This window comes from Erwinia oleae, from assembly GCF_000770305.1.
Taxonomy (GTDB): Bacteria; Pseudomonadota; Gammaproteobacteria; order Enterobacterales; family Enterobacteriaceae; genus Erwinia; species Erwinia oleae.
Genome location: NZ_JNVB01000034.1, coordinates 1 through 45,017, shown reverse-complemented (window position 1 = coordinate 45,017; position 45,017 = coordinate 1). Strand labels below are relative to the sequence as shown.

General features: G+C 48.3%; 37 protein-coding genes and 1 pseudogene. 10 read left to right on the top strand and 28 right to left on the bottom strand.

Annotation, left to right across the window (positions count from 1 at the left end; translation table 11 throughout):
- Together GS12_RS12430 and lysM are read right to left on the bottom strand one after the other, a co-directional pair.
- Positions 1-208: DUF3251 domain-containing protein (locus GS12_RS12430; protein ID WP_034947420.1), on the bottom strand; the 208-nt coding region annotated here is incomplete at its 3' end.
- A 24-nt stretch (positions 209-232) separates the two neighbouring features.
- A complete protein-coding gene (lysM, locus tag GS12_RS12425) occupies positions 233-673 on the bottom strand; it encodes a peptidoglycan-binding protein LysM (RefSeq protein WP_034912738.1) in 441 nt (146 codons plus the stop codon).
- A 212-nt stretch (positions 674-885) separates the two neighbouring features.
- On the opposite strand from lysM, the gene nrdR reads away from it, so the two are divergent.
- The 6 genes from nrdR (at position 886) to pgpA (ending at position 4,947) form a co-directional block, all read left to right on the top strand.
- Positions 886-1,335, top strand: a complete 450-nt coding sequence (gene nrdR, locus GS12_RS12420; protein ID WP_034912741.1) for a transcriptional regulator NrdR — start codon at positions 886-888, stop codon at positions 1,333-1,335.
- Positions 1,336-1,338: 3 nt separating this feature from the next.
- The gene (gene ribD, locus GS12_RS12415; protein ID WP_034912743.1) at positions 1,339-2,439 is read left to right on the top strand and encodes a bifunctional diaminohydroxyphosphoribosylaminopyrimidine deaminase/5-amino-6-(5-phosphoribosylamino)uracil reductase RibD; all 1,101 of its coding nucleotides are present in this window, start codon (positions 1,339-1,341) and stop codon (positions 2,437-2,439) included.
- A gap of 89 nt (positions 2,440-2,528) precedes the next feature.
- On the top strand, positions 2,529-2,999 hold the full coding sequence (gene ribH, locus GS12_RS12410) for a 6,7-dimethyl-8-ribityllumazine synthase (RefSeq protein WP_034912747.1): 471 nt from the start codon (positions 2,529-2,531) through the stop codon (positions 2,997-2,999).
- Positions 3,000-3,016: 17 nt separating this feature from the next.
- The gene (gene nusB, locus GS12_RS12405; RefSeq protein ID WP_034912750.1) at positions 3,017-3,436 is read left to right on the top strand and encodes a transcription antitermination factor NusB; all 420 of its coding nucleotides are present in this window, start codon (positions 3,017-3,019) and stop codon (positions 3,434-3,436) included.
- Between the two features lie 52 nt (positions 3,437-3,488).
- Positions 3,489-4,463, top strand: a complete 975-nt coding sequence (gene thiL / locus GS12_RS12400; RefSeq protein ID WP_034947416.1) for a thiamine-phosphate kinase — start codon at positions 3,489-3,491, stop codon at positions 4,461-4,463.
- A complete protein-coding gene (gene pgpA / locus GS12_RS12395) occupies positions 4,453-4,947 on the top strand; it encodes a phosphatidylglycerophosphatase A (protein ID WP_255350079.1) in 495 nt (164 codons plus the stop codon). Before thiL ends, pgpA begins: the two co-directional genes overlap by 11 nt.
- A 28-nt stretch (positions 4,948-4,975) precedes the next feature.
- Here the strand turns inward: pgpA and GS12_RS12390 are convergent, their stop codons facing one another.
- The 4 genes from GS12_RS12390 to xseB form a co-directional block, all read right to left on the bottom strand.
- Positions 4,976-5,950, bottom strand: a complete 975-nt coding sequence (locus GS12_RS12390) for an aldo/keto reductase (protein WP_034947413.1) — start codon at positions 5,948-5,950, stop codon at positions 4,976-4,978.
- Positions 5,951-6,045: 95 nt separating this feature from the next.
- Positions 6,046-7,911 carry a 1-deoxy-D-xylulose-5-phosphate synthase gene (gene dxs, locus GS12_RS12385; protein ID WP_034947410.1) on the bottom strand — a complete coding sequence of 622 codons (1,866 nt, stop codon included), beginning with the start codon at positions 7,909-7,911 and terminating at the stop codon, positions 6,046-6,048.
- A gap of 19 nt (positions 7,912-7,930) precedes the next feature.
- On the bottom strand, positions 7,931-8,830 hold the full coding sequence (gene ispA / locus GS12_RS12380) for a (2E,6E)-farnesyl diphosphate synthase (RefSeq protein ID WP_034947407.1): 900 nt from the start codon (positions 8,828-8,830) through the stop codon (positions 7,931-7,933).
- Entirely contained in the window at positions 8,830-9,072 is a 243-nt protein-coding gene (gene xseB / locus GS12_RS12375) for an exodeoxyribonuclease VII small subunit (protein WP_034918922.1), read from the bottom strand. The genes ispA and xseB overlap by 1 nt, the downstream gene beginning before the upstream one ends.
- Positions 9,073-9,303: 231 nt before the next feature.
- Here xseB and thiI point away from each other — a divergent pair, with 231 nt between their 5' ends.
- Positions 9,304-10,752, top strand: coding sequence for a tRNA uracil 4-sulfurtransferase ThiI (gene thiI, locus GS12_RS12370; RefSeq protein WP_034947404.1), 1,449 nt, complete (start codon positions 9,304-9,306; stop codon positions 10,750-10,752).
- Between the two features lie 175 nt (positions 10,753-10,927).
- Here thiI and GS12_RS12365 read toward each other — a convergent pair whose 3' ends face one another.
- From GS12_RS12365 to GS12_RS12280, 18 genes are all read right to left on the bottom strand, one after another.
- A complete protein-coding gene (locus GS12_RS12365) occupies positions 10,928-18,595 on the bottom strand; it encodes a cytotoxic necrotizing factor Rho-activating domain-containing protein (protein ID WP_034947402.1) in 7,668 nt (2,555 codons plus the stop codon).
- Between the two features lie 168 nt (positions 18,596-18,763).
- Positions 18,764-19,672 carry a DUF4255 domain-containing protein gene (locus tag GS12_RS12360; RefSeq protein WP_034947399.1) on the bottom strand — a complete coding sequence of 303 codons (909 nt, stop codon included), beginning with the start codon at positions 19,670-19,672 and terminating at the stop codon, positions 18,764-18,766.
- 27 nt (positions 19,673-19,699) lie between these two features.
- A complete protein-coding gene (locus GS12_RS12355) occupies positions 19,700-21,799 on the bottom strand; it encodes an ATP-binding protein (protein WP_052118445.1) in 2,100 nt (699 codons plus the stop codon).
- Positions 21,800-21,804: 5 nt separating this feature from the next.
- The gene (locus GS12_RS12350) at positions 21,805-23,187 is read right to left on the bottom strand and encodes a contractile injection system tape measure protein (protein ID WP_034947395.1); all 1,383 of its coding nucleotides are present in this window, start codon (positions 23,185-23,187) and stop codon (positions 21,805-21,807) included.
- Positions 23,188-23,214: 27 nt separating this feature from the next.
- Positions 23,215-24,165: a tail fiber protein gene (locus GS12_RS24820; RefSeq protein ID WP_034947392.1), complete on the bottom strand. Its 951-nt coding sequence runs from the start codon at positions 24,163-24,165 to the stop codon at positions 23,215-23,217.
- A 50-nt stretch (positions 24,166-24,215) separates the two neighbouring features.
- Complete coding sequence (locus GS12_RS12340; RefSeq protein WP_152601402.1) at positions 24,216-26,831, bottom strand: hypothetical protein; 2,616 nt, start codon at positions 26,829-26,831, stop codon at positions 24,216-24,218.
- A gap of 295 nt (positions 26,832-27,126) precedes the next feature.
- On the bottom strand, positions 27,127-29,757 hold the full coding sequence (locus tag GS12_RS12335) for a hypothetical protein (RefSeq protein WP_034947386.1): 2,631 nt from the start codon (positions 29,755-29,757) through the stop codon (positions 27,127-27,129).
- Positions 29,758-29,829: 72 nt separating this feature from the next.
- Complete coding sequence (locus GS12_RS12330) at positions 29,830-30,249, bottom strand: hypothetical protein (protein WP_034947383.1); 420 nt, start codon at positions 30,247-30,249, stop codon at positions 29,830-29,832.
- On the bottom strand, positions 30,246-30,668 hold the full coding sequence (locus GS12_RS12325) for a GPW/gp25 family protein (protein ID WP_034947380.1): 423 nt from the start codon (positions 30,666-30,668) through the stop codon (positions 30,246-30,248). The genes GS12_RS12330 and GS12_RS12325 overlap by 4 nt, the downstream gene beginning before the upstream one ends.
- 21 nt (positions 30,669-30,689) lie before the next feature.
- Positions 30,690-32,288: a phage baseplate assembly protein V gene (locus GS12_RS12320; RefSeq protein WP_052118444.1), complete on the bottom strand. Its 1,599-nt coding sequence runs from the start codon at positions 32,286-32,288 to the stop codon at positions 30,690-30,692.
- Positions 32,285-32,977, bottom strand: a complete 693-nt coding sequence (locus GS12_RS12315; protein ID WP_034947377.1) for a CIS tube protein — start codon at positions 32,975-32,977, stop codon at positions 32,285-32,287. The genes GS12_RS12320 and GS12_RS12315 overlap by 4 nt, the downstream gene beginning before the upstream one ends.
- Positions 32,974-33,147 (bottom strand): DUF5908 family protein, encoded by a 174-nt coding sequence (locus GS12_RS12310; protein ID WP_235421147.1) that lies wholly within the window; start codon positions 33,145-33,147, stop codon positions 32,974-32,976. The genes GS12_RS12315 and GS12_RS12310 overlap by 4 nt, the downstream gene beginning before the upstream one ends.
- Positions 33,144-33,602 (bottom strand): phage tail protein, encoded by a 459-nt coding sequence (locus tag GS12_RS12305; RefSeq protein WP_034947373.1) that lies wholly within the window; start codon positions 33,600-33,602, stop codon positions 33,144-33,146. The genes GS12_RS12310 and GS12_RS12305 overlap by 4 nt, the downstream gene beginning before the upstream one ends.
- A 2-nt stretch (positions 33,603-33,604) precedes the next feature.
- Positions 33,605-34,840 (bottom strand): phage tail sheath family protein, encoded by a 1,236-nt coding sequence (locus tag GS12_RS12300; protein WP_034947370.1) that lies wholly within the window; start codon positions 34,838-34,840, stop codon positions 33,605-33,607.
- A gap of 45 nt (positions 34,841-34,885) precedes the next feature.
- Positions 34,886-36,304, bottom strand: coding sequence for a phage tail sheath family protein (locus GS12_RS12295; RefSeq protein WP_034947367.1), 1,419 nt, complete (start codon positions 36,302-36,304; stop codon positions 34,886-34,888).
- A gap of 10 nt (positions 36,305-36,314) precedes the next feature.
- Entirely contained in the window at positions 36,315-37,385 is a 1,071-nt protein-coding gene (locus GS12_RS12290) for a phage tail sheath family protein (protein ID WP_034947364.1), read from the bottom strand.
- Positions 37,386-37,425: 40 nt separating this feature from the next.
- Positions 37,426-38,499: a phage tail sheath family protein gene (locus GS12_RS12285; protein ID WP_034947362.1), complete on the bottom strand. Its 1,074-nt coding sequence runs from the start codon at positions 38,497-38,499 to the stop codon at positions 37,426-37,428.
- A 21-nt stretch (positions 38,500-38,520) separates the two neighbouring features.
- On the bottom strand, positions 38,521-38,970 hold the full coding sequence (locus GS12_RS12280; protein WP_034947359.1) for a phage tail protein: 450 nt from the start codon (positions 38,968-38,970) through the stop codon (positions 38,521-38,523).
- Between the two features lie 450 nt (positions 38,971-39,420).
- On the opposite strand from GS12_RS12280, the gene GS12_RS23345 reads away from it, so the two are divergent.
- Positions 39,421-40,164: an antitermination protein Q gene (locus GS12_RS23345; protein ID WP_084089692.1), complete on the top strand. Its 744-nt coding sequence runs from the start codon at positions 39,421-39,423 to the stop codon at positions 40,162-40,164.
- 53 nt (positions 40,165-40,217) lie between these two features.
- On the opposite strand, the gene GS12_RS23010 is transcribed toward GS12_RS23345, so the two are convergent.
- From GS12_RS23010 to GS12_RS23340, 3 genes are read right to left on the bottom strand one after another with little or no spacing between them, the layout of a single operon-like run.
- The gene (locus tag GS12_RS23010) at positions 40,218-40,745 is read right to left on the bottom strand and encodes a DUF2514 domain-containing protein (protein ID WP_052118443.1); all 528 of its coding nucleotides are present in this window, start codon (positions 40,743-40,745) and stop codon (positions 40,218-40,220) included.
- The gene (locus GS12_RS12270) at positions 40,742-41,368 is read right to left on the bottom strand and encodes a glycoside hydrolase family 19 protein (RefSeq protein WP_034947356.1); all 627 of its coding nucleotides are present in this window, start codon (positions 41,366-41,368) and stop codon (positions 40,742-40,744) included. The genes GS12_RS23010 and GS12_RS12270 overlap by 4 nt, the downstream gene beginning before the upstream one ends.
- Positions 41,365-41,706: a phage holin family protein gene (locus tag GS12_RS23340; protein WP_072016884.1), complete on the bottom strand. Its 342-nt coding sequence runs from the start codon at positions 41,704-41,706 to the stop codon at positions 41,365-41,367. The genes GS12_RS12270 and GS12_RS23340 overlap by 4 nt, the downstream gene beginning before the upstream one ends.
- 750 nt (positions 41,707-42,456) lie before the next feature.
- Between GS12_RS23340 and GS12_RS23005 the strand changes: the two genes are divergently transcribed.
- A complete protein-coding gene (locus GS12_RS23005; protein ID WP_052118442.1) occupies positions 42,457-43,251 on the top strand; it encodes a LysR family transcriptional regulator in 795 nt (264 codons plus the stop codon).
- Positions 43,252-43,465: 214 nt separating this feature from the next.
- On the opposite strand, the pseudogene GS12_RS12260 reads toward GS12_RS23005, so the two are convergent.
- Positions 43,466-43,807, bottom strand: a pseudogene (locus GS12_RS12260) (DJ-1/PfpI family protein); the annotation flags it as partial.
- A gap of 48 nt (positions 43,808-43,855) precedes the next feature.
- Here GS12_RS12260 and GS12_RS12255 point away from each other — a divergent pair.
- Positions 43,856-45,016 carry an IS30 family transposase gene (locus GS12_RS12255; protein ID WP_034947353.1) on the top strand — a complete coding sequence of 387 codons (1,161 nt, stop codon included), beginning with the start codon at positions 43,856-43,858 and terminating at the stop codon, positions 45,014-45,016.
- Position 45,017: the final 1 nt, after the last annotated feature.

Below are 45,017 nucleotides of genomic sequence, written 5' to 3'. Positions count from 1 at the left end.
GCCACGCACCCTGCGCCGAGTTACCGTTCAGGCTGTTTTGCTGTTCAAGCGAAGCGGCCTGCCGGGTCAACTGATACATCTCGTTATTGAGCTTACTCACTTCACTATGCAGCTGATTTAATTCCGGCTGCTTTTGCGGAGAGACGCATCCCGCCAGCAACAAAATAATCGGTAACGGATAAAACCGGCTTAATGCTCTGCTTGCCATAGCCTGAACGCTCTCCTGAATGACTTAATCAGGAATACGCAGCGTCTGGCCCGGATAGATCTTGTCCGGATGCGACAGCATTGGCTTGTTGGCTTCGAAAATTTTGTTGTACTTGCTGGCATCGCCATACACTTCTTTTGACACCGCGCTCAGGGTATCGCCCTTTTTCACCGTATAAAAACGCGCTTCTTTTGCAGGTTCAGCGACGTTTACATTGTCTTCCACCGCGGTGATGCCGGCGACGTTACCCGCAGCCACAAGGATTTTCTCTTTCAGTTCCTGAGAAATGGCATCGCCAGTAATCGTGGCTTTGTCATTTTCAACCTTTACGTCAACTTTATCGCTGCCGGGAAGACCCAGTTTGGTAATGTGCTCCTGAAGCTTTTTAGACTGATCGTGAGCCTCACCGGTGACGCTGTCCCACAACTTTTCACCCGCTTCTTTTACAAAATTAAATAATCCCATATATCCTCCTGTTAATCCCCGATTAGGGAAGAAATTAAGCTAAAAGCAACAGGAACTATAGCGGATAAATAATATTTGCGCCTTCAGACGCGCTCTGAAAGTCTACAGGTAAGCATTACGCGAGTCGGGCCGCAAATATGCCGCATATTATTTTGTTGCCAGCCACTTCGCGTTACACTATCCGTCACTTTCATGAATACTCAGGGATCATCATGCATTGCCCGTTCTGTTCAGCCGTGGATACTAAAGTGATCGATTCCCGCCTGGTGGGCGAAGGAACCTCGGTACGTCGTCGTCGCCAGTGCCTGGTGTGTCATGAGCGTTTCACCACGTTTGAAGTTGCCGAGCTGGTTATGCCGCGGGTGGTGAAAAGCAATGATATTCGCGAACCCTTCAATGAAGACAAGCTTTGTAGCGGAATGTTGAGAGCCCTGGAAAAGCGCCCCGTCAATTCAGAAGACGTGGAAAACGCCATCAGCCACATTAAAAGCCAACTGCGTTCAACCGGCGAACGCGAAGTGCCCAGTAAAATGATCGGTAACCTGGTAATGGATGAGCTGAAAAAGCTCGATAAAGTCGCCTACATCCGCTTCGCTTCGGTTTATCGCAGCTTTGAGGATATTCGTGAATTTGGCGAAGAGATCGCCCGCTTACAGGACTGACATATGCGCGATGAACATTATATGGCGCGCGCCCTTGAGCTGGCGCGCCGTGGACGCTTTACGACCTCGCCAAATCCCAACGTCGGCTGCGTGATCGTTCATAACGGCAATATTGTCGGCGAAGGCTATCATTTTCGTGCAGGCGAACCTCATGCTGAAGTTCACGCGCTGCGCATGGCGGGCGACCGCGCCCGCGGCGCCACGGCCTATGTGACGCTTGAACCGTGCAGCCATCATGGGCGCACGCCGCCGTGCTGTGATGCGCTGATTGCCGCCGGCGTCGGGCGGGTCGTGGTGGCGATGCAGGATCCCAATCCGCAGGTGGCTGGTCGCGGCCTTTACCGTTTACAGCAGGCGGGTATCGAGGTCAGCCATGGCCTGATGATGCAGGAAGCCGAGGCGCTGAATCGCGGTTTTCTCAAACGGATGCGCACCGGGTTTCCTTTCGTACAGCTTAAAATGGGCGCGTCGCTTGATGGACGCACCGCCATGAGCAGTGGCGAAAGCCAGTGGATCACCTCTGCGGAAGCCCGTCGCGACGTGCAGCGGCTGCGTGCGCAAAGCTCGGCTATTCTCAGCAGCAGCGCCACCGTGCTGGCCGACGATCCGTCGCTGACCGTACGCTGGAACGAGCTGAGTGCCGACAGCCAGAGCGTCTTCTCCGAGGGCGATCTTCGTCAGCCGGTACGCGTTATTATCGACAGCCAGAACCGCGTGACGCCGCAGCATAAGATTATCAGTCAGCCGGGGCAAACCTGGCTGGCACGCCTACAGCCAGACGTGCAGCCCTGGCCGGAAGGCGTCGAACAGTTTACCGTACCGCTGCACAACGGCAGGCTCGATCTGGTGGCAATGATGATGTTGCTGGGGCGTCGTCAGATCAACAGCGTCTGGGTGGAAGCCGGGGCGCAACTGGGCGGCGCACTGATTTCCGCCGGCGTGGTGGACGAGCTGATCGTTTATCTGGCTCCGACATTATTGGGCGACGCCGCGCGCGGCCTGTGCCATCTGCCGGGTTTAACACAGCTTGCTGAGGCACCCGCATTTACTTTTCGTGATGTCCGCCAGGTTGGGGCGGATATACGGCTGACGCTTACCGCTTAAACGCAAACGAAAAGCGGAAGCAGACCGGCCGGGAATGTGATAGAATCCGCCCCCCTGCGGGGCCACAACTGAACCCTTGAAGGAAGATTATGAACGTTATTGAAGCTGCTGTTGCCACACCTGATGCGCGCGTTGCCATTGTCATTGCGCGTTTTAACAATTTTATCAATGACAGCCTGCTTAGCGGTGCCCTTGACGCGCTGAAACGCATTGGCCAGGTGAAAGATGAAAATATCACCGTGGTCTGGGTGCCCGGCGCCTATGAAATGCCAATGACGGCACGCGCGCTGGCTAAAGCGAACAAATATGACGCTGTCGTTGCGCTCGGCACGGTTATCCGTGGCGGCACTGCCCATTTCGAATACGTTGCGGGCGAAGCCAGTTCTGGCCTGGCCAGCGTGGCGATGCACAGCGACATTCCGGTCGCCTTTGGTGTATTGACCACGGAAAACATCGAGCAGGCCATCGAACGCGCCGGAACGAAAGCGGGTAACAAAGGGGCGGAAGCCGCGCTGACCGCACTTGAAATGATTAACGTATTGAAAGCTATCCACGCCTGATTTGTAAGGGGAATTTTGTGAAACCTGCTGCTCGCCGCCGCGCCCGTGAATGTGCTGTCCAGGCGCTTTACTCCTGGCAGTTATCTCAGAACGACATCGCTGATGTCGAATACCAGTTTCTGGCGGAGCAAGACGTCAAAGACGTTGATATCGGCTATTTTCGTGAGCTGCTTAATGGCGTTGCGACTAACAGCGACTATCTTGATGGCCTGATGAAGCCCTGGCTGTCCCGTCAGTTAGAAGAGCTGGGCCAGGTCGAAAAGGCCGTTTTGCGCATTTCACTTTATGAACTGAGCAAGCGTGCCGACGTGCCGTATAAAGTAGCTATCAACGAAGGCATTGAGCTGGCAAAAACCTTCGGCGCCGAAGACAGCCACAAGTTTGTCAACGGCGTGCTGGATAAAGCCGCTCCGCAAATCCGCCCCAACAAGAAGTAATCCTCCGAGGCCGTTTTCGCGGCCTCTGTCATTTTCAACTCTGGATTAGCCTATGGCATGTGGAGAATTCGAACTAATCACACGCTATTTTGACCGCGTGACCAGTTCCCGTCGTGATGTGGAAAAAGGCATTGGCGACGACTGTGCGTTACTGACGGTGCCTGAAAAGCAGATGCTGGCGATCAGTACGGACACGCTGGTTGAAGGCGTACATTTTCTGCGTGACATTCATCCTGCGGATCTGGGCTACAAGGCGCTGGCGGTAAATCTCAGCGATCTGGCGGCAATGGGCGCCGATCCGGCGTGGCTGACGCTGGCAATGACGCTGCCATCAGTCAATGAGGCCTGGCTGAAGGACTTCAGCGACAGCTTGTTCGAGCTGCTGGACTATTACGATATGCAGCTGATAGGTGGTGACACCACGCGCGGCCCGCTGAGCCTGACGCTGGGTATTCACGGCATGGTACCGGCAGGCAAAGCGCTGAAGCGTGCCGGTGCGCGACCGGGCGACTGGATCTATGTGACCGGGACGCTGGGTGACAGCGCGGCAGGCCTGGCGCTGTTGCAGCACCGCGTGAAAATCAGCGATCCTGCCGCGCATGAGGCCTTGATCAAGCGTCACCTGCGACCGATGCCGCGTATCTTGCAGGGGCAGGCGTTACGCTCGCTGGCCAGCGCGGCAATTGACATTTCAGACGGCCTGATTTCTGACGTTCAGCACATTCTTCGCGCCAGCGGCTGCGGCGCACGGATCAATATCGATGCGCTGCCGCTCTCGCCGGCCATGAAGCAGCATTTTGAATCTGAGCAGGCGCTTCGCTGGGCGCTGGCTGGCGGAGAAGATTACGAGCTGTGCTTTACCGTACCGGAAATCAATCGCGGCGCGCTGGACGTGGCGCTCAGCCATTTTGGCGTGCCTTTTACCTGTATTGGTCAGATGGCACCGCAGTCAGAAGGGCTGACGCTGCTACAGGATGGCAAACCAGTGGATATCGACCTGAAAGGATTTGACCACTTTGATCAGTGATAAATTTGTGGCAAAGAGCCGCCTGAAAATGAGCAATCCGTGGCATCTGCTGGCCACCGGTTTCGGTAGCGGGCTTAGCCCTTACGTACCCGGAACCGTCGGCTCGCTGGCCTCTCTGCCTTTCTGGTATCTGATGACCTTTCTGCCGGCGGACATCTACTCGCTGGTGGTTATGTTCGGTATCTGTATCGGCGTATATCTCTGCCATCGCACGGCAAAAGATATGGGTGTCCACGATCACGGCAGCATTGTCTGGGATGAGTTTATCGGCATGTGGATCACGTTGATGGCGATCCCGGTCAACAGTTGGCAGTGGGTGCTGGCGGGATTTGTGATTTTTCGCATTCTGGATATGTGGAAGCCGTGGCCAATCCGCTGGTTTGATCGTAATGTCCACGGCGGTATGGGGATCATGATCGATGATATCGTGGCGGGTATTATCTCAGCAGGCATCCTTTATTACGTCGGTCACCACCTGCTGTAATGAAAAGGCGACCACCGTCGCCTTTCTTTTATTCAAATCCAACCACGCTGTGAGGCTGATAGACGCTCTCCAGTTCAATAATTTCCTGGCGGGTCAGCGTCACCTCCACTGCCTTTACCAGATCCGCCAGTTGCTCTGCGCGCGATGCGCCGATGATGGGTGCGGTCACCGCCGGTTTCGCCAACATCCACGCCAGCGCGACCTGCGCCCGGCTGATGCCTTTATCTTCTGCGCTGCGCGCCACGCGTCCGGCAATCGCGCCGTCATTCTCCTCCGTAGTGGCGTAGAGCGTGCTGCCAAACTCATCGGAAACCGAACGGGCGGTCGTCTCTCCCCACGGTCGCGTCAGGCGTCCGCGCGCCAGCGGGCTCCAGGGGATCACCGCGATGTTCTCTGCCTGGCAAAGCGGATGCATTTCGCGTTCCTCCTCACGCTGGATCAGGTTGTACTGATCCTGCATGCTGGCGAAACGCGTCCAGCCATTAGCATCGGCCGTGTAGAGTGCTTTGGCGAACTGCCACGCATACATTGATGATGCGCCGATATGGCGCGCCTTGCCGGATTTCACCACGTCATGCAGCGCTTCCAGCGTCTCTTCCAGCGGCGTGTCGTAGTCCCAGCGGTGGATTTGTAACAGATCGACGTAATCCATGCCCAGCCGGCTCAGGCTGTCATCAACAGATTGCAGAATGTTTTTACGCGACAGACCGCCGGAGAGGTTGCTCATGGGAAAGTAAACCTTGGTGGCCACAACGATCTCATCACGACGCGCAAAATCCTTCAGCGCACGACCGACAATCTCTTCGCTGCTGCCATCGGAATAGCTGTTTGCGGTATCAAAGAAGTTAATGCCTGACTCCAGCGCCTGCCTGATCAGCGGGCGGCTGCTCTCTTCCGGCAGCGTCCATGCGTGGCGTCCGCGATCCGGTTCGCCAAAGGTCATGCAGCCCAGGCAAAGGCGGGAAACGGTCAGGTCGGTGTTGCCTAATGGAATGGTTTTCATGCTGGCTCCTGCTTATCGGTGTGCGGCCTTCAGGTCGATTTTGATAAGTAAGGATAGCAGGTGAAAGGCTTCCCGAAGAGGAAGCCCTGTGAGCATTATTGTGCCAGCCAGCGGCTGATTTGCTGCTCAATGCCTTCAGCATCCAGTTGATAGTCCTGACGGATCTCCTCCTGGGTGCCCTGCGGAATAAACTCATCCGGCAGGCCAATCGTCAGCACCGGCACCAGCATGCGCCGCGCCATCAGCGCTTCAATCACGCCGCTGCCCGCGCCGCCTTTGATGGTGCCTTCTTCTAACGTTATCAGAGCCTCATGGCTGGCGGCCAGCTCAGCAATCAGCGCGTCATCCAACGGTTTAACAAACCGCATGTCCACCAGCGTGGCGTTGAGCGATTCGGCAACGGCTTCTGCTTCCGGCAGCAGCGTACCGAAATTCAGGATCGCCAGTTTTTCGCCTTCACGTTTCATCACGCCCTTGCCTAACGGCAGCGATGCCAGCGGTTGCAGATCGGCGCCGGTACCGGTACCGCGCGGGTAGCGCACCGCGCTTGGCCCCTGCATATAGTGATACCCGGTGTAGAGCATCTGGCGACATTCGTTTTCGTTACTGGGCGTCATGATCACCATATTCGGGATACAGCGCAGAAATGCGATATCAAACGCGCCCTGATGCGTCTGTCCATCGGCCCCGACAATGCCGCCGCGATCGATGGCAAACAGCACTGGCAGCTTCTGGATGGCCACGTCATGGATAAGCTGATCGTAAGCGCGTTGCAGGAAGGTGGAGTAGATCGCCACCACGGGGCGATAACCGCCAATCGCCAGGCCGGCAGCGAAGGTGACAGCGTGCTGTTCGGCGATGGCCACATCAAAATACTGTCCCGGATAGTCGCGCGAAAAGCTCACCATGCCGGACCCTTCACGCATGGCAGGCGTTACCGCCATCAGTCTGGCGTCATCGGCGGCGGTTTCGCACAGCCACTCACCAAAAATTTTCGAATAGGTTGGCAGGCCGCCTGCGGATTTTGGCAGCAGGCCGCTGACCGGATCGAATTTTGGCACGGCGTGCCAGGTGATAGGATCCTTTTCCGCCGGGGCGTAACCCTTGCCCTTTTTCGTCATGATGTGCAGAAACTGCGGGCCTTTCAGGTCGCGCATGTTTTTCAGCGTACTGACCAGCGCAAGCACATCGTGTCCGTCCACCGGGCCGATATAGTTGAAGCCCAGTTCTTCAAATAGCGTGCCGGGCGCCACCATTCCTTTAAGATGCTCTTCGGTGCGCTTTACCAGCTCCTTAATCGGCGGCAGGCTGGTCAGCACTTTTTTGCCGCCTTCACGAAAGCGTGAATAGGTTTTGCCCGAGAGGATCTGCGCCAGACGGTTGTTCAGCGCGCCGACGTTTTCGGAAATCGACATTTCGTTGTCGTTGAGCACCACCAGCAGATCGGCTTTGATGTCGCCTGCGTGGTTCATGGCTTCGAAGGCCATACCGGCGGTGATGGCGCCGTCGCCGATGACGCAAACGGTGCGGCGACCCTGGTCTTCCTTACCTGCGGCCACGGCCATGCCAAGCCCTGCGCTGATAGAGGTGGAAGAGTGACCGACGTTGAGCACGTCATATTCGCTCTCGTCGCGCCATGGAAAGGGGTGTAAACCGTTTTTTTGCCGGATGGTGCCGATGCGATCGCGGCGTCCGGTCAGAATTTTATGCGGATAGGCCTGGTGGCCGACATCCCATACCAGATGATCAAACGGCGTGTTATAGACGTAGTGCAGCGCAACGGTCAGTTCGACCACGCCCAGCCCTGAAGCAAAATGCCCGCTGGAGCGGCTGACGCTGTCGAGCAGGTACTGGCGCAGCTCATCGCAGAGTTTTGGCAGGCTCTCTTTCGGAAGCAAACGTAATTCCGTTGCTTCGCTGGCCTTTGCCAGCGTTGGGTATTTCGCAGTATCAAAACTCATCAGAGACTCATTGTGGAAGTTATTTATCGCGTTCAATGATGTAACTCGCCAGCGCCTGAAGCGGGGCCGTGTCACAGGATTGCGCAGAAAGCTGTTCTAAAGCGCTCAGCGATTCATGGTAAAGATCGCGTGCTTTGGCCCGTGCGCCGTCCAGCCCCAGCAGTGCCGGATAGGTGCTTTTTCCCAGATCCTGGTCGGCGCCCTGACGCTTGCCGATAATCGCGGTATCGCCAACAACATCCAGAATGTCATCCTGCACCTGAAATGCCAGGCCGATGGCGTTGGCATAGCGATCCAGCGCCGGTAACGCAGCGCGGCCGCGTTCACCCGCGGCCAGCGCGCCGAGACGCACGGCGGAGCGGATCAGCGCGCCAGTTTTATGGCGGTGGATCTGTTCAAGAGCCGTAAGGTCAATCTGTCTGCCCTCAGCTGCCAAATCAAGTGCCTGTCCGCCGCACATACCACGCGCGCCGCTGGCCTGGGCCAGCTCGGCGATCATCGCAAGACGGCTTTCCGTGGATACATTCGGCATATCCGCCTCGGCAAGAATCGAAAAAGCCAGCGTTTGCAGCGCATCTCCCGCCAGAATGGCGGTGTCCTCGCCAAATTTCACGTGGCAGGTGGGTTGGCCGCGGCGCAGGCTGTCGTCGTCCATGGCGGGAAGATCGTCGTGGATCAGCGAATAGGCGTGAACGCATTCAACGGCGGCGGCGGGCGCATCAAGCGCGGTGCCATCGGCATCAAGCATTTCACCTGTCGCATAGACCAGAAACGGGCGCAGGCGCTTACCGCCCAATAGTGCACCGTACGCCATGGCCTCTAACAGCGGAGAATGCTGAAAAGGGAGCGGGGCGATAAACCGGGTAAGCGCCTGGTTTACGCGAGCGTGATGCGCGTTCAGAATGGCAGCAAAATCCATTACTCATTTTCCGGCGTAAAGGGCGACAGTTCTGCATCTTTATCATCGCTCAGCAGGATCTGCACGCGCTGCTCCGCCTGCTGGAGTTTTTGCTGGCCGGCACGCGCGAGCTGGACGCCGCGTTCAAATTCGCCAAGCGCCTCTTCAAGAGGAAGGTCACCGCTTTCAAGGCGAGAGACAATGTGCTCAAGCTGCTCAAGAGAGGTTTCAAAGCTGGCAGGCTGTTCGGCTTTTTTCGGCATAATAGCGTTACGTCTGGTTATTTTAATCGGCATGAAGTCATTCATGTTAGCCGACTCAATCCGATTAGCAAAATAATGATCCGCGCCGCCATTGAATAAGCAGTCAGCGGAAGAGTGTGGTAGACTCCCGTCCCGGAATGTAAAGGGCGAACGTCGCTTTGCAAAACATCAATTTTATCTGTCAGCGACAGATATTTCAGCACTTATCTTACTTAACGAACCCGTGCCGCCATGAAGTTTATTATTAAGCTGTTTCCTGAAATTACCATCAAAAGTCAGTCTGTTCGCCTTCGTTTTATCAAAATTTTGACCACCAACATCAGAAATGTGCTGAAGCATCTGGATGAGACGCTGGCCGTTGTGCGCCACTGGGATCATATTGAGGTGCGCTCAAAAGACGAAAGCAAACGCAGTGTCATCGTTGACGAACTGACGCGTATTCCCGGCATCCACCACGTGCTGGCGGTAGAAGACAGCGCTTATACGACCATGCATGATATTTTTGAGCAGGCGCTGGCGCTCAATCGCGAGCGAATTGAAGGGAAAACTTTCGCCGTGCGCGTTAAGCGCCGCGGTAAGCAAGACTTCAGCTCGCAGGACGTTGAGCGCTACGTTGGCGGCGGGTTGAATCAACACGTTGCCAGTGCGCAGGTCAGGCTCAACCGGCCGGAGGTGACGGTTAATCTGGAAATCGAAGACGATCGGCTGGTGCTGGTTACCGGACGTTTCGAAGGCATTGGCGGCTTCCCCATCGGCACACAGGAAGACGTGTTGTCACTGATCTCGGGCGGTTTCGATTCCGGCGTGTCGAGCTATATGCTGATGCGTCGCGGCTGCCGCGTGCACTATTGCTTTTTCAATCTGGGCGGCGCAGCGCACGAAATCGGCGTGCGGCAGGTTGCGCATTATCTGTGGCACCGTTTTGGTCGCTCCCATAAAGTGCGCTTCGTGGCGATCAATTTTGAGCCGGTGGTGGGCGAGATCCTGGAAAAAGTGGAAGACGGGCAGATGGGCGTGGTGCTGAAACGGATGATGGTGCGCGCGGCATCGCAAATTGCAGAGCGTTATGGCGTGCAGGCGCTGGTAACCGGTGAAGCGCTGGGCCAGGTCTCCAGCCAGACGCTGACCAACCTCCGCCTGATCGACAATGCTTCTGACACGCTGATTTTGCGTCCGCTGATCTCGCACGATAAAGAGCACATCATTAACCTGGCGCGGGAAATAGGGACAGAGGATTTTGCGCGCACCATGCCGGAATACTGTGGCGTGATTTCGAAAAGTCCAACGGTGAAGGCGGTAAAAGCCAAAATAGAAGAGGAAGAGCAGAATTTTGATTTTGCGATTCTGGACCGCGTGGTGCAGGACGCCACCAACGTGGACATTCGAACCATCGCGGAAGAGACGCAGCAGGAGGTGGCTGAAGTGGAAACCGTTGCGTCCTTCACCGCTAATGATGTGGTGCTTGATATTCGATCCCCCGACGAGCAGGACGATCGCCCGCTGGCGTTAGAGGATGTTGAGGTGAAAGAGCTGCCGTTCTATAAACTCGCTACGCAATTCGGCGACCTCGATCAGAACAAGACCTGGCTGCTTTACTGCGAGCGCGGCGTGATGAGTCGGTTGCAGGCGTTGTATTTGCACGAGCAAGGGTTTACGAACGTGAAGGTGTATCGTCCCTGATCATGACCGGTTTAAGCTATATTATGTAAAACCGGTTGATTGCCGTAATAAATGAGTAAGATAACTCAGTTTAGTTATAGCTACAGGTTTCGTCATTCGTGCAAAAAGGAAATATAAAAAATGTATAAATATACCAGGAAAACTCATTAGTACCTGGGTGTAATTATAACTTCCATTATTGATTTGTTTTTTCATTTGTCACCCTTGCTACTATAAATGTATTGTAAGCATCGGATAACGCATTGATGGCCGGAGTGACAACATCCTCTGCGGTAGGTTCACCTTTTAATAAGTTATATTGCGAGGACAGCGTCTGTGGTTCACTGCTATTGAATTTAAAAGATAAATCTTCGGAATGTGATGTAACTCGGACTTCACCATTTTTTTTGCTGAGCACAGCATAAGCAACCCCGAGCCTGGGGTTGTCTCTGACTGTTTTGGCCTGATTGTAATCAAAAGCATTAATGCCGGAATAGGGGGCGGGCTCGGGAATATGAGTGCTACCTGTTTGAGGAGAACTTTTTCCTAGATAATTTATAGTGCTGGAGTGATATTCAGAAAACAACTCTGGCAGTTGCTTGTTACTGAGTGCTTTATTTTCAAAAGAAGGTATTCTCGTACCTTTAAGAGAAAGGTGGGCTTGATAGATAGAATTAACGCCCTCACGACTGGTTAACCAGTTAGTATCTCCCGGATGCTGACCTGCATGATAAGCATAAAAGTACTTATGGTCTGTAGAAAATATCATTGTACAGCCACTTAATTGCCCGCCAGATATTATAACAGCGTTGCCTTCATGTAATGAGTCTAATGGTATTCTTATACCGACGCAGCCTGACTTACCATTAGAAAGTTTTATAAAATCCACGTTGCTGCCAATATCTCCGACTTGCCATTTCCCCATTCGAGGACCAGATGAAGGCTGCGAAGATAGCATATTTCCAGTAGCAGTAGCTATCCTGCCATGCAATTGTTGATTAGATTCTGAAAATTCGAAATTTCTGGGTTGCGACATATTAATATCTTTATCGATACGAATGTAATCAAATTTCGTTGCGATTGGAGTGGTATCCTCGGGATGCAGGAGACCTTTATTTCTTAATGCAGAATTTGGGTTTGTTAATAATTCCTCACTGACTCTTGTAGTGAAATTGTAATCTTTAAAATCCCATCTATTATCTTTAAGTATAAGTTCCACCGGTCTGCCATTAATATATACAGTAAATCTGTTTCTTGAGATGGGCGTTACCTGATAGAGAATTTTATCATGTAAAAGATAAGTATATCCCCCAACGCTGGCTAAACCATATTCGTTAATCGATTCAATACGTTCTGGGCTGATGTTGGTATGAAAAGCCGATGAATGAAGTATGGAACCCAGATTTTGCGCGACAGGACTTTCGAATTCAACTTTACTAATCTCGTTAAGAGGCGTGTTTGATATCATATGTAAATAATTTGATACTCTTTCAGGCGTCATTTTTAATTCGTTAAGCTCAAAAATACTGCGCTTAACAGCATTTATGTCATCTGCCAATTTTTCAGGTGGCTGTCGTCCAGCATTAAGAAAACGATCTTCCCTTGTAATCAAATTTCTTAACTCGAGATTTTTATTCTCGAGAAGTTCATCGACGGCACCTATCTTGATGAAATCGGCTTCATTGTTGATACGTTGAACATCTTTCTTATACATTGTAGCGATATGACGAGTAAAATTCTGTGGTACGTTCAGGTCATGAAAATCTGGATCGCGAATATATTGAGATTCAAGAAAGTTTCGGCCATCAGTAAATGCTATTTCATTTTTGGCGAGTGATAAACTGTTATAATCTTTCGTAATGACATAACTATTTGAAAGCTTGTCAGAGTTTTGTATTTTTCGACACCACTCCTCCCATGAGGTAATTAAAATTTTACCATTACGAGAGATTCTCCCCATAAACTGGTTAAAAGTGACATCGATGACCAACTCCTTTCCATCTTTACTGGCGAGTACTGCATAGTGATTCAGAGGAGCTGTATCAGAAACGTTTTTATAACTCAGGCAGCCCACCACTTTAGTTTTATAACCATAATTATCAAGCATGTTAATAGTCCTTAGCGCCGCCTGGTCACATTGTCCTTCAGGCAATTCTGCATATCTTTTTAGGGTTATATCTGTATCTATTTCGCGAGGTAAAAATTTTATTGCCTCATTAATTTCATCATCAGACATTTCATCTATAAATTTTAAGTCGCTGTAGTCTTCGGGGACATAAGCTGTGGGGGGGGCGTCAACCTTTCTGGGCACATTGTTAGCACGAATAAAGGAAATTTCATCGGAGTTCGGGGCTTTGAATCTCCTTATAATATTACGCGTTTTTTTGTAAGTAAAAGAGGCCGGGGTAATAAATGGAGCTAACGGATTAAATGTTTCCGCCGAAAATTGAATAAAACTGGCGGCAACTTTTTCCATATTTGGTAGTTTTTTGATAATTTCAGGCAGACTGTGTTTTAAAATTTCTCGATATAATGCTTTTCCTTTAAAAACCTTACCTGATGCAAGTAACGATTTTTTTGTATTTTTAAATATTGCGCTAAGAGATTTGGCTGATTTATAGGCAACGGATGCTGCGGTTAAACCCAATGAGACTGCTACATCAGCGATGTCCCAGGCCATGTCTGCCGCACTTGGATTATAATCTTCATCAAGGATTTTACGTTTGATAACATTATAAAATGGAATGAGTCCAAGAATTTGGTTAAAAGGTGTTGTTCTCCCGCTGTCTTTTAACTTGTCAGCCATTTTTTTATTAGTTTTTTCCATTGCACTGATAAAAAATTCTGCAATAGTTTTATCTGTTTGATTTTCGCTTTCGTATCTAACGAGCATCGAATAACCATAATTACCTTTGAATCCTAAGTTAGAATCTATAATTTCTTTAGAAGAAAACCCTGTATATTTATTGTAAATTTCGTCAATTATAATGTAAGGGTCAAAATAAGGTTTTTCATCAGGAGAGTCATTTGCAAGTTGCGATAAATTAGAAGCCAGGGGTGAATGTGCGAATAATTGTTTGATTATTGGTGCGTCGGCCAGAGTAGATATTAGATAAACTTTATTATTTTTCATTCTGACAATTTTTATATAGCCATCTAAATCATATGTTGCATTTGACCCGGGTTGTAAAGAACGCAAACGAATTTTATATGTAACTGAGTTTTTTGGTTCGTCAATCAGAGTATTATAAGGGATATCTTCATTGTCCGCATAAAATCGCAGCATATTATAAGCATCGTTCTTAGCCTCTATCCTGGCGTATTGTTGTTTGTAATTATTAATGACTCGATAAAAACTTTGCTCTGTAGTGCTGTAGGTGTTCGCCTCCCTGGTAATCTGCTCAAGAGGGATGAAACGGACATGTGATTCTGGCAAAACTTTATAAGCTAACATGGCATTAGATAAGTATGAAATATCGAAATTATCCCAGTCTTGAATGCTAACAGTGCTCATAGCATCGTTAAAAGAATTTTTACCAGTACTAAATCCTATAAGATATTTTGAAAGAATATACTCTTTTGCTTTTACATAATTAGTAAGTTTTACCTTAACTGGATTAAATTTTTCATCGACGTTGCCTGTGAAATCGTTAAAATAATCAAGATACTCTCTGTCGGATAAATTAGCATTAAAATCCTTTGTGAATTTTTTTGCTGCCTCAATTTTGAATGGTTTTTCGATATCGGCAATACTTTTTTTACCTATAAATTTTATTGTTTCGTGAAATGTTTGACTTGGATTTGAATCATTAATTAACAAAAGTATGCTTCTTAATCTTTCCATGTAGGTAGTTATCTCATTGATTTTTTGTGTCATAAGTAAAATAAGAGCATACTGTTGATATCCAGATTTAATGTCAGTCATATTGTTTGCGAATAAATTAGAAATATCTTTCTTATCTTTTAAGAGATCATTTAACGCACTCTGATATGCATTAAATTGTACGTTGTAACTTGGTTTCCATTGGGAATTATAAAGAATGGATAGTTGACTGGTGTCATAATCACTAATTATGCTTTCGTGTGTCTTATTATATTTACCCCATAGTTTTTTGTAAGTATCCCAGTCGCTATTATTTCTATTGTATATCGCCGATTGATTGGCATCCTTATATTCAAGAAAGTCATCTTCTGCCATTTTAATGAGTTGATTATAGGGTATTTCTTTTGCCTTTTCTATTTGATGATGAGTGTGTTTAGCCAATTGGTGAATTTCGTAAAGTGTAGGATTGTCATTTTTAAATAAATTATTTATTCTAATTTCTCTGGCTTTGAAAATATCATTTTCATATGGGGTTAAATCTCTTGATTTATTTAATTGATTTTCTTTTGCTGCGTTCATTATACTTTTTTTGAAGTTACCCTGGTAATATAACGTTTCTTTAAGAAAGTTAGGTAAGGTTTCACTTGTTGATATGATTTTTATTTCATCTAATCCGAAAACTTTAACTCCGGCTAATTTATTATATTCTTCTATGTTATTTGATGGATTTAAAAAGGCAAAGAATTCTGGAGAATTAAGCATTCTGGATATATATTTATAATTTTGAGTGTTTTTTATGTTTTGAGTTACCCTGTCAAAATTACTATAATAACCTAGCTGGGTGTAGCACTTGTCAATATATATAATCTCCGCGAGCATATCTTCTGTTGGTACTGAAGGAGATGAACGTCTATTGAATGCTTCTATATTATCGCTGATGTCTTTTTTCAAAACGTAAATAAGATAGGAGGTCAGGCTCTTAATATATTCGTATTCAGAATCAGCACTGTTAGCTTCAAGTTTCTTGCTTTTATATCTCGTTAATAACGTAGTTATATATGCATTGTCATTGTTATTCCAAATATCAAATTTTTCATTTATTTTTTGATAATCAGTTTTGACTGAGGAAGAAGAAGTATAATAAGAATCAGTCAGGCCGCGTTTTATCCGGTTAGATGTCTTGTTGTCAGTATTTAATAGAGTATTATTGCTGCGTCTTTCGATAGTGGATGAATCATCTTCCTCTGCTGGCGTATATATCTCATCTGATGAAGTGCTGGCATTATAATTTTCCAACGTTTTTTTATATTTTGGTGATGTTGCTGAATCATCTAAATTTTCCAAAAATTCATAAAATTTTTCCTCATAGTAATTACGCATTGCAGCGGATACACCAGCATAGCCGCCTTGACAAATAAGTTCCTCGGAGATATCTAATGCTTTTTTTCTAAGTGTTTTTTTAACAGTGTATGATTTATCTTTATACATTCGTCGCATGGTTAACAACGTGGCGGTACTCAATGCGGCAACTGGGGAAATAGACATCGTCAGCCTGTATGCTGCTTTGCCTATTTCCTGATTCAGGATTTTTCTTTTTATATGCTTTGGCTCTGGCTGTCCTACTTTTATGCCCTTATTAATTTCCCCATAAGCAATATGAATCTTTGCACCAGTTTTAATACCTCGGACGGTTACACGCACAGGAAAAAAAGCAGCACTGGTCAATATTTTAACTCCCCTAAATGCCAATGATATTGAACCGGTCACGATCTTTTTTTCTGCCCAATTACGAATATCCTCCGGTACGCTACGGGATCCTGCCAAAATTTCCTCCGGTGTAGCGGGATAAACGAGATTATTATCGGCTGCTTGTTTTAAAGCGAGTTTTACCCTTTTCAGGAACCTCTTTGATTCAGGATCAGTATTCTTTGAAAAAAGGTTTTTATTTTGTTGTATAATATTCAGTAATGCGTGATCGAAATTTTCAGCAGATGTGTTCCTGTCAGTCTCTTTTCTGGTCAGCAGATAACTCTGTTTAAGTTCCTGTCCCCATTCGCCTATGCCGCGTGCAAGCATACCGCCGCGAGAAAAATTATTAAGTAACGATCCTGTTGTGCCGTAAACAGAAGCCTTTATAGATAATTTTATTTTACTTAGAGCTAGCAACCATTCTGGTATTTTTTCTTGCAGTTCCTTACCTCCACTGTATCCATGCTCAGCAAGCCGAATAACCGAGGCCTGAAGCACACGTGCTATTGTCGAAAGCTTTTCGATGGCTTGTGCCATTGCACGATCATAGTGTTCAGTAGCTTCCGTTCTTTCTGAAATGTTATCTTTTAACGTTGATCTCAATTCTGAAAGTAAGCGCCGCTCCTCTTTTTCCTGTGCCAACTGGATTATTGGATCAATAATTTCCTGTAACCTTTTGCTGGATTTTTCTTTTAGGTTCTCCCAACGTATTGCTTCCTGTTCCAATTGCTTATCAAGTTGTTTAGTAAGTTCCGGTGATGCAACATGTAACAGCGTGGATTTCTTTACCCGGTCATATTGTTTTACAGCATGCTGTAGAGGCAAGGTAGATGCGGGTAATAATTTCAAAATTCGTTCCGTTTGTTGAATTTTTTCCAATAACTCTAGCGCCGTATCCTGAATTGTTGTATTTACATTTTCTGAGTTTGAGGGAGAGAAAAGTTTATTGTCAATCCATGATACGCTCTTGAAAGCTTTATTTTCCGCTTTTGATATAATGTACGAACTTGTTATTTTTATTTTTTTCCCTAACTCTTTAATTTCATCAGTGAATTCTTTTTGATCCTGATCCTGATCCTGATCCTGATTTTCAGGTTCAATCATATACTTAATTTTCTGTAGTAACAGGTAGGATTTACTAAGTGCTTCTGATATTGGAAGGATAGCGCGGGCTATTTTTATATGAATGGGTTCATTGGAAGTGGTTTTTTTTCTAACAGCTTGTATCAGTGGATTTCCCGCGAAGATATCAGGGTTGAGTGCGGGGTCAACGGCGTGAAGGTGTTGGCTGTAATGCTTATAGTTTAAGTTCCAGTAAGTGAATTGCTGAGAGGAGGTATAATGCTCAGATCCGATTTTATGCTGAGCCACAATTTTCTCTTTTGCATATACACGAAAATCTCTTGCTGCGGATAATATCTTTTCAGACGTGTTATTAATATATTCAGTAATCCTCTGGCGTGTGTCAAAACTTTCTGCAAGCAATGAATTTTGTAATTGAGAAAACTTTTTATATTCTGCTGTTAATATATTACTTTTGGAAAATAATAAACCTTCAAGCCTCTGCTTTTTTTGCTCGTCAGTGCGCTGAATAAAATGGCTTGCAATTACAGGAGAAAAGACTTCTTCATCAGTAATTTTTTTAAATGTTCCTGAAACCAAGATCTCGCTGTATGTTTTACCTTTATCATAAACCTCTTCTTGCCACTTAAGTGGAGAGAGTTTTTCCGCAACTTTTATAGTTTCAAGCGCGAGAGTACTATATTTTATTGCTTCGTTAGCTTGTTGTACTGCCTCTTGCTGTTCAGGAGATGAGGGATGATCTTTCTGCATCAAATATATTAAGGTTGAAATAAATTTCTGTACAGGCTCTCTAACTGTATTTTCTCCCTGAGACAGCGTTCCTGTTTGTGAACTATCTAACATCTTTTGAAGATTCACAAGGGCTGTGTTGTTCAGTTTGGCAATATTATAGCCTTTATCACGAAATTCTATAAAATCTGGTAATTTTTTTTCAAATTCAGCCTGAATAATTTCTTTTAAATTATCATTTTCAGGATCAATAAACAAGTCCTCGGCTTCGGAGAAAGTCTGTACATGCTCTATAGGTTGTTGATTTTTAGCTAACGGATTTGTTGGGTTATTTAATATGTTCATTTTAGGGGGGGGCGAATAATTTTCATCAATGAATATATCGTCAAGTCCTGTATCAGAATTACAAAAGGAGGTAATTTTTTCTATTTCTTTTTCTGATTCTGATGATGTTTCGCTAACTTTTTCGTAATAAGGCATGATGAAATTCCTTGCAAGTTGTCATGATGAGATAACACGGGTTAATATCTGATTTATTACTAATTCAGTCAAAATAAATATTACGTATTACGTATGTTTAGGTTGTATATTTTTTCTGTTCTGTTCTGTTCTGTTCTGTTCTGTTCTGTTCTGTTCTGTAATGTAAAGCTATAGTATATCTAGCCAGGCTAAATCAATGTCATCCACATCGGTAATAAATAAGGGGTTAATGTTTATTTCTGGTAGTAATATCCCTCCAGATTTCCAGTTGTTTAGTGTTTCATCTATTTTTTTCTTAAGGCTACCTGGAGCAAAACCTGTTAATTTTAGTGCAAATGACATTTCCTCGCTTTCCGCTTCGTGCATTGTTTTTTTCACGTTAATATAAAATCGTGCAAGATTTTGTTGTACTTCTTTATCGCCACCTAATTCTACAGCAAGCTGGGTTTTTAACAAATCACTTAATACCCTGTTCTCCACTGAAGAAGCCTGAACTATACTATTGTTGATATGTTTGACTATTGCGATAGTCGGGCTGTCATCCAGCTTGAATGGCGCGGTAATGGAGCAGGCCAGTGAAAGGCGCGGACGGTTGCCCAACGATTGCCAAAAATTCCCAAGGCTGTTCAGGTTCTCCTGCGGTGGAATTATTCGCGTATAAGCACCGGGCATATCGGGGAGTTCTCGATTATTCAATAATGATTGCATTACCAGCGTAATAACCTGTACGGCCTGATTATCCGGCTGGCTGTCTGGCCCTTGGCCATCCGTTGAGTTTTCCTGAGGTGGCCAGTAGGTTATCAGGTAATTACAGTTAAGATGGATGGTTCTTGGCTGCATTTTTCCTGATGCGGCATGATAACGTCCACTTTCCGTCTGACGCATTTGTAAGTCTTCATGGACATCGTAAAGAAAAATACTCAGTGTGGCATTTGCCTGCGTGGTATTCACGTCCGGCATATCAAAACGAATATCGACGACGCTGTCATTGTTGGGATCGAGCCGCGACTTAATTGCGGCAAGTAGCGCCTGGTTAATTTCAATTAGCGTGTTGGAGGAGGCGTTAATAATTGACATGATAAACTCCGCATAAGAGGAAAATGATTATTCTTTGGTCGGTAACAGGGAAGGGCGTCCGGCTTTGCCAAGCTCTCTTTTTAACGCCAGCTCAAGATGATGTTGACTGACAACATCCGCCTTGTCTGCTTTTGCCAGAATCGCGGCAAGCAGCGCGATATTACGTATATTCGCGCCGGTAAGATTTCCGTTATTAGTTAAAATAGAAGGATTGATATCGTCAGCCAGCGGCAGGTTCGCAGGCCAGATGCGTTGCCACATCGTTGCGCGCAAAGCAGCATCCGGATAGGTAAAGCGAGTAATGAAGGTAAACCGTCGGTTGAAAGCGCTATCGAGGTGGTTACGGTTATTGGTCGCGAGGATCACCAGTCCCGGATAGCTTTCAAGCCGTTGTAACAGATAAGAGACTTCAATATTAGCATGGCGATCATGCGCATCCTTGCTCTCAGTGCGTTTACCAAACAGCGCGTCTGCTTCATCGAAAAACAGCACGCCGCTGTCTTCCGCTGCCAGATCGAATATCCGCGCCAGATTTTTTTCTGTCTCACCGACAAATTTATTCACCACCGTTGAGAGATCAACTTTAACCAGATCGGTATTAAGCTGAGCCGCCAGAACTTCCGCTGCCAGGGTTTTCCCTGTGCCAGATTCACCGTAAAAAAGCGCACTGACACCCAGTTTACCGGCCAGCTTGCGTGAAAAGTACCGTTCAGAAACATCTTCGCGATAGGTAATTGCCGCAACGATCTCCTTTAACTGCTGCATAATTCCGGGTGCTAATACTAAATCGTCAAAGGTACGTTTTGGCGAGATACGCTGGGCCAGCTTGCCAAAGTTTTTCTGCGATCTAAAATTGAGTGCCTGAATAAGGTCTTCTTTTCCGGGCACCGAGCCGCCGTCGCGTATCAGACGGTAATTTGCCGCTTCGTTCAGAATCTGCGGCAGCAGATGTGGATAAAAAGTATAACGCTGGCCCAGCGCATCTAAATTCAGATTTTTTTTAAGTCCCGCAGGGAGCTCGCATTTAAGCATGGCGGTTTTCTCACTCCCCGATGGCGCTGTGAAGGGCAGGTGAATAACGCATTGATCCTGGAAAAGCCCCGCCAGCGTTGTGCTCTCTTCGCTGTGACACAAGATGGCCACGTGCAGTTTCAGCTCAGTTGTCGCCTGTGCCACACTTTTCAGTAGCTCGTCGTTCAGCTCGCTGTTATCAATGACCAGTAGCAGGCAGCCGTTATGGAGAGTGACCTCACGCAGGAATGAAACCAACCGCTCCTGAACCGTTGACTTTTCTTCTTTATTCAGATTGTCTAACTTCACCAGCAGCGTAGGAAGGCCACTTTCATTAAGCAGTAGGGTCATTGCCTGCGCGGCCGCGTCAGATGCGTTTCCTTCGATGATTAATACAGGTGGCGAATCGATATTCTCATCGTGAAAGGCAGGCCAGAGTAAAGGAAGGCTTTTTCGCATCGCAACAGGGGCCCAACTATTTTTATCTGCGTACAACCAGCGTGCGGATTGTCTCAACGAAGGATTTAGCTCACGTTCATTATGTAAGAACTGCCAGATACTGGGGTGAGTCATCATTTGAAAGGATTCGTCGCTAAGGTTTTCTTTCCTGCCGGTGACGAGGAGACTGTAGCGGAAAAGAGGAGACGAAACCTCAATGGCGCGTAATATCATGCGCCTTTCAAAAAGCGTTTGTGGCAGCATTTCCAGCAGCATTGCACCATTTATCTGCAAATGATTACCATTCTGGTGGAGTTGGGTAAATAGTTGCTGATAGTGCGGGCTTAATGTAGTTAGCAGACCGGCCAGTAGAATATCCCGCTCGGAGTCGGTGAGCGAAAAGCGCCGACAAAGCAGAGAAAGACGTTGACTGAGGGAGTCCGCATCCAGCGGCACCATATATGGTGGTGCAGCAGCAAGCCAGTGCGGTATACCCACTGGATTAGCCAGTCGATACTCAATTTCCCCTTCTGGCAACATAAAAGGGGCCAGCTCAGCGTTTGGATAATTACCTTTCTTGTAATAAAGCCGCGTCAACAGTAAATCGAGATGTTCCACGCGTTGATAAAAATCTGTATCCACTTCATCCAGCGGAACAGAGGGCCGTTTTTGCAGCATAGGTTTTACCCATAAGGTTGGACGGAAGGCCACTCGAGATAGAGTGGCGAGGTTAGCCAGGGGAAGGTGGCCAGTGTCAACGGCCACGGCAGATCGCGTAGTAGGACGTCCCAAGGTTCAGCATGAATAACCACGCGCGTTTGCGTTCTGTCATAGATGATTTCTCCCGAACGCTGAAGAAAAAGCTGTCGAATGTCGGTCAGGCTGAGTTTTTGCCAGGCGGGAAGCTGCTTACTGACGGCGCTTAACCAGTTATCAATGGTGCTCTGTTGTTCAACCGTGGGCGGTTCAGGCACTAGCTCTGCTCGTGGTAGTGGAATTCCGCAGAGCAGAAAATTAGCTGTCTGTCGTTCTTCAGTAATATCCTGATTGCCCCATGCCAGCCAGTCCAGGCAGATTGCTGCCTGCCTGCGTGATTCTTTGGTAATAAACTGCTGCTCATCTGTGAATTTTAGCAACGAAAACAGTTGAGGCAGCATTGGCCACAGGAGGAAAAGTCCGACGTTTCCTGCTACTAACGCGCTTTTTTCCTTTTTCGACGTTTGCGAGCGTAGCTTCTCTTCAGTCGCTGGAGACTTAAGCAAAGTACGTTTTGCACTTTTCTTAAAAACAGTTTCAGACCGAACACGCCGCTGAGTTGCTGCTGAAATATTTTGCAGCAGTAGAGTCTGCCAGTGGCTGGCAGGCGTTTTTTCCCGAAAAACCTCCTCAACTAACTCAACGGCGATCTCATTTGCTTCTATTGTCTGTGCAACTCGCTGTAGTAGGGCACGATCGGGCCGCTGCTCTTTCAACCAGTGCTCGCCTTGCGAAGAGTTTTGCAGCCAGATCAGCGCCATGATGAACAGCTGACTTTCCGATACCTCACCAATGTCCCGGGCAGTCATTGCATCCTGGGTAGCGTTGATAACCGGCAGATGTAACTGTTTCACCAGTACCTGGCGCTGGAAAGCGCTTTTGTTTTGCATCAATTGTCGCAGCGGCAAAGGATGCATACAGCGGATGGCCAGTTGAAATATCTCATCAGCCTGCGTATGGGACTCTCCAGACAAATTTTGCTGATGAAAGGGAATAAAAACACCTTCAGATCCTTTTAAGGCGATTTGATTTATATTATTTTGGAGCGTAGCGGTAAATAAAACATTTAATTCTTGTAATAGTCGTGAATAGAACTGCTCAGAGAAAAAATATGGGTTAATATTATCCAGGTTGATAACAAGAGAGGGCAGGTAAAGGGATAGTGACTCTGTTGTTATAGATGATTTTTGAAAAGTTTGATGCAGGCGCTCGCTGCAAATTGCCCCAGACTTTAAAAATTTTTGAGCTTGTGTTAATTGGGTAAAGGATAGACGGCAGGTGACGCGATCTATTGATATGTGTGTTGGCATGATTTTTCTCTTTTAAAGAGAAGAGAGTTATGTTTTCATAATAAAAGCAAGAATGTAATAAGGGACTTCAATTTCGCCTGAATCTAAAATCGATGTCGCCGAGTGAGTGTGTGAGCCATTACCTCCCACGCTGGAAGATTGAGGAAGATATTGGCTTGTACTATTAGTTGTGCCATCGGCGCCACTATTAAAGTTTAAAACTCTGACGTTGCCATTCTTAAGTACTTTTGTTCCTTCATACTGATTATTATCATTGTTAAAGCCAGGCGGTACATAGTGATTATGGCTGGGTATCTGAGATTGGGTCAATGTTGTTGAGCCAATAGTAGTTTTTACTGAGAATTTATCAGGTGAAATATTTATGGTTTTTGCTGATACTGAACTACCCGATAGTGTGGCATTGTTGATATATCCGCTATCGCTCAGGCTGCCGCCTAATATAAAACGGTCAATTAAATTGGGCGTATCTTTTTTTCCATCACACAATGCCCAACCTGTGGGCACTGTATCACCCGAAAACATGGTGATGATGCCTTTAGGTAAAACAGTTTCGGGATTGATGCTAATGCCGTTAGTATCAACCGTAATGCCTTCACCTGCCTTGACTGAGATACCATTCGTCGATGACGATAGACCTAAATCTAAATCAATGACGAGTTGATTAGAGGGTATATCCAGTTTTAAAGGACTTGTTGCGGTGTCTGCATGCGCAAAATTTAATCCTTCAACCGCGGGCTCAAGCTGGCCCGAGGCGCTGATTCTCATACCCGCGCCGGGATTGCCCTGTGCTGCGGCCTTGCCGATAGCAGTATATCCTGCATTAGCCATATCAATTAAATTCGCGAAGTCGCTTTCCAGCGGTACGCTGCCCTGTTTGAAGCGCTGCTTTAACGTCTCGGCTTCACTATTTTGATCGCCAGCCCCAGGCATTTTTTCTGGCAGGGCGTCGTTTGAGGTATGCGTTTTCTTTGCAGGCATAATCATATTTCCTTCAGTTAGTTTTTTATATAAAAAGGGTTGGGATTTTATTACACATAGAAAAGCGCTTTATCAGCGATGATATCGGGGTGCCATTCACTGCCATCTTCACCGACCGCCTCGTTATGTTCTGCTTCGCTGGCAACACGCATATTACCCACGCCGAGCGTGTCTACAGGTAAATGGCCCAGCGTCAGCGCCTGTAGAATGCTGTAACCATCTGTATCCAGCACCGCACCATTTTTTCTCCAGCGAGCATAGATCAATGCAAAATTTTGGAAAGCGCTGTCATTGAGCCAGTGGCTGATTAATGAGACATGTGCGGGAAATTCATTTAAAATAGTCTGCTGAAGCCATTCATTAAGTTTATCCCGATCAATTCCCTGATTCTCAATTATCTTTCGGTTATGAACGATGCTAATAACAAAAGAAAAACGGTCGAGGGTTGCATAAGCCGATTCAGAAAAGTTCCAGATATATCGCCAGGCATCTTCCGGTATTGGGAAACTCTGCTTACTGTCACCCTCTCTTTCAATCAATAATGTTCCCTGCATCGGGTGGATATCTATGATTGTGGCAGTGAGTAAGACTTCGTCGCTCCCGGTACGCGGTTGGCTTTGTGTATCGGCTCCACCATATTCAAGCGGCTGACGGCGCCTAAGATGAATTTTATCGCCTTTAACTGCCATAGTAGGAAAAGGCGACTGGTCACCGCTGTTTAGTAAACGCTGGTTATCGGCAATGTTTTCTTGCGCATCGTCATAATTAAGCTGGTAATCCATATCCTGAAGCCAGATGGGGTTACCTGCCTGCTGAAAATAAAGTTGTCCTTTTTTTGCCATGCTTGAAAGTATTGCGAAGCTTGCCTTTAATGCATCTTGCTCGTCTTGTTTTTTAAAATCAATTTCACAATCGTGATGGTTGATGTCTGTTAAAGCAGGTGCATAGATAGTGGTTGCGGTAAATATAAAACTTTTTTCAGTGCCGTCGTCATCGGTGCCAGATATTTTGATCGGTGTTTCTACAGTATAGGAACTGCTGCCTCCTGTAATTTCATAATTAAATCCCTCCCGGGGGGTGGTAAAAAAATATATAGGGGGTTGATTTTCTAAAGTCAACCTATTGAATTCTGTAATTAAAATTTTCTTATTGGAAGGTAATAATTGGCGGTGTTCCACCAGATAAAACGGCAGCTTGCTGAGGTCAGGATTATTGCTAAAGCATTCGCCACCCAGCCCAATGCGCGCCGCCAGCCGTTTTTGCAGAGCAGAAATCGCATCACTGCCCATATTCACCCGATCATAGCCAAGTGAAGGTTGCTGGGCGAGGAAGCCACGCTGGGTACTGAGAAAGTCCTTCATATCCAGCGTCATTGGCCTGGCGGCACGATTGGTACCAAAATAGCCTAATAAATAGTGCATGAAATCCAGTTCGCGGGAAAAGTTAGCCATATTCGGCGCACCGCTGTCTGAAAAGATACTTACCTCATTCTGTTCTGTCTGCATCAGCCCATCATCATAGTCCTCATGCACCTGCTGCTCGGTCGTATTACTGTCATAAGGCGTGCGGATGCCGCGAATCTGGTTGCTGCGCCCGGTGAAAGAGAGCAGCGCTGGCACACTGCTCAGTTCCGCGCAGCCGTCGGCCAGCATCTGATCAAAAGGAAGAATAAACTGATACAGCCTGCGTGTGGCGTCGTCTGCCGGATATTCCTGCGTGTGGTAGCAGGCAGGTAATCTGCTGGTGACAGGCTTATAACTGTTCAGATCCCGCACGTCGCCAGCGGTCAGGGTAATTTCTTCATTTTGTATGACAGGCTCAGCGGGCAGTGCGTCGACAATATCCTGTTTGCTCAGGGCGACGCTAATCCCGCCTTTGGCGATCAGCGTGAGCGGGCTGTCTGCCGAGCAGAGCAGCGTAAGCGGATCGGCCCCCCAAAGCTGAGGAAAATACCCGCTATCGACCTGCCATGACCAGCTTTCATCGGTTAACGCAGTGATATGCTCAGGCAGATTATCCGCACTGAGGTTGTTCACCGCCGCCACGCCGCGAATACTGAGCAATTGGTTCATTATCGGCGCAAGGCTTAGCGTCATCGCCCGATCGCTGATCAGCGGCGCAGCGAGTTCCGGTAGCCAGCCGTGTAGCAGCCACGGCCCTTCAAAAATATCTTCATCAGACCAGCCCTGTGCGCGAAGGGCCGCAGTGCTGGCACGTTGACTGCCTGGCGACAGCGCATTTTCCAGTACGGTATAGATATCAGCCACCACCGCCGCCGGATTGCTTACATCGTCCGTCAGTTCAATACTGAGTTGCGGACTAAAAATTACCGGTTGCAGCCAGATAATATTGCTGACTCTTTCACCGATATTGCGATGGCTGTCAAGGAACTCTTGCAGGTAGCTATCAACTTGTGTGCGATCGTCAAGCCCCTGCGTGTAACGGCTGGGTAAAAGATAGAGCCAGTTGTTGCCGCGCAGGGTCATGGATGTAAAAGTATCGCCATTTGTCTCCTCAGGTTTATCCAGCAGATATTCACGCTGTTCAACGTCATACCACCACTGAAATCTCTGCGCCTCCGGTTCGCGAATCAGGCACGCGTCGCTGAACAGAAAACCCTGGGATGTCGCGGTCGCATCAATATCTCTGCTGTGCATATCCAGCAAGGCGCGACGATAATCCTCTACGGTAACCGGGCTAGATGTCAGCATCTGATGCGGTCCGAACTCTGCCGGAAACAGCGTGGGCTTGCCCTTAACGCTTAAGAGATCGTTAAGCGACAGCGTATGACGATAGCTGAGATCGGAGACGTTATAGGTTACTGCCTGAAGCAGGGTAATACCGGGATCGTGATCGCCAGTGTCGCTCCACTGTACGTTGCCGGTCCGGTTGACCACAGCGCTGGTCTGCGCCCACAGCACATCAAAGGTGATATCTTTTTTTACCGAAGGGAACAACGCGTTAGTTTTGGACATTATTTTCTCCCGTCTGACTGTGGCTGCTAAAGACGGAGCGCAGGATCAGCACCTCGTTATCAGCCGCCGTCAATGTTTGATCCGTTTCGTCGTTTTCACTACGGCGTAGCGACAGCGTTTGTACCCGCCCGACCAGCGGTGAATTCTGCAACGTTGCCAGCAGTTGGTAATAATCCACCTTATTGCCCGGCTTCACGCCCTGCTGTAGATCGCTTGACCACGGGGTGAATTTTTTTTCCAGCAGCTGCGCCAACTGGCTATATCCATAGTCAGGATTTACGCCGCTCTGAAACAGCACTGTGTAATCGGCTATCACGTCGATGTATACAGGGTTGATAATCTGCGGCGACGCCCACGGCGAGGCTATCTGGCTCAGCCATTGCTCCATTTCGGCCAGCCTGCCGTTGCTTAGCTGAGGTCGTAACGCGTCATCATTATCGGGATAGCGATTGTCAGGAATAATGACCAACTGTTGTCTTTCCGGTGCAGGAATGCGCGTCAGACGTTCTGCGGAGGGCGTTTTGACATCCATAATTTGCGGATACTGGTCGATAAGCAGCGTGCGCATATCTCCCCAGGTCACGGCGCGGTGACGGTGGGCAAGTCTTTTTGCCGCGCGTGCGTAAAAGTCGTCTTCACTCTCTTCGAGTACGCCATTCCAGCTTTGCAACGGCTGTGAAACGGAACTGATGGCGGCGTTTGGCAGCACCAGCTGACTGATGCTGTTTGCTGCTAATGGCTGAATGAAGTGATCGGCCGCGATATCATTGCTGTTAATCAGCGTGGCTGTCACCGCACTGGCAATGACTGACTCCAGCCGTGGTGTTTCTTCCACTGCGATTTCATCGAGGGGGACGCCTTTGATCCAGTAGCCTTCTCCGGGAAACAGTTCGCTATCTGTGCCGATATCCTCCGGCAGAATAGCCCGCCACAGGCCGCTGTTGAAAAGCTGTCCGGTGGCATCATCGATCGCCGCATCCATCGGCAGCCAGCGTTGGGTATCGCTGTAATAAAACCAGTTCATGGGCAAAGGCGTTGGTGCATCCAGCGACCAGTAGAGTGACAGCGTGTCGCCAGGCGCGCAGTCGGTAAAACCGAGGAACAACACCTGCCGATCGGATGCCTCTGCGAAGGGCTGACGCAGCGCATTCTGAGTAAAATATTTGCCGTCAAGTTGCAGACTAAAGTGGGTGATAAATCGGCTGACCTGCGGCGTCCATGGCGGATTTTTTCCGGCGGGATTGCGTTGGTAATCCGCATGCGCAAAGTCGCTATCACACAGTTCAATGCGCAGCGTGCTGGCATCGCACCCGGCCGGGAGGATTAACGTCAACGGCTGCCCGATTGGCTGTGTATCTCCGCCAAACAGCGGCTGCGGCTCGCCGCAGACCACTCTTCCCTGAGGCGAGATTAGCCACCCCTGGACTAAAAAAGCTGCATTACTTTCAGGCGGCTGTGGATAGTGCTGATACCACGTCGGGAAACCCTGCTCGGGCAGATCGCGCCACTGGGGTTCCAGCATCAGCGTACCGCCAGTGGTACAGAGTTCGGGAGGGAGCGTAATCTCAAAGCCGCAACCCGTCACGGGCGCAACGCCAAATGGGTAGCTAAAGAGATCAAGCCTTCCTGCACCGTTCTCCGTGCTGTAGCGCAGCTGTAAGGAATCACTGACGTTAATGGTGACGGATGCTATCGTCAGAGGAGGCGCATCCGCCGGGGTAATAGTACGTAACTGTGGCGGGGGCGCATGCTGGCGTTCGTTTCGATTAAGCAGTGAGAAACGATGCGATGTCGCATTGACTGAGTCAGACTGGAGCGGAATCCACTGATCGTCACGCAATATTTGCAGCTCAACGGCACGGGATGATGCGTCTGGTACATCCTGATTAAGAACTATCTCAATGTTGCCTGGCGGCAGGACAAAATTGTGGAACTGTAGTTGCGTCTCGTTTTCCCACGCTTGCTCGTTATCCAGCTCACTGAACAGACGCACGCCTGCCTCAGCCAGCTTGATATTTTTTTCAACATCCAGCGCCGTACAGAGCAGTAACTGCTGCGATAGCTCATCAAAGCGGGTCCAGCAGAGTTTACTAAACTGCTGATGATTGAGCAGCAGATCGGCATCGGTGGCATAGTGCAGAACATGGCCCGCGCTGTCCTGTCCCGCGTCAAACAGCGTGCCGGCAGGGAGGAGAAAATGCGAAGCATTGTTGCGTAACGCTATGCTGAGTAACACGCTGTCAGCGCCGGGCGCGCGGGCGCGAAGCCCTAACAGGTCGTGATAAAAGAGCGAGCGATGACGCGCGGGCAGGGTGTTTAATAGTGCCGTTGGCGTTTCCAGCAATTGCAGTACCGCCAGCAAAAATGCCTGGTGCGGCGCGAGATTGCCGTCAGCGGTAGACAGATCGCCATAGAGCTGGCTGAGCCGTTCGGGCGTTTGCTGATTCAGAAACCAAAAGGTGTCCCAAAAAAGTGCTTCCTCCCCGGTAAACGGGATAGCCGATGTGTATATTTTCAGCGACTGCAAGCGATCAAATGCCGTGCGGGCGTCCAGTTTAAAAGATGACGTTGGCACAATAGCAGCAAGATCGGAAATGAGTTGTTCCGGTTCGATCATAGCATTACCTGTTGAGTGAGCTGATGATGGAGCAAAGCAGCGGGTAGAGGCGCTCCCGGCAGGATCGGTGGATTAGCTTATTGCCTTGACGAAGTTCTGTTGGGGTATAAATTGTCCCTTGCCCGGCGTCGGCGCAAGGTTGCTGTCCGGGCCATTGGGTGAGCTGGCTTGTGACACAGGCCTAAACGACGCAATAAACTGTGTGCCTTTCACAATCACCGGCGTTGCAGCGGTGCAAAACAGCGCCTGCTGATCGGCAGCCAGTTGCGCGATAGTAATGATGCCCTGGCCCGGAACCTGATAGGGGCCAGCAGTATAGGTGGCATTGACCGTCACGCCTTTTTCATCACCAACAATGCAGATGGCTTTGTGCTCGATGTCGGCCATGCCGCTGCCTGCAATAATAGCGACGCCGGTTACCGTTACCGTCCGCTCGCCAAAAAGGGGCTCGAATGTCAGCGCGTCGCCATCAATAATGATAAGTTCACTCATCGTAACCTCAGCGACTGTCCGCTATAGATCGGCATCAGGCTTTCAACCTTTTGCGTAATATCGCTGCCGAGCAGCCGCCAGGTAATCTGGACTTTTAGCCGACTGTAGTCGTCAGGCGCTGGCGCCAGTGCGATGGCGGTGATATCTGCCCGTGGTTCGTAACGCAGCACGCTCTCTTCAATGCGGCTGCGAATACGGGCCATCAGGTCATCGGTGATGTTTTCAAACATGAAGTCGTTCATGCCGCTGCCGTAATCTTCGCGCATAACGCGTTCGCCTGGCTCGGTCAGGAACAGTACCATCAGACTCTGGCGCACCGCCTCCTCGCCTTCAGCCATGATTACGCCGTGGGTCGCTGAGAAATCGGGTGGAAAGGCCCAACTGCGACCATACGTTTCAATCAAAATGTCATCAGCCATTTTGCCTCCGGGCGTGATTAATTATTTGGTCAGATTAATGCTGGCGCCTTTAATTTCGACGCTGCTTGCGCCCGATGCTGAAAGTGCGCTGCTGGCCTGTTGAGTAATATTTACCGCTTTTATCGTCAGGTTATGCTGGCCGGAGAGGGTGATATCTTTCTCATTTTGCAGCATAAAGCTGTTCTCGCCTGCCGAAAGCGCAACGGTGTTTTCCGCGCTATCAATAACCAGCTGCTCCACTTTTCCGTCGACGTTAACCACCAGGGCTTTGCGTTGGTTCTGGTCGTCAGGCGGGAAGGGAGAATGATTTTTCGGATTGTGCATGGCACCTAAAATAACCGGATAGCGCGGATCGCTTTCAAAGAAGCCGACGATGACTTCGTCTCCCGCTTCGGGATAGAAGCAAAAGCCGCTTTGCCTGCTGGCGTAGGGTTTACCCAGACGGGCAAACAGTACGCCGCCTGTGAGGCTCAGTGCAGGTACGTTCAGCGGTATACGCTCAAGGCTTGCCGGATCCTGCTGGAAGTCCGCCACGATCCCGATGTGCAGTTCCTGGACAGGCGGCACCGTGGTGTGGCTGTCCACCGGCATGCCGACGATCAACCAGGTTCGCCAGCCTTGCTCAATATCGTGCGCATGTCGGATACCGGTGATGGTTGCCGTGCCATCCAGTCCGGCATTAAAATCGCTGAGGGTAAGCGTTTCGCCGGGTTGAAAATCCGTATTGCCGCTCATTTCAATCGTGCCGCGCACGCTGGCAATTTGCCGCTGATTGAACCAGGCCAGCGCCAGCGTCGACGTGGACATCTCGGATCCGTTGCTGAATGCTATTTTTAACTGGCGTTTATCCGGCGTGGCAACGGCATCCGCCTTCAGGTCTTTACCGCCCCAGGCGCTACTGCTGGCACGTTGTTCCGGTGAGAGCTGCTGTTCATTAATATCCCATCCCTGCACGCTGAGCGTATCGAGTGAAAAGCGGTTATCAAATTCGAGACTGATATCGTTAATGTCCCAGGTCAGAGGGGGACCGCGTCGGGTAAGCACGCGGGCGGACGGAGGCGCAGCGCCCATCGTGGTAATTTTCGCACGTCCACTGGCAGCATCGGGAAGCAGCCAGCAGTTATTGGCGACCATTCGACAGCGCAAAAAATGCCAACTGGTGCTGCGAAACTGCACCAGCTGATCCTGCTGCGCATGGAGCGTTTCGGGGCCATCCAGGGTAAGTTCAATCCCGGCTTCGCTACACAAGCGCCGTAATATTGCGGCATCGTCAATATTTTGAAAAACCTGGCTGCGGCTGACCGACAGCAGGTTTTGCAAAACGTGGCGTGCCTCAAGGTTGATAAACACATTTTTTCCGCTCAGATTGATCTTCTGGCGGATCACGCTGCCGCTAAATAACAGGTGTTCGTCCACGGTAATAGCCAGTGCATGGCCTGGTCGACAGCGGGTCAGCTCCAGCTGTGTGTCGCTGTCGATACCGCTGCCGGTATCGTTTAATGTAGATAGCGTCAGCCTGGCAGAAGGAATTTCATTAATCTGCTGGCTTACAGACAGGCTGGTGACGGCGAGGGATTGGCAGATTTTGCCGTCCAGCGTCAGGGAAACGAGGTCGCTCATGTTGCTTCCCCGCTGACGCTGGTGGTAATTTGCTGACCGGCGCTAAAATCATCCAGATTATCCATATCGTTCTGCCACGCCAGATTCAGGTAGTCCATGCCGCTGGCAAGCGTGGCACCAGTATTCACCGCGATCAACGAAAGTGTCGCTAAGTCAGGCACGCTGACAATCGAACTGGACGGCGCCTGGATTTGGCGCTCTGCGTCCTGTACCACAAAGCTGCTGTCCGCGACCAGAGAAAGGCGCGCGGTGGCGCGCAGCGGTGTGGCATCGCGATCGAACAGCGAATAGTTAATTGATAAACCGCTGGCACGTCCGGCAAAATAACCACGGTTCTCCCAGCGCATTTTTCCCCAGTTGATTTTCAGGAAATAGGGCGCATCGGTTGCCGCGTCGACCGCACACAGGGCTTTCAGCGCGGCGAGCTGGCTTTCAATCGGCGTGGTGTTGCCGGGCATCATGGCGTCATACAGCAGGTTTAGCGTCAGGCCCGCCGGTTCAGCGATGACATAGCGCTTACTTTGGGTGGTTTTATTAATGGCGTCGGTGGTGTCAAAGCGCGACTGATAGTCAATTTGCAACGAGTCCGGATTATACATGGCGCTCAGACTGCCAGCGGAGATTGTGCCTTCCCGGTCTTTCCAGGCGCTGAGGGTAAGTTTTGATAAACCTCGTTCAATCAGGCTCATAGCGGCTCCCGGTATTCACGCAGGGCATCGAGCACTTCCTGCTTAATTTTTTCAATCAGGCGTCTTTCATTTTGTTGCTGCTGATGCTGTTGGCGACCCGAGAGAGGCTGCGAGGTCGTTTCACCGGTTACGCTGGCCTCAATAATTAACTCTTTAATTTCAATCGTCATGCTTTCACTCCCAGTAACCGCATATCCTGATAGCGCAGCTCCAGCGTGTTGATCATCACGCCGGATCCGTTGGCGTCCATGTCACCGGTTTGCCAGCGCACGGGCAACGCATTGCTGAGCGTCCAGGTGGTCACCGGCAGGTTTCGCTCGCCCAATAGCATGATGACCACGTCGGCCCAGGCAGGCTGCTCACCGCGCAGCACGCGATCGAACTGAAACGTTAATGGCGTTACCGCCATTACGCCGCGCTCTAGCACAATCGAGCCGTGCTGGATTTTTTCCGCCAGCCAGATATTGCGGGCATTTTCGCCGCCTTCACTGTGCTGAGTAACCTGAAGTTCGCGGCTCAGGCCGGATACGCGCTGGAAAGCGATATCCATCGGGCTGGGAATATGGGCAAACAAAAAGTTAACCATGAAGCGATAAGATGTGGCGGGGACGAATAGGTCTGACATAGTTATTCCCCTGCGGTTGAGGCGTTTAACGCGCCGTTTTGCGTATCAAACACCAGGCGGATATCGATAAATTCGGCAGGGGCCAGCAGCGCCAGACTGACGCTCATCACCATTTTTCCAGCGATGATATCCTCCTGAGTCATACTTTCACCCAAACCGACGCTGAGGCTGAAGGCATCGCTCTCCCGCGAGCCATAAAACGCGCCAGCCAGCCACTGCTGACGCAGCCAGTTCCACGCCTGACCTTTAAGCTTCATCCAGGTCAACGCGTTGTTAGGCTCGAAAAGATAGACGCGGGCCAGTTCGCCAAGCTGTTTTTCCACCCGGTTGACCAGCAGACGCGTTTGGATATAGCGCCAGGGCGAGCCGCTGTCATTGAGTAAGGTGCGGCAACCCCACAGGCGAACGCCTTTACCCGGAAAGCTGCGAATGAGATTGAGCGGGATACCGTCGTCGTTTAACAGCATCTGGCCGTCAACAGGCGTCAGGGTCGGACGCACTACCTTTGCCAGCGCTATGTTTGCCGGGGCGCACCAGATACCATTTTGCCGATCGTTGCACTGAATCGCAGCGGCAACGGCGGCGACCGGGCTCAGCACCATGAAAGAGCCGTCATCCGCAACATCATCGTGATATTGCGTCTGTAGCGCTGGCCACCAGGCGGCCGCATCTTGCAGGTTGCTGGCAGAAAACGAGGTGCAAAGCTGATGAAGAAGAGTGGGATCGTCGGGCGTATCCAGCAGGGCAAAGAGATTGCCACACCGCTGGCAAAGCAGCAGCAAAGCCTGCCAGCTTTGTTGCCAGAACAGTAAATCATCAACGAAAGTGCCGGGTTTATCGTCATCGTCATTGCCGTCACCCGGCTTAACGTTGAGGCTACGAATTTCAGGTATTGCCAGTAGCGAAACCGTCGGTTCAGCAGTAATTATTTCAGCTAGCTGCGGATTCTGAAGTGCAGAGTTCAGGGCAGCGACGGGATCAACTTCATCAATCATCCCCAGGGAAAGAACAAAACAGTTAAAACCGCCATTATCGAAAAAATGACGCAGAGAATGATAGAGGATGCCGCTGTCACCCAAAGCCTCGGCGGCTTCAGTCAGTGAGGTGACTTGCCGTAGCGGTGGTGTGAGTTCGGTGGGGGTGAAACCCATAAAAAGCGGTGTGGCGACGGTGTTTTCATTAATAAGAGGCGTTAAAATGCTGTCGCTTAGCGCGACGCCGGGCAAGACCATAGCCATAGTGATACTCCCGCCCATGGGCCGGTTAACCGGCCCATGGCTGTATTATGACGACATGTTTTGTGTAAATTGCAGAATGATAAACTCGGCTGGACGCACCGCCGCCATTCCCACCACCACAATCATTTTTCCCTGATTAATATCAGCGTCGGTCATGGTGATGTCTTTGCCAATTTGCACAAACCAGGCGTCAGCCGGTTTGTTGCCCGCCAGCGCACCTTTCTGCCACAGACTATAAAGATAATTATCGACGGCGGTATAAACACGCTGCCAGGTTGGCTGATTGTTCGTTTCAAAAACCATCGGGCGGAGTGCTTTTTTAATGTCACGCTCGGCCGCATCGAACAACCGGCGAACAGGGATGTAGCGCCAGTTATCGTCATTTTCGAGCGTGCGCGCGCCCCAAACGACGTAGCCGCGATCGCTGAAATAACGAATAACGTTGATGCCGGCTTCATTCATCGCACCCTGCGCATCATCGGTTACCTGAACGCTCAGATCGGAAATGCCGTTCAGTACCACGTTGGCGGGTGCCTTCCATACGCCACGCGTGTTGTCGTTGGCGCACCAGACGCCCGCCACCGCCACGCTTGCTGGCGCCGTCAGCGTATTAGCAGAATCGCTATTCAGTCGGCTGGTAATTTGTGCGGCAAGTACAGGGTTGCGGCTTTTTACTTCAGCGAGGGTCAGATCAGTTTCTTCGGTATCGGCATCGGCGTAGCCGCTCACCAGCACCTCGCTTCCTGTTAACAATGTTGTTGACACCACCAGCGAGGGATAATAGGCGGCAACGTGTGAAGACTGACTGATGCCCGATACCGTTTTGCCATCATTGCTGTCGGCAAGCAGAAATACGCCTGCGGTGCTGCCTTCACTCACCAATGATGACAGACTACCGTAAACTTTTTCCCTGACGTCCACGTCCGCATCTGCGCAAACCAGCAGGGTGGCAGCAGGTGTTTCCGCAACCAGACCGGTCAGTGTTGTCAAATCCGTTGAATCGGTTGTTGCACAGATATAGCAGGCACCTCCGCCGTTTTGGAAATAGAGCTGAAGGTTGCGCCATGCGGAAAGGCTGGTACTGACCGTGTTGATTGCATAGCTGTACTCCCCCTCTGTGAGCGCACGCGCCGTCTTAGTTTTCGCTTTGGTTTTTGCTTTACGTGGGACGACGTCCGACGTTGACGCGTTATCATCAGAACTAAGATCGGTGGTGACATCTTCCTGAGCGGGTGGAGTGGGAGCCGTGGAAGTAATCGTAATGTTAGCCGAGATCTGAGCAAGGAATTTGGTCGTAAAATCAAGCCAACTGCTGACCCGAATAATTTTATCGGTATTTCCACTATCCACCGGCGTAAAGCTACCGATAAATAGCGGGACGGCGGTGGCGGTGGCGCTAACAGAAATTGCTGGTGTGGCATCTTCTTCAACATAGATGCCGGGCGCGGTGGTCACTGTAGTCATGCTATATACCTCAGAGTAGATTAATTGACTGGCTGAATTGCAGGATGATGAATTCGGCCGGACGCGATGCCGCCAGACCAACCTTGACGATCATTTTTCCCTGGCTGATATCCTCATCGGTCATGGTGATGTCTTTACCAATTTGCACAAACCAGGCGTCCTCCGGCCTGTTTCCCATTAATGCGCCCTGTTGCCATAGTCCGTGGAGATAGGAGTCAACAACGGCCCGAACCCGTTGCCAGGTGGGTTGTGAATTAGGTTCAAACATTACGATGCGCAGAGCGCGACTGATATCGGTTTCAACCCGGCTGAACAGGCGTCGAACCGCGATGTAGCGCCAGTTGTCAGAGCTATCCAGCGTGCGGGCACCCCAGGCGACAGTATTACCTGCGATAAAAGTGCGGAAAACATTTATGCCTTTAATCGCGTTCGCCGCTCCCTGAAAATCATCAGACACGTTATAAAGCGGCGTGACGTTATTAAGGATTACATTTGCGGGTGACTTCCAGACGCCACGCAGGCGATCGGTTTGTGAAATAGCGACCGCAGCCGCTACGCTGGGCGGGAGAGAAACCGTACCCCAACTGGTCTTCAGCCAGGGATACCATATGGCGGCGTAGGGAGAATCAGGGAAATCAGCCAACGCAGTGGGGAGATCGTCGCTATTAATAGCCTCTTCCGGGCCATCGAGTAACACAAAGCGTTGTCCAGCCGTACCTGCGGCGGCCGAAAGATTATTGATAAGATTGTTCGTTCGGCCACAGGCCACAACTAACGTAATATCATCGTATTTATCCAGATAATTCGCATAGCTGGCATAATCGATCAGATAACAGCGGCCCCCCCCCTGACTGAACCAGTAACGCAGGACGTTATAAAAAATTTCATTGGTATGTCCTTCAGCGTTGATGGCTTTGTATTCTGCCCAGGAATCAAAACGATTAAAGGGTTGAGTGATATTTCCTGCGCCGCTACGGGTAAAAAGGAATGCTGGTACGGCGGTGGGGCTGGCGGTAACTGAAAAATTCAGGCTGGTTGATTCTTCAGTGTAAATACCAGGATAGGCAGTGACAGTAGCCATAAATACTCCTGCAATAAAATAATATTGAGAAACGTAGGTTTCAGGCCATCTGGTTATTAATCTGATGAGTCAACGATAAAACAATAAACTCTGCGGGTCTGACTGGCGCGATGCCGACGTTCACACTCATTCTCACCTGATTAATATCCTCAGTAGTCATGGTTAGATCCTTGCCAATTTCGACAAAATAACTCGTCTTCGGCGTGCTACCAGCTAAGGCTCCGCATCGCCACAGAGCGTCGAGGTAATTGTCGACGGCAGCTTTTACCCTTATCCAGACTAAAGAACTGTTCGGCATAAATAACAGGCTGCGTAGAGCACGTTTTACATCACGAGCAATGCTGTTAAACAGGCGGCGTACAGCGATATATCGCCAGTCACCGTAATCATCCAATGTTCGTGCGCCCCATACTCTTGTTCCTTCGTCGGAAAATTCGCGAATAATATTCAGCGCTTTGCCACTATTAAACTGTTCTTGCAGATCATCAGTAATACCAAAGGCAGGTATCGCGCCATTCAGTATGACGTTGGCTGGCGCTTTCCGGACGCCACGAATACGATCGGTTTGCGCAATGGCGACGGCCGCCGCTACGCTGGGTGGAATCAATCCATCAATACCGTTTACATTTATCCAGGGATGAAAGGCTGCTGCCTGAGTCACGGCGGGATAATCCTTCATCACCTCAGCGGGGTTGGTGCTGATCTTATTCTTTGGGGCATTCAACAGTGTAAAAACGGGAGTGCTGCGTTGGCTCATCTCCTCAACCCAGGGGAAAATATCGCTTTCGATCCCTGCCGTCACCACCAGGGTAATATCATCGTATTTGCCAATTTCCTCAGCAACCTCATCTTTATGAATCAGATAGCAAGGACCGCCGCCCTGCATAAACGCGTATTTCAGACTGTTAAAATAATTTCCTTTCGCGTTGGGATCCATTGCCTGCGTAAACTCCCGCAGTGAATTGACGCGGCAGGATGCATTCAGGGGGACAGCTTCTCCGGACGTCCTGCGAAACGTAAAAGCAGTAACCGCTGTAGGTGACTGATCAACCGAAATATTGAGTGCGCTGTCTTCAGTAAGATAAATATCCGGCCAGGCTGTTTCAATCGTCATAATGGTGCACTCCTCTGGCTGCTACGCAGCCTGAATTGTTACCCGGTCAGCCATCAGACTGAGTTCCTGCACCGCAATTTCATTGCTGGAAGCATCAAAAGAAGGGGAGCTGAGAGAAGTTGGGAATGCATTAGCCACCGTCCAACTGAGCAATACTTCCGTGCCGGCATCGTTGGTCAGACTAATAATAATATCTTTTTTCTCTACCTGATTAAGTTGAATAGAATTAATCCAGTCATATAGCGCATTTTTACCCGGAAAAACACCTTTACTCAGTGTGATATTAATCGCCTGACGCTGTCCCGGCATTTTGTACCAGTTGCCTGTGCCATCACGGTACTCTACCGTATCGTAAGTAATATCAAGCCCGGATGCGCTGGTAAATGGCACTTGTTCATCACCAAGCGTAACTACAAAACGGTAGGTAGGAATAGGATACTGCACTGCAATTTCTTCAGGAGTCATAGCCATGATTATGTTCTCTCAGGTTGTTTACGGGATAGTACATCAACTGGTTGAGGGCCCTATTAAGTAATGCAAGAGTGCTTTCTTCCTGCATTAACGTAATAGCTATTTTTCTAAGAGTAAAAACGCGGTGTATTTATCAAATAACGAGCGAAATGTAATGAAGTATTTTTTCAAAACCACTGCAAAGGACAGGGATAGTCGGGGGTAATTGATTTAATAATAAGGTTGCTGTGTGTAGGGCTGAGAAACTTTTTGCACTATTGGAAATGTAGATGACAGGTGTGGACAACGTCAAGAAGGATGTTATGAATATCAATTCAATTTCTGATGCTTATACAATGAAAAAAGGAAGTCGGCATGTGAAGGAAACTGTGAGATTCTTTAAGGGTAGTGTAACGTTAATTCAGTTTTATTTAAATTGTGTGTTTAGCTGCTTTAGCTACATTGGAGAAGATGATGAATCTTGAAAATGCCTTAAAAATGCTATCGCCTCAAAGTATTAATCTGATTAATAATGCCAAAGATACATCACCGGATAAATTCACTACTGCGGATGTGATAATGGCGTTAAGCCTGACGTCGACAAGGAGCCGCCTTGGACTCAATGCACTCCTCGCTAAAATGCAAGGTAATGCATCTGATGCGGAACGAGCCATCAACGAACTGATGAAATTTATCAGACAATATGCGCCGGAAACGGTTCAAAAGGCTTCAGGGTGCCATATAGATAGATGTATGGCAGTGTTAGCGGAATATGCTTTTTATGAGTATTGCCGTACCCCTGCGACGCGCATTATCTGTCATGATTGTTCTGGCAAGGGTATGGTAAACCCACCTGATACAGAACAGACTGAAAAACCGGGGGCAAAATCTTTTCCGCAGCTATGTCAGAGTTGTCACGGCAAAGGTGAAATTCACGCCCGTTGTCGATGTGGTGGCAGAGGTGAAATTCAGGATCGTAAAAAAACCCGGGAGCGTGGTGTAATTTTTTATAAAAAATGTGAGCGTTGTGCAGGGAAAGGTTATGCATCACTCCCCTCCACGGTTATTTATCAGGCGGTACTCACTATATTACCTGATTTAAATCAGAGAACCTGGAGTCGTAACTGGAAGCCGTTTTATCAGTCCCTGATTACGCATTGTTATATTGAAGAAGAAAAGGCAAAAAAAATTTTTCATGACGTGACATCGCAATAACATCGCGCGACTAATGCGTTGAAACGGCTGCTATGTCACCAACCCAGCCACCTTCAATTTCCCATCACCTCGTCCCAGGCTTTTTCGCAGGTTGTACCGTTGACGCGTGCCTGGTCAGCATAGCCTGCCAGCTGTCGATTACGCTCGACAGATTCTGCGAGCAGCTTGGTAAGCAAAATGGTGGAACGGGTTTCTGCCGCGCGTGTTCCGGAAGTGTCGGCATCCTTGCGGCCGCTGTCTGTGAGGGTCTGTTGACGTAATTTCTCAATGGTGCGCTGCAATTTGTCAGCAGAAGAGTGAGCAGCAGTGGCTTCAGCATGAGCAGTTTCAAGTTGTTTTTGTGCATGATGGTTTACCTGGTCGATAAGTATTTGACGATCGTGCTCCTCTTCCCGCTTAGCGATCTCATCTTTACTTCGATTTTGCGCATCCTCTATGTCCCTTTTTTGCCATTTTTCAGCCCAACGTGATTCAGATACAGCAAAACCTGTACGATAAACAGCAGAGAGAATGAGTAAGAAAATGCTGACCACAGAAAAAAACTTCCAGTAGTGAAGTAAAATTTTCACTATGTTTATCATGCTAATATCTCCAGCGCCTTAGAATAACGGCATATCCGTTCATCGATGCCATTAAGACCGCCGTTAATAATTTGTGTTATCCTGGTTATATCACCAGAATAATCAAGGCACCCATGCGAAGTAAAATACCAGGCAGCAGAGCGCGCGGCAGCTTCATCTTGTTCGAGTAAATCCGGATGATGGACAAGGTCAATATCTAACGCGTCACCACAATGATGATAATTATCTTTAAAAGTGATTTGAATCAATCCACGCCCCCGATAATTCCAGCCATCCATCAGTTCATTATTACCGTAGCGGTCAGCGTAAACCGTATTTGCAATTGCCTGCTGACGTTTAAAGGGTAGCGCGGGTTCATCTGAATGCCTCCCCAACCTATTTGCCTGTTTTTGTGTGATTCTTCCGCTACGTACAAATTCACTCAATCCGGCAACGCTGTAGTTAAAACTCTCAATCAGACGGGTAAAACCAGATGATTCATGGCCAACCTGAGCAAGAAACATCGCTTGATCCTGTGGCGTAGAAATAAAAAATTCCTGCATTGCTCTATCCAACGGGCGGTACCAGCGATTGCTGAGGGAATGATTGAGACGTGCAGCTTCAGCGAAATTCAATAGATTCATTTTTTATTCCTCGTATCTTTGTCACTGAGCAGGCCTGTTCTTCGGGTAATTAACGATATGGCGATATCACGAAGATGATCGGCACCAACAAAACCTAACAATGCACCCACAAAAGCACCTGAATTACCGGGCAATCCTAAGTATTCAAGAAGGGAAGACGTTGCAAGGGCAGAAATTCCACATATCATGGCGCCAGTAGCAACTTTTAACGTTGTTTGCTTTAAACGAATATCGATAAGCGCAGATATACAGAAAGCACATACGCCTGCATAAACTGACGGAAGATATGCAGCAACCCATCTTGTTGATTGTTCTATCACACCGTGCGCAATATCCATCGGCTCCTCGAAATATGTATTGATTTTTAAAAGTGATGCGTAATTATTCACATGGAGATTAACGATGTCATAGGTCAATGCCTGAGATGGATAAGTATTATAGCGTCACTGCCTGGAAGGTATTCATTACTTGTCTTATTATAGTGGTATCCATTCATTTTTTATAAATAGAGAGGTATTGTTTTTTGGCTTTTAAGAAACAAAAACAATTAAAAAATGTCATGTATAGATTCTCTTTGTTGTATAAGGCTTTTGTATAATTTAATTGTACAGGTTTTTTATCTATTAAAGATTTAAGTTGGTAAATCATTATAAGTATGATAGTCAAAGTCAGATATTTCTTAGTGTGGAGTTGATTGCGCTTTTTTTTTGAATTATTTGACTTTTTTTCTTTTTTTTCAATGGGAAAGGCTATGTTTGCGCTTTTTTTGATCTACTATTCCCAGTCCCTTAGTAAAGCGTCATCAAAAAATCTTTTTTAGAAATCATAAATTATATGTATTAATTATGGATGCAATCCATAATTCTCCTTAATGTTGGAATTCGCCAGACATCGTTACGGAATGCATTACGGAAACGGGAATTTAAATAGTCCTGTTGATTGGTTTTAATGAGAAATGTCAGGCGGTGAATGACGGTGAATATAGTAATATGACTACGAGATGTTAATCTGAATTATAGCCTAAATTTTTATCACTTATGCGAATGTTATAGCTTAAAGAGCATTTCTTACCACAAAGGGGCATGCATATGTTTATAAGTAAATCAATGCAGGTGTTTATAACGCTCTATCGCCATAAAAATCTCAAGCAAGCCGCAGATCAACTTTGTTTAACTGTTCCTCCTGTGTCAAGGATGCTTAAAAATACAGAAGAGTGGCTGGGGGTCAAACTTTTTGTTATTGAGAGGAATAAGGCTACACCCACGCCGGAGGCTGAAACGCTCTATAAAAAACTAGTGCCGCATTATGCGCTACTTAACGAAATTCTTAACGAAAACAAAAAGCATATTTTTACAATCTCTTCTTCGTTTACTTACTCTAATTTTTTTGGAAGTGTGATGGAGGCTTTCTTAAAAGAAATGACATTGCTTCCTGTTATTAAGTTTTCAGAAACAATTTATAGTGAGGACGACATTTTTATGTCGTTTTGTCAGGTAGAGAGTACAGGTGATTTTGTTTTGCATCATTTTGTACTTCCTTGTTTTTTATGCTGTATACCACGATCGCTTTCTAAATGGAAAGAGCTGGACTTAATTGTGGAGCATGCTTTATTAGCAACCGACGAGTTTCAGGGGATTATGCTTACCCTAAGAAATGAGGGATTTACGGGTAAAGTCACGCAGGTTGATAACACCTTTTTACAAATGCAAAGATTTAATATGGGGGAATGTATTATGCTCAACACTGAATTGGTTCATCCGGCGACAGAAACTATTTTGCCTTTCACTTTTTCTTTGTCGCTTTATGTTTATTTCAATCATATAAGAAGAATGACTAACGCAGAAGCTATGATTGATTATATTGCACATGAATTTGAAAACTAGCGTTTATGAAGGATTTAAGTTTCATGATTACGAGTGCTTTCGACCAGGAATAAGTGATAAGAAAGTGAGCCGTATAATGGCATGTTGAGGGCAGAAAAAATAAATTCCATCCCATGTTTCTGCATGGGTATATCCGCGCCTCAGGAAGAGGCGCTTTATGGTGGAAGAATAATCAATCCATAAAGTGTTTATGTCTGGTAAGTTGGCCGGAGTACTACTCTTCCTGGTCGCGATAATCATAAATACCGGCCGCCAGCACCAGCTGTTGCGCTACTTCATGCGCCTTCGCTTTACCCGCCAGAAGGTCAATCAGCTTAAGCGCGAAATCCATGGCCGTGCCGGGCCCCTGGCTGGTAAGCAAATTGACGCGACGATCCCACACTACGCGTTTGTCCTGCCATTTTTCTTCCGCAATGGTCTCTTTCAACCCCGGAAAACCGGTCATATTCCCTACCGGGAAAAGATCGTGCGGCTCCAGCACCGTTCCCGCCGCGGCGCAAATGGCGGCAACGATACGGCCCGATTGATGAAACTGGCGAACGGTTTCCACTGTGAGTTCAATGGCTCGATGCAACGCTATCCTTAATCAAGGGGGGACGTTGTCATGAAACGAAGAACTCGGATTAACTACACGCCAGAGCAGAAGGCGATTATCTGGGACAGATATAAGCAAGGTGATTCTCTGCATGATATCGCCAGAATGTTCGACAGATTTCATTCTTCCATCATGCCCACAATCCACCAGACAGGGGGCTACCGTCCTCCCGTTCGAAAGCGGCATCGATTAGCGCTTACGCTTGATGAAAGAGAGGAGATCTCCAGAGGACTGGTAGCAAAACTCAGTATCAGGGACATTGCTGCCAACTTATCAAGAGCACCCTCAACGATTAGCCGCGAGGTCAGGAGGCACGGAGGTGCCAAGCAATACCGTGCAGCAAAAGCCGATACTGCTGCGTGGGAAAATGCTCTGAGACCAAAACCTTGCAAGCTAATTGAAAGCCCCACATTGTGTAAAATCATTGCAGAGAAGATGCATCAGGACTGGTCGCCGGAACAGATCGCCGGTTGGCTGAAACGCTGTTATCCGGATAATCAGGAAATGCATGTGTCACACGAAACGATTTATAAAACGCTTTTTATACAAACCCGGGGGGCATTAAAAAAAGAGCTGCAGCAATGCCTCAGAAGCGGAAGAGCGGTTCGTAGATCCCGAACGTCATCACTTAAAGGGAAAGGGTTAGGGAAAATCCCGAATGCGATACCTATCAGCGAAAGGCCACCGGAAGCCTCAGACAGAGCCATCCCTGGTCACTGGGAAGGTGATCTGATCCAGGGCTCGAAAAACTCCTATATTATCACCCTCGTAGAACGCCATTCCCGCTTTGTTATGTTAGCCAAAATCAGGGACAACAAGACCATAACGGTTATATCTGCACTCATCAGACAAGCCCGGGAATTACCTGTTGAGCTATATAAAACATTAACCTGGGATCGGGGAGCTGAAATGACCAGCCACACCCGGTTTACTGTAGCAACAGACATCCAGATTTACTTCTGTGATCCTCAATCTCCCTGGCAACGTGGCTCAAATGAAAATACGAACAGGTTGCTAAGACAATATTTTCCAAAGGGAACTGACTTATCGGTTCACAGTCAGCAGAGACTAAACAGCGTTGCCAGACAGCTCAACGAAAGACCGAGAAAAACGCTAGACTATGAATCACCCGCAGAACGGTTCAATAAGTGTGTTGCGTCCATCAGTTGAA

Excerpts from the sequence above, each read along its gene's own strand:
- GS12_RS12280 (WP_034947359.1), bottom strand. The coding sequence starts at position 38,970 with ATGGCTATGACTCCTGAAGAAATTGCAGTGCAGTATCCTATTCCTACC.
- xseB (WP_034918922.1), bottom strand. The coding sequence starts at position 9,072 with ATGCCGAAAAAAGCCGAACAGCCTGCCAGCTTTGAAACCTCTCTTGAG.
- GS12_RS12360 (WP_034947399.1), bottom strand. The coding sequence starts at position 19,672 with ATGTCAATTATTAACGCCTCCTCCAACACGCTAATTGAAATTAACCAG.
- GS12_RS23345 (WP_084089692.1), top strand. The coding sequence starts at position 39,421 with ATGATGAATCTTGAAAATGCCTTAAAAATGCTATCGCCTCAAAGTATT.
- GS12_RS12355 (WP_052118445.1), bottom strand. The coding sequence starts at position 21,799 with ATGCTGCAAAAACGGCCCTCTGTTCCGCTGGATGAAGTGGATACAGAT.
- GS12_RS12330 (WP_034947383.1), bottom strand. The coding sequence starts at position 30,249 with ATGAGTGAACTTATCATTATTGATGGCGACGCGCTGACATTCGAGCCC.
- ispA (WP_034947407.1), bottom strand. The coding sequence starts at position 8,830 with ATGGATTTTGCTGCCATTCTGAACGCGCATCACGCTCGCGTAAACCAG.
- dxs (WP_034947410.1), bottom strand. The coding sequence starts at position 7,911 with ATGAGTTTTGATACTGCGAAATACCCAACGCTGGCAAAGGCCAGCGAA.
- GS12_RS12315 (WP_034947377.1), bottom strand. The coding sequence starts at position 32,977 with ATGAGCCTGATTGAACGAGGTTTATCAAAACTTACCCTCAGCGCCTGG.
- GS12_RS12335 (WP_034947386.1), bottom strand. The coding sequence starts at position 29,757 with ATGATCGAACCGGAACAACTCATTTCCGATCTTGCTGCTATTGTGCCA.
- GS12_RS12350 (WP_034947395.1), bottom strand. The coding sequence starts at position 23,187 with ATGCCAACACACATATCAATAGATCGCGTCACCTGCCGTCTATCCTTT.
- GS12_RS12310 (WP_235421147.1), bottom strand. The coding sequence starts at position 33,147 with ATGACGATTGAAATTAAAGAGTTAATTATTGAGGCCAGCGTAACCGGT.
- GS12_RS12390 (WP_034947413.1), bottom strand. The coding sequence starts at position 5,950 with ATGAAAACCATTCCATTAGGCAACACCGACCTGACCGTTTCCCGCCTT.
- nrdR (WP_034912741.1), top strand. The coding sequence starts at position 886 with ATGCATTGCCCGTTCTGTTCAGCCGTGGATACTAAAGTGATCGATTCC.
- GS12_RS12295 (WP_034947367.1), bottom strand. The coding sequence starts at position 36,304 with ATGACTACAGTGACCACCGCGCCCGGCATCTATGTTGAAGAAGATGCC.
- GS12_RS24820 (WP_034947392.1), bottom strand. The coding sequence starts at position 24,165 with ATGCCTGCAAAGAAAACGCATACCTCAAACGACGCCCTGCCAGAAAAA.
- GS12_RS12285 (WP_034947362.1), bottom strand. The coding sequence starts at position 38,499 with ATGACGATTGAAACAGCCTGGCCGGATATTTATCTTACTGAAGACAGC.
- GS12_RS12300 (WP_034947370.1), bottom strand. The coding sequence starts at position 34,840 with ATGGCTATGGTCTTGCCCGGCGTCGCGCTAAGCGACAGCATTTTAACG.
- GS12_RS12320 (WP_052118444.1), bottom strand. The coding sequence starts at position 32,288 with ATGAGCGACCTCGTTTCCCTGACGCTGGACGGCAAAATCTGCCAATCC.
- GS12_RS23340 (WP_072016884.1), bottom strand. The coding sequence starts at position 41,706 with ATGGATATTGCGCACGGTGTGATAGAACAATCAACAAGATGGGTTGCT.
- GS12_RS23005 (WP_052118442.1), top strand. The coding sequence starts at position 42,457 with ATGTTTATAAGTAAATCAATGCAGGTGTTTATAACGCTCTATCGCCAT.
- thiI (WP_034947404.1), top strand. The coding sequence starts at position 9,304 with ATGAAGTTTATTATTAAGCTGTTTCCTGAAATTACCATCAAAAGTCAG.
- ribH (WP_034912747.1), top strand. The coding sequence starts at position 2,529 with ATGAACGTTATTGAAGCTGCTGTTGCCACACCTGATGCGCGCGTTGCC.
- thiL (WP_034947416.1), top strand. The coding sequence starts at position 3,489 with ATGGCATGTGGAGAATTCGAACTAATCACACGCTATTTTGACCGCGTG.
- GS12_RS12305 (WP_034947373.1), bottom strand. The coding sequence starts at position 33,602 with ATGTCAGACCTATTCGTCCCCGCCACATCTTATCGCTTCATGGTTAAC.
- GS12_RS12270 (WP_034947356.1), bottom strand. The coding sequence starts at position 41,368 with ATGAATCTATTGAATTTCGCTGAAGCTGCACGTCTCAATCATTCCCTC.
- GS12_RS12255 (WP_034947353.1), top strand. The coding sequence starts at position 43,856 with ATGAAACGAAGAACTCGGATTAACTACACGCCAGAGCAGAAGGCGATT.
- GS12_RS12290 (WP_034947364.1), bottom strand. The coding sequence starts at position 37,385 with ATGGCTACTGTCACTGCCTATCCTGGTATTTACACTGAAGAATCAACC.
- GS12_RS12365 (WP_034947402.1), bottom strand. The coding sequence starts at position 18,595 with ATGCCTTATTACGAAAAAGTTAGCGAAACATCATCAGAATCAGAAAAA.
- ribD (WP_034912743.1), top strand. The coding sequence starts at position 1,339 with ATGCGCGATGAACATTATATGGCGCGCGCCCTTGAGCTGGCGCGCCGT.
- GS12_RS12325 (WP_034947380.1), bottom strand. The coding sequence starts at position 30,668 with ATGGCTGATGACATTTTGATTGAAACGTATGGTCGCAGTTGGGCCTTT.
- GS12_RS23010 (WP_052118443.1), bottom strand. The coding sequence starts at position 40,745 with ATGATAAACATAGTGAAAATTTTACTTCACTACTGGAAGTTTTTTTCT.
- lysM (WP_034912738.1), bottom strand. The coding sequence starts at position 673 with ATGGGATTATTTAATTTTGTAAAAGAAGCGGGTGAAAAGTTGTGGGAC.